Origin of the sequence: Nonomuraea sp. NPDC049649, assembly GCF_040675175.1 — a bacterium.
GTDB lineage: Bacteria > Actinomycetota > Actinomycetes > Streptosporangiales > Streptosporangiaceae > Nonomuraea.
This window is the reverse complement of record NZ_JBFAOH010000018.1, coordinates 55,345-109,178: the sequence shown is the minus strand read 5'-3', so window position 1 is coordinate 109,178 and position 53,834 is coordinate 55,345. Positions and strand designations below refer to the sequence as shown.

Genomic DNA, 53,834 nt, shown 5'->3' with positions numbered 1-53,834 from the left:
GGCGAACCGGTCGATCATGTCCGGCAGCGGCGCGTCGCTCAGCACGTCGGCGTAGTTGGCCAGGAACATCTCGTCGCCGCCGAGATGCTCGCGGACCCGCCGCAGCCGCTCCCCGATGGACGACTCGACGCCGGTGTGCACGAACGAGATCGTCCAGTCGGAGATGTCGTTGCCCAGCAGCTCGACCTGCCCGTTGCGGAGCACGAAGTCGTTGGACGCGGTCTCCTCGTAATGGAGGAAGAAGTCCTTGATCTGGTGCGCCCCGTAGCCGAGGCAGAGCACGAACTCCTTGTGCCCCCAGTGCGCGTAGTAGCGCATCACATGCCAGATCAGCGGTCTCGGGCCGACGAGCTGCATCGGCTTGGGCGCGTCCCCGGGAGCGCCGGTGCGCATCCGCGTGCCGTACCCGCCGCAGAAGAGGACGACCTTCACACGACCTCCAACTCGGGAATGGGGAAGACCAGCCGGCCACCCCAGTCATGGACATAGGAGAGCTGCCCGACCAGCTCGTCCCGCAGGTTCCACGGCAGGACGAGCACGTAGTCGGGCCGGTCGGCGGCGATCCGGCCGGGCTCGAAGACCGGGATGCGCGCGCCGGGGGTGAACTTGCCGTGCTTGTACGGGTTGCGGTCCACGGTGTAGGCGAGCAGGTCGGGCCGGACGCCGCAGTGGTTCAGCAGCGTGTTGCCCTTGCCGGGCGCCCCGTAGCCGACCACGGTCTTGCCCGCCTCGGCCGCGCCGACGAGGAACCCCAGCAGGTCGCGCCGGACCTTGGCGACCCGGGCCGCGAACCCGAGATAGCCCGACAGGTCGTGCAGCCCGGCGGCCTTCTCCAGGGCCAGCACGTCGCGCACCCGCTCCCCCGGCGTGCCGTCCGGCCGCGCCCACAGCCGGATCGAGCCGCCGTGGGTGGGCAGCAGCTCGACGTCCACCAGGGTCAGCCCGCCGCTCGCCAGCGCCCGCTGCGCGGAGGCGACCGTGTAGTACTGGAAGTGCTCGTGGTAGATCGTGTCGTACTGGTTGCGCTCGATCAGCGTCAGCAGGTGCTGCACCTCGATCGACACCCAGCCGTCGTCGGCGACCAGCGTGCGCAGCCCCTCGGTGAACCCGATCACGTCCGGGACGTGCGCGTACACGTTGTTCGCCACCACGTAGTCGGCCGGGCCGTGCTCCCGCACCAGCGTCCGGGCGGACTCCGGGGTGAGGAACGCGGTCACCGTGGGCACGCCCCGCCGCCGCGCCTCCGCGCCGACGTTCACCGACGGCTCCACGCCCAGGCACCGCACGCCCCGCTCGGCCACGTGCCGCAGCAGGTAGCCGTCGTTGCTGGCCACCTCCACCACGAACGAGTCCGGCCGCAGCGGCAGCCCGGCCACGAACGCGCGCGCGTGCTCCACCCAGGACGTCGAGTACGAGGAGAAGTAGGCGTAGTCGGTGAACGTCTCCTCGGGGGTGATCAGCGGCGGCAGCTGCGCCAGCCAGCACGCGGTGCAGACCCGCAGGTGCAGCGGGTAGGTGACCTCGGGCTCGTCGAGCTGCTCGGCGGTGAGAATCCGCTCGCACGGCGGGGTGGCCCCCAAGTCCAGCACCGAGGCCAGGCCGGCGGCGCCGCAGAGGCGGCAGGTCATCATGCCATCGCTCCCTTGTAGAACTCCTCGCACCGCCGGTACGACGGCAGCAGACCGGCGGACAGCGCCTCGGCCAGCGTGGGCGCGGCCGCGTCCTTCTCCGACAGCACCGGCTCCAGCCCGTCCGGCCAGGCGATGCCGAGCGCCGGGTCGAGCGGGTGCACGCCGTGCTCGCGGGCCGGGGCGTACGGGGTCGAGCACAGGTACATGACGGTGGCCCGGTCGGTGAGCGCGATGAACCCGTGCCCCAGCCCTTCGGCGACCAGCGTCGCGGTGCGTTCCTCGTCGTCGAGCAGGACCGTCTCCCACCGGCCGAACGTGGGCGAGCCCACCCGCAGGTCCACCACCACGTCCAGGACCGCGCCGGACACGCACATCACGTACTTCGCCTGCCCCGGCGGCACGTCGGCGAAGTGGATCCCGCGCAGCACGCCCCGCCCCGACACCGAGCAGTTGACCTGGGCGACGTCGAACCGGCGCGGCAGCCCGTCCGCCCGGAACGCCTCCAGGAACGCGCCCCGCCGGTCGCCGTGCACGACCGGGGTGTGCGTCCAGGCGCCGCCGATCCCGAGAGGTTTCACGACCCCGCCTTCCCGGCCGCCCGCCCGCTGGTGATCGCCCGCCCGTCCCCCAGGCCCGCCTTCGGGACGCCGCCCTTCGCCTGTCCGACCGGCAGGGCCTGCCCGTGCAGCACCGGCCAGGCGGCGTGCAGCGCGTCGCGCCAGGGCCGCAGCGGCTCGGTCCTCGTGCTGGCGAGCAGACTGTTGGCCGGGCGCCGGGCCGGGCGGGGGAAGCCCGCCGACGGCACCGGCCGCACCCGGTCCGGGTCCTCGCCCAGCAGCGCGAAGACCTCCCGGGCCAGCCCGTACCAGGTCGTCTCCCCGGAACTGGCCGCGTGGTAGACCCCCGGCGGCAGGTCCGACCGGGCCAGCCGGACCAGGTGGTCGGCCAGGTCCGCCGACCAGGTGGGCTGGCCGCGCTGGTCGTCCACGACCTCCACCTCGGGGCGGGTCGCCGCCAGCAGCGTCATGGTGCTGACGAAGTTCGGCCCGCCCGCCCCGTACAGCCAGGCCGTCCGGACCACGTACTGGCCCTGCTCCAGCGCCGCCCGCTCGCCCGCCAGCTTGGTCCGCCCGTACGCGTTGAGCGGGCGGGGTTCGGCGTCCTCCGGGTACGGGTCAGCAGAGGTGCCGTCGAAGACGTAGTCCGTCGACAGGTGCACCAGCCGGGCCCCGGACCGTTCACAGACCTCGGCCAGCGTCCGCACCGCCGTGCCGTTGATCTCCAGGGCCTCGGCCTCGCGGGTCTCCGCCAGGTCGACGGCCGTCCAGGCGGCGCAGTTGACCACCACCCGGGGCCGGTAGGCACGCACCAGGTCGCGGACCGCGCGGGCGTCCCGCAGGTCCAGTTCGTCGCGGCCGGGCGCGAGCACCGGCTCACCCGTGAGAGCGATCCGGTGCAGCAGGTCGGCGGCGAGCATGCCCCGGCCGCCGGTGATCAGCCATCTCATAACCCGGCCCACCAGTCGCGGTTCGCCGCGTACCAGCGGACGGTCTCCTTGAGCCCCTGCTCGAACGGGACGCGCGGCCGGTAGCCGAGCGCGCGCAGCTTCCCGTCGTCGAGCGAGTACCGCCGGTCGTGCCCCTTGCGGTCCTCGACGTACTCCACCATGTCCCACCCCTTGCCGCACGCCTCCAGCAGCAGGCCGGTCAGCTCCCTGTTCGTCAGCTCGGCGGTGCCCGCGATGTGGTAGACCTCGCCGGGCTCGCCCGCCTCGGCCACCAGGCGGATGCCCGCGCAGTGGTCCTCGACGTGGATCCAGTCGCGCACGTTCCCGCCGTCGCCGTAGAGGGGGACCTTCCGCCCGCGCAGCAGGTTCGTCACGAACAGCGGGATGATCTTCTCCGGGTACTGGCGCGGCCCGTAGTTGTTGCCGCAGCGGGTGATGGACACGTTCAGCCCGTAGGTGATCGCGTACGAGCGGGCGATCAGGTCGCCGCCCGCCTTCGACGCCGCGTACGGGGAACGCGGTCGCAGCGGCGCGTCCTCGGTCCACGACCCCTCGTCGATCGTCCCGTACACCTCGTCGGTGGAGACCTGCACCACCCGCGGCACCCCGGCGTCCAGGCAGGCGCGCAGCAGCGTCTCTGTGCCGAGCACGTTGGTGCGGACGAACTCGCCCGCCTCCGCGATGGACCGGTCGACGTGCGACTCGGCGGCGAAGTTGACCACCAGGTCGTGGCCGGGCACCACCTCGGCCAGCAGGTCCGCGTCGCAGACGTCGCCGTGCACGAACGTGTGCGCGACGCCCTCCAGGTTGGCGCGGTCGCCGGCGTAGGTGAGCTTGTCCAGCACCGTCACCTCGGCGCCGGAGAGCGAGCGGGCGAAGTGCGAGCCGATGAACCCGGCACCACCCGTGACCAGGACTTTCCTCATGGACAGATCTGTACCTTGCTGTGATCGCCGAGCACGAGCCGGTGTGCTCTGGGCGTGTCGGGAGCCCGGGTGACCTCGGCGTCGTGGCCGATGAGCGACTGCTCGATCCGGCCCACCCCGTCGATCGACGCCCGCGGCATCAGGATCGAGTACTCGACCTCGCTGCGCGTGACCGCGCAGCCCGCCCCGATCGAGGTGTACGGGCCGACGTACGAGTCGCGCACGACCGCGCCGGACCCGACGATCACGGGGCCGACCAGCCGCGAGCGCTCCACCACCGCGCCCGCCTCGACGCGCACCCGGCCGATCAGCTCGCTGGCGTCGACCCGCCCGAGGGTTTCGGGGTCGAGCGATTCCAGCACGAGCCGGTTCACCTCCAGCATGTCGGGGACGTTGCCGGTGTCCTTCCAGTAGCCGCTGATCACTGACGACTCGACCCGCAGGCCCTCTTCCAACAGCCACTGGATGGCGTCGGTGATCTCCAGCTCGCCGCGCCACGACGGCTTCAGCTCGGCCACGGCGGCGTGCACCGCCGGGCTGAACAGGTAGACGCCGACCAGCGCGAGGTCGCTCTTGGGCGAGGCCGGTTTCTCCTCCAGGCCGACGACCCGGCCGTCCGCGTCCAGCTCCGCCACCCCGAACTGCCGCGGGTCGGCGACCCGGGTGAGCATGATCTGCGCGGCCGGCCGGTCGCGGGTGAAGCGGTCCACCAGGCCGGTGATGCCGCCCACCACGAAGTTGTCGCCGAGGTACATGACGAAGTCGTCGTCGCCCAGGTAGTCGCGGGCGATCAGCACGCCGTGCGCCAGCCCGAGCGGCGCCTCCTGGCGCAGGTAGGTGACCTCCAGCCCGAAGGCCGAGCCGTCGCCGACGGCCGCCTCGATCTCCGCCCGGGTGTCGCCCACGACCAGGCCCACCTCGCGGATCCCGGCCTCGGCGATCGCCTCCAGGCCGTAGAAGAGCACCGGCTTGTTCGCGACCGGCACGAGCTGTTTGGCCGAGGTGTGGGTGATGGGCCGCAGCCGGGTGCCCGACCCTCCGGCGAGCACGAGTGCTTTCACCGTCAGTACGCCCCTTCTCCCCGCGCCACCACGGACCAGGTCTTCCAGAGGATCTGCAGGTCGAGGACGAGCGACCAGTTCTCCACGTACCGCAGGTCGAGCCGGACGGACTCCTCCCAGGTCAGGTCGGAGCGCCCGCTGACCTGCCAGAGCCCGGTCATGCCCGGTTTGACGACGAGGCGGCGGCGCACGTCGGCGCCGTACTGGGCGACCTCCTCGCGCAGCGGCGGGCGCGGGCCCACCAGCGACATCTCGCCGCGTACCACGTTGAGCAGCTGGGGCAGCTCGTCGAGCGAGTAGCGGCGCAGGAAGGCGCCGATCCCGGTGATCCTTGGATCGTTCCGCATCTTGAAGAGCACGCCGTCGAACTCGTTCGGCAGCCCCTCCTTGAGCCGCTCCGCGCCGTCGACCATGGTGCGGAACTTGACCAGCCGGAACTCCCTGCCGCCCCGCCCGACCCGGGTCTGGAGGAACAGCGCAGGGCCGGGGCTCGTCGCCCGGATCAGCGCCGCGATGACCAGCAGCGGCAGGGCCAGCAGCAGCAGCGCCGCCAGCGCGACCAGCCGGTCGAACACGCTCTTGACGAACTGCCTGGCCCCGTCGAACTCGGGATGCTCCACGTGCAGCAGCGGCATCCCGGCGACCGGACGGATGCTGATCCGCGGCCCGGCCACGTCCAGCAGCGCCGGCGCGACGAACAGGTCGGTGCGCGCCGTCTCCAGGCTCCACGCCAGCCTGCGCAGCGCCGTCCCGTCCAGTTCGGGGCAGGCGAGCACGGCGACCGCGTCCGCCCCGGTCCGCGCCACCACGTCCGCCACGTCGCCGAAGGTGCCGAGGATCGGGATCCCGTCCAGGTCGTCGTCCTGCCGCCCGGCGGGCAGGCAGGCGCCGACGATCCGCATCCCGTGGTACGGCTGACGGCGGAACTGCATCACCAGGTCGAGGATCGACTCCCGGTGGCCGACGGCGATGACCTGGCGCATGTACTCGCCCAGCGCTCTCCTGCGGTGCAGCCGTTTCCGCATCCGGTAGCGGAAGCCGAGCGTGGCGATCAGCGCCAGCGGCAGCATGGCCAGCACGAAGCTGCGCGCGATCGTGGTCTGGGTGGCGTAGGCGCCGATGGCGACGGCCGCCATCAGCCCGACCCCGCCGTTCAGCACCGCCTTGAACTCGTCGGTCCCCTCACCGTTCGCCCGCTGCCGGTAGGCGCCGCCGAGCGCGAGCGCGACCGGCCAGGCGAGGACCAGCCCGACGCCGAGCATGAACTCCTCGGCCGGGATGTAGATGCCGCTCAGCAGCCGGACGCCCAGCACGCACACACAAGCCAGCAGAACGCACGCCGTGTCCCCCGATAACAGCAGCCGTAAGTACGCGCGCGTCCAGATGCTCGACGCGTGGCGCGGTCCGGCGTCGAGGAGCACGTCGGCGGACTCCCCAGTCCCCACCCACATAGCACCACCCAGAGTCTCCGTGCCGTGTCATTGCAGACATTCCTTGACACCTTTCATGGGTCGGTGAATCCCCACGAATCATCAAGGGCGGCGGCCCCCACTAAAGACTAAGGATCAACCTAATGTTGGGGAATAATTGAGATATGTCCACAATCGGACGAAGATTGTTGATCGTCAGATCTTGACGGACCGATCCATAAGTGATCTCTTAAGGGCGTTGACCAGCGGCTTTACGGTCTTGTTTCCGCTCGATTATGGCGCGCCGGAATCGCTAGTCGTACTCCAGATCAGGCAGCGCGGTCGGCGGATCCGGACTCCGCCACACCACCGTTACCCCGGCCTGCCGCGCGTCACTCGCTATCGTCAACCGATCCACATCGAAATCGGGCAGATAACGTAAACGTGCCAGAAAAGTCGCATCCGTCGCCGAACGCGGCACCACGCAGCCTTCACCGTCGCGGTCGAGCAGAATGTAGAGGACGTCGGAATCCCCCTCGGTGACCACACGGACCTCGACCACGTCCTCCCACGCCAGAGCCTCGACGCTCCCGTCGGCATAGTGGCGGGCCACGCCCTCTTCGGTGACGTACACGTAGGAGTCCGGCATCGGATTGCCGTGCATGGCCGCGATTCTTGCGAGTTCGGGGGCACTCCCGCAAGGGTTCGCGCATACCGGCCCTCGACCTTACGCCCCCCAGGTATGGGAGAGATGCGCCGCGACGGCCGCCCGGGCCGCGTCGGGCGGCCCCGCCGCGATGGCGTCCAGCAGCTCACGGTGCTCGCGCACCAGCACGTCCCGGTCCTCGTAGACCCGGCGCAGCCGCACCAGCCCGAGCCGGGTCTCGGCCGCCAGCGCGCCGTAGAGCCGCACCAGCCGGGGGCTGCCCACCGCCTCGATCAGCGCCTCGTGCAGCGCCATGTGCTCGGCCACCGCCTCCGACCACGGCGCGCCGGCACCGAGCGCGCCCATCCGGCCGAGCGCCGCTTCCGCCTCCGGCACCCGCCGCCCGGCCAGCGCCCCCGCCATCAGGTCCTCCAGCGGGCGCCGGACGAACATCAGGTCGTCCAGATCCGCCGGCGTCACCTCCGGGACGTACGCGCTGCGGTTCCGCTCCCGCCGCAGCAGCCCCTCGTGGACGAGCTGCGCCAGCGCCTCCCGCACCGTCGGCCGCGCCACCCCGTAGGAGGCGGCGATCTCCTGCTCGGGCAGCGGCGTGCCGGGCTCGATCTCGCCGGACAGCACGCGGCTGCGGAGCGCGCCCGCGAGCGCGCCGACCGCCGAGACGGGTCTGATCGGGGTGGGCACGGGTGCGACTCTAACGCCCCGCCGGAGCCTCGGCGGCCTCCTGTACGAACGAGCGCCGCCTCTCCGGAAGGGCCACCACCACCAGGCTGATCGCCAGCAGGGCCAGCCCCGCCACCGAGACCGGGGCCAGCCGCTCACCCAGCACGACCAGGCCGAGCAGCGCCGCCACCGCCGGTTCGGCCAGCGCCAGCGTGGCGGCCGTGGCCACCGGCGTCGTCCGCAGCCCCCGCCCGTACAGGAAGTAGGAGAGCGCCGTCGTCCCCAGCCCCAGGTAGAGGGCGGCGAGCAGGCCGCGCGGCTCGCCGAGCCAGCCCACCCCCTGCCAGAGCAGAACCGGCAGCATGAGCACCGAGGCCCCGCCGAACAGCACCCCCATCACCGCGTCCGACTCCGCGCCCGCGTCGATCGCGCCCGCCGCGCTGACCGCGTAGAACGCGTAGAGCAGGCCGCCGAGCAGCGCCAGCAGCACCCCGGACACGACCTGGCCGCCCGCCTCGGCCCCGCCGCCCGCGATCAGCGCCACACAGCCCGCCACAGCCGCCGCCGTGGCCGCCGCCCACCGGGCGCTGGGCCGCCTACGGTGCAGCACCCAGGAGAGCAGCCCCGTGAAGACCGGCCCGCTCCCGATCGCCACCACCGTGCCGATCGCCACCCCGGTCCGTGCGACGGCCGCGAAGAAACAGAGCTGGTAAGCGGCCACAGCGACCGCCGCCAGCAACAGCCCCGGCCGGACCACCCGCCGCAGCCCGGACCGGGCGAACACGGCGAGCGCGGCCCCGCCGATCACCAGCCGCGCGGCGGCCAGGGCGACGGAGTCGGCGGAGACGAGCAGACCCGCCGTGCCCGCCGTCCCCCAGAGCACAGCGGCCGCGACGACCGAGAGTGGGCCGTTCCTCATGGCTTACATTGTCTGACAACTAGACAAGCTCGTCCAACAAGTTATCCAGCAGCCGCCCCGCCGACTGAGCCACCTCACCGGCGTACTCGTCGAGCACTTCCAGCCCCGCCTCAATCTCGGGCACATGCACGGCAGGCAGCCCGACCAGCGCCTCCCCCTCGACCTCGGCCCCGCCCTCAACCCGGAACCCGTCACCCGACGCCGCCACGAGGACAGCGAACGTCACCTCACGCCCGTCAGGCAGCACGAACACGGTGCCGAGACGCATCCCGGCAGGCGGCACCACATAAGAGAAAGGACGGCCGCGGACGAACGGGTGATGTAACTCGGACAGGATCCCCGCCACCCGGCCCAGGGCCGCCAGCAGAGCTGCCGCGGCCCGGCTCTCGCCGTCCACCCCAGCAGCGTAGATCACCCACCCCTCCACCGCCAACAGAGGGGCGGTCCCGTCCGAGTGAGGGGACAGCCGAAGAGCAGGCCGAACTCAACACCACCCACACCTTTGCGAGAACCCCCGCGCCCGGGGTGTGGCGTACGAGTGAGGGGCGGACCGAAACGCCCTAGCGTCCGGGTGAGGGGTGTTCAGAGGGGTGGGTCGCTGGCCAGCCGGGCGTGCCGTTCGACGTCGTACCGGACCCCGTCGTAGTGGAGCCTGCCGCGCTCGATCCCCTCCGGGAGGAAGCCCGCTTTGACGGCCACCCGGCACGATGCCGGGTTGTCGACCCGGTGGCCCAGCTCCAGCCGGTGGAGGCCGCGCTCACCGAACGCCCACCGGGCCAGCTCAGCGGTGGCCGCCGCCGCGACACCGCGCCCCCGCATCTCGGGGACGGTCCAGTAGGACACCCAGCCGGTGTCGTGGTCGTCGATCCGGGTGACCGCCACGTTGCCGACGACCCGCCCGCCGAGGGTGACGGCGAAGGCGTGACCGGCGCCCTCCCAGGAGGCGATCCACCCGACCGCGTCGCGGTGGGTGACGACCGGCCAGGGGCTCTGCCGCCTGAGGTCGGGCGCCTGGAAGGCCCGGAACACGACGGGCGCATCGTCCTCCCGCCATGCTCTAAGTCTGATCTGTCCCATTAACGCCTATTTTATGAGCGGCCTCGAACGCAGTGACGAGCTGCTTCGGCGCGGTCAGGCACCACGCCTCGGCCGTCAGCTCGAACAGCTCATCGTGGTCGATCTTGTCGAGATGAACCACCACCCACCCGAACCGCCCCGCGGTGAACTGCTCCTCGAACACCTCGGGCCGCTCGGCCACCAGCGCCTTCTGCTCCTCGATCGTCGCCTTCAGCCCGACGGTCTCGGTGTCCTCCCACAGGTAGCCGAAGCCCTTGCCGCGCACCTTCAGCCCGACCCACCCGGGCCCGTCGCTCGTGCGCGCCTCCGGCAAGGCCGCCACCAGCTTCAGGAACTCCTCGACGCTCACACCCATGCCGCCTTGTGTAGCAAACCCATACGACAGTTCCTGTCGAAAAGGGCCGCACCCGGTCGTCAGCAGGGCGATACAAGCCTTCACAGAAAGGACGGGACCGTGGAGTTCCTGCCCATCGAGGCGGCCGGCGACGCGGTGACGGGGGCGACGACCGGCGTCGAGGTCCGTACGGTCGCCACCCCTGTAGAGGTGTACGACCTCGTCACGGACGTCGCCAGGATCGGCGAATGGAGCCCCGAGTGCACCGCCGCCGCCTGGATGAACGCGTCCGGCCCCGCCGCCGGCGCCCGCTTCGAGGCCCGCAACCACTACCCCGACGGCCAGGTCAGCCGCGTCACCTGCGTGGTCACCCGGGCGGCCCGCCCGCACACGTTCGCCTGGGACGTCCTCGACGGGACCGGCCGCCCCGGCTCACGCTGGAGCTACGAGATCACCCGCGACGCCCGGAGCACCGTGGTCCGCCACCGCTTCACCCACGGCCCGGGCGGCACCGGCCTGCGCGACGCCGCGGAGCAGAACCCGGACGGCGGCCCCGGCGCCGTCACCATGACCGCCGTGGCCCGCTCCGCCGGCGCCCCGAGCGGGTCGGTCTACCACCGGTTCCCCGGCCGTCCCGCCCTCCTGGCGGCGCTCTGGCTGCGTACGGTCGACCGCTTCCAGCAGGGCTTCCTCGCCGCGCTCGACACCGACCCGCCCTCGCAGGCGGCCCCGGCCGCCGCCCGCCATGTGATCGAGTGGTCCCGCGCCCATCCGCAGGAGGCCCGCATCCTGCTGTACGGGCCGGCCGACTTCGACCACCCGAACTGGCCCGAGCAGGCCCGCACCCGGCTGGCCACCGCGAACGACCGGGTCGCCGCCGCCCTGCGCGCCCTGGCCGCCCGCCTGGGCAGGAGTTCCCCGCACGACCTGGAGCGTCTGACCTTGGCGGCCATCGACATCCCCTACGCAACGGTCCGCCGCCACCAGTCGGCCGGCATCCCGCTGCCCGCCTACGCCGAGGACCTGGTGACCAGCTGCGCCATCGCAGTGGCAGGCTGAAGATCTAGAGAGACGTCGCTATTTCACTCGGAAGCTCGTCTGCCTAGAGTGATCGGCATGACCGCCACCAAGTCAGGCCGCTGGCCGTTACCGGTGACCGCCGCGTACGCCGGCCTGACGCCCCAGGCGGCGACCGGGCTGATCGGGGTGTGCCTCTACGGGCTCAGCGCGGCGGTGACCGTGACGAGCCTGGCGATATGGGCCTACCTCGCCGTGCCGGCGGCGATCACGGGTCTGACCGTCTGGTTCATGGTGCGCTATACGCGGCGCGAGCGGTGGGTCCGGTGGGGTGCGGTGGCGCTCCAGGTGGCCGAGGCCGCGGTTCGCCTGGTGGTGTGGTCGATCGATCCGGGGTTCGACGGCGACTGGCGTCCGGCGCTGAGCCTGCTCGTTCCCGCAGCCATCGCGGGCCTGCTTCTCATGCCCGCCGCCGCGCGCTGGTTCGACCGATAAGTCGACATATAAGTTGACTCGTGGTGGGGTGAAGTGAAACGGGTGTTTTGCCTGTTGTTAGTGATACTCGTGGTGCTACGGTAAGCGCCTGTTCCCGTTCGCTCTCTGTCACGAAGCGGTAACAGCAAGCCTCTGCTGCGCGGGGAGCAGCAGCACCGACCCCCCGAGGACCGCGGATGTCAGCAGACGTACCTCTTCAGCCGCAGCGCCGGCTCGCCCCGCGAGAGCTCACGGTCATCACCTCGCTGAGCACCTTGCTCGTGGTCGCCTGCCTCTGGCTCTGGGCGGTGTTCGCCACCCCGCCCGGCGCCCGGGGGGTGATGGCGGTCACCGGCGGGCTCTGCGCGATCCTGCTGACCGCCGCCGCCGGCATGATCGCGCACCACGTCGCCACCGGCCGCCGCCTGCGCGAACAGGCCAGAGCCGCCGCCGCCCGGGTCGCCCGGCTGGAACGTGAGATCGCCCGGGTGGCCGAGGACACCCTGCCCGCCCTGGGCCGCCAGGTGCGCGGCGGCGGATCCATCACCGACGCGCTCGCCCGGGTGCCGCAGCCACCCGACGCGCCACTCCAGCAACTGCTCAAGGCGACCGCGTACGAACTCGACGGGCTCGAACGCGAGCGGGCCATAGCGCACGCGTCGCGCTCGGCCACCGAGTCCGAGATCGTCAAGCTCACCCGCGACACGCTGCCCGAGCTGATCAAGCAGATCCACGAGGAGCGCAAGCCCGCCGCCGAGGCGCTCGCCGAGGTGCGGCAGCCCGTCCACGCCCCGCTGCGCGACCTGCTCGCCGAGATGGCCTGTCAGCTCGCCGAGGGCGACCGCAGGGGCGCCGCGGTGATGGCCGCCTGCGCCGGCGCCGCCGCCCGGGTGCAGGCCCAGGCCACCAGCCTGCTCGCCCGGCTGCGCGACCTGGAGGAGGAGTACGGCGACCAGGAGGAGGTCTTCGCCGACCTGCTCGACCTGGACCACCGCGTCTCCCAGCTGGGCCGGCTGGCCGACAACATCGCCCTGCTCAGCGGCGGCCGCTCCGGCCGCAGGTGGACCCGGCCGATCGTGATGGAGAGCATCCTGCGCGGCGCGATGGGCCGCATCAGCGCCTACCAGCGCGTCCGCGTCCACTCCGCCAGTTCGGCGGCCGTCGTCGGTTACGCGGCCGAAGGCGTCATGCACGCCCTGGCCGAGCTGATGGACAACGCCGCCACCTTCTCCGCGCACGGCACGGAGGTGCACGTGTACGTGGACGAGGAGGACGCCGGCATGGTGGTCACGATTGAGGACAGCGGCCTGGGCATGCGGCCCCGCGAGCGCCAGCACGCAGCCAAGCTCGTCTCCGAGCCGCTCGACCTGCGCACCCTGTCGGGCACCCGGCTGGGCCTGGCCGTGGTCGGCCGCCTGGTCGACAAGTACGGGCTCACGGTCAGCTTCCGGCCGTCGGCCCGGGGCGGCACCGGGGTCGTGATGCTGATCCCGCGCGTGCTCATCACCCAGCCCAAGACCGAGCCCGAGCCTCAGAACGTCATCGAGCAGCAGCCCCGCGCCGCCCTGGTGGCCGCGACCGTACCCGCCCAGGCGGCACCCGGCTCCGGCGAGGAGCCGTCGGAGGAGTCGCTGCCCCGGCGGCGGCGCGGGCAGACGCTCGCCCAGGCAGCCAGGTCACGACCGGCGGCCGCGGTCAAGCCGCCGCGCGACGGGCGCGAGGCCGCGGCCAGGTTCGCGGCGTTCCGTCAGGCGAGCGGCCGCGGACGCGGCGCCGATCCGGCCCCCGGCGACTCCTAGAGCCCGGGGCTGTGACCACCGCACCCACTTGGATCTCAGATAGGAGGCAGGGGCCGCCCCCGGGCGGACGCCCCGCGTTTCGATGAGCACAATCGACGCATCGCGTTCCACGGATCGCACCATCGACGGGCTGCTGGAAGGCCTCAAGGACCGGACCCCCGGCGTCAGGCACGTCCTGGTGCTGACCAGGGACGGGCTCAAGATGAGCTACAGCAGCGGGCTCTCCAGGGACAAGGCCGACCAGCTCGCGGCCCTGGCCGCCGGGATCCAGAGCCTGTCGCTGAGCGCCTCCGCCGAGTTCGGCGACGCGCTGGGAGCCGGGCAGGCGATGATGGAGTTCGCCGGCGGCCTGCTGCTCATCGTGCCCGCGGGAGAGGGCGCCCACCTGGCGGTGGTCGCCGAGGAGGACGGCGAGGTCGGGCTGATCGCGCACAACATGAACGAGCTGGTCGAACAGATCGGCGTCTACCTCACCGCCGCGCCGAGATCGGCCGAGAGCGGACAGGCATGAGCCGACGCCCGATCGACCGGGAGAGCCCGGACCGCCTCTACACGGTCACCGGGGGCCGCACCCGCGCCGACGAGACCGTGTTCGACTCGGTCTCGCTCATCGTCAGCGAGTGCGACCCCGTCCCCGGCATGCAGTCGGAGCACGTGAAGATCCTTCAGATCGCGCGCCGCCCGACGGCCGTGGTGGAGATCTCCGCGGAGCTGCGGCTGCCGGTCAGCGTGGTGAAGATCCTGCTGCGCGACCTGCTCGACACGGGACGCATCACCGTACGCCACCCGACCGCGCTCGCCGACGCGGGCCAGCCCGCTCCCGAGATCCTGAGGCAGGTGCTCGTTGCGCTCAACAACCTCTGACACGGCCTCGCTGCCGCTCTCCACCGCGGACGCGATGAAGATCGTGATCGTGGGCGGGTTCGGCGTCGGCAAGACCACCATGGTCGGCGCGGTGAGCGAGATCCGCCCGCTGAGCACCGAGGAGGTGATGACCGAGGCGAGCGTGGGCATCGACGACCCGAGCCGGGTCCGCGACAAGACCACCACCACGGTGGCCTTCGACTTCGGGCGCATCACAGTCAGCGACAGCTCGGTGCTCTACCTGTTCGGGGCGCCCGGGCAGGAGCGGTTCTGGTTCGTCTGGGACCAGCTGTTCGCCGGGAGCCTGGGGGCGGTCGTGCTGGTCGACACCCGCCGCCTGGAGGACTCGTTCTACTCGATCGACCGGCTCGAACACCACAACATGCCGTTCGTCGTGGCGGTCAACCGCTTCTCGGAGGGCGGCCCGTCGCTGGACGCCGTGCGGACGGCGCTGGACCTGTCGCCCGGCATCCCGCTCGTCGACTGCGACGCGCGGGAGCGGCAGTCGTGCAAGCACGTGCTGATCACGCTCGTCGAGCATCTCACCCGTCTGTACGAGCGGACCCCCGTCTGAGAGGGCACACCGTGACCCATCCCGAGCACGCCGTCCGGCTCTACGAACCGGAGGCCCTGGACGACCCGGCCGCGTTCCTGGAGAAACTGCGCGGCGAGCACGGCCCGGTCGTGCCGGTGCTCCTCGACGGCGACCTGCCGGCCTGGATCGTCCTCGGCTACCGCGAGCTGCACTACGTGGCCAGCCAGCCGCGGCTGTTCGGCCGCGACCCCCGGCGCTGGAACCAGGCCGACCAGGTGCCGCCCGACTGGCCGGCCCGCCCCCACGTCACCTTCCTGCCGTCGGTGGTGTTCACCGAGGGCGAGGAGCGGTCGCGGCGCGCCGGGGCGATCGGCGACGCGCTGGACGAGGTCGACCGCGTCGAGCTGGCCCAGCTCTGCGAGAAGGTGGCCGACTCCGCCATCGACCTGTTCTCCGGCGGCGGCGAGGCCGACCTGATCTCCCAGTACGCCCAGCTGATGCCCTCCCAGGTCATCGCCCGGCTGTTCGGGCTGCCGGAGCCGGACGTCACGACCCTGCTCCACGCCATCTTCCGGGCCATGACCGACCCGCCGAACCGCGCCCAGGCGGAGCACGAGATCGCCGAGATGATGGGCGGCCTGGTCGCAGGCAAGCGCGCCCGCCCCGGCCGGGACCTCGCCTCCCACCTGGTGACCCACGACGCCCGGCTCGACGACCCGGAGGTCATCTACGACATGCTGTCGCTGCTGGTCGCCTCCCAGGACAACTGCGCGGGCTGGATCGGCAACACGCTGCGGCTGATGCTCATCGACGACCACTTCCAGATGGACCTGCAAGGCGGCCGGACCAGCGTCACCGAGGCGCTCAACCACGTGCTCTGGAAGGACCCGCCGACCCAGAACCTGCCGTCGCGCTTCGCCACCCAGGACTGCGAGCTGGGCGGCCACCGCATCAGGAAGGGCGACCTGATCATCATCAGCCTGATCGCCGCGAACGCCGACCCCCAGGTGCGGCAGGGCGTCTCCGTCGCCAACCGGGCCCACCTGGCCTTCGGGCACGGCGAGTACGGCTGCCCCTTCCCCGCCCCCGAACTCGCGGAGATCATCACCAAGACGGCCGTCGAAGTCCTCCTGGACCGGCTCCCCGACGTGCACCTGACCGTGCCGCCGGAGGAGCTGCGGTGGCGCCGCAACATCTGGAATCGCATGCTGGAGGCCCTCCCGGTGGCCTTCACCCCGGCAATGAGCAGGTGATCCCGCCGATGAAGCACTCCGACGCCTACCCCGAGCACGCCGGCGCCGTGCGCCTGTACGGGCCGGAGGCCGTCGAGGACCCGGCCGCGTTCTTCGAGGAGCTGCGGCGCAAGCACGGCCCGGTCGTGCCCGTGCTGCTCGACGCCGACCTGCCCGCCTGGCTCGTGCTCGGCTACCGCGAGCTGCACCACGTCACCGGCGAGGCCCGGCTGTTCGGCCGCGACCCCCGGCGCTGGAACCTGCTGGATTACATGCCGCCCGACTGGCCGTCGCTCCCGTACGTGCTCTACCAGCCGTCCCTGGTGTGCAGCGAGGGCGAGGAACGGTCACGGCGCGCCGGAGCCATCGGCGACGCGCTGGACGGGATCGACCGCATCGAGCTCACCCACCTCTGCGAGAAGATCGCCGACCGGACCGTGGACGCCTTCTGCGGCGACGGCGCGGCCGACCTGATCGCGCAGTACGCCCAGCGCATCCCCGGCGAGGTCGTCTCCCGCCAGTTCGGCCTGTCGGAGTCGGACGCCCCCGCCCTCATCACCGACATCCTCCTCATCATGGACGGCGGCGAGAAGGCCATCGCCGCCGAACGCCGCACCACCGAGGCGATGGTCCGGCTCGTCACCGGCAAACGCGCCCGCCCCGGCCACGACCTCACCTCCCGCCTGCTGGCCCACCCCGCCGCCTACACCGACGAGGACGCCATCCGGGACATGGTCTCCCTGGTGATCGCCGCCCACGGCAGCACCGCCAACTGGATCGGCAACACCCTCCGCCTGATGCTCGTCGACGACCACTTCCAGATGGACCTCCAAGGCGGCCGGAGCAGCGTCGGCGAAGCGCTCAACCACGTCCTCTGGAAGGACCCGCCCGTCCAGAGCGTCCCCACCCGCTTCGCCACCCAGGACAGCGAACTCGCCGGCCACCGCATCCACCGCGGCGACATGATCGTGCTCGGCTTCGCCGCCGCCAACGCCGACCCCCAGGTCCAGCAGGGCTACACCGCGGCCAACCGCGCCCACATGGCCTTCGGCCACGGCGAGTACGGCTGCCCGTTCCCCGCCCCCGAACTGGCCGAGGTCATCGCCAAAACCGCCGTCGAAGTCCTCCTTGACCGCCTCCCGGACGTCCACCTGGCGGTCCCCCCCGCCGACCTCCGCTGGCGCCGCACCCTCTGGATCCGCGCCCTGGAGTCCCTCCCGGTCGCCTTCACCCCGGTCACCCACCGCCGCTGAGAGCGACCCGTACAGAAAAGATCACGGCGGCCTACTCATCCGGCACCAGAGCGCCGCCCGCTGAGGATGTACGCGCTAGTCCCACCCGCCCAGCAGCCGCAAGCCAGGTCGGGGACGAGGTCTTCCGCTTCGTCCACGTCCTCGTACGTCAGATTTCGTGAGGTGCGTGCCGGAGGGAACCAGCCCGGCTTCATTCGGTTGAGAAGCCGGCGCGGGACCTCAGCCGGTGGAAGATCTCGCCGAGCTGAGTTACCTCGTCCGCGGTGAGCGCGTCGAAGACCAGCTTTCGTACGGTGCGGACATGACCGGGTGCGGCGCGTTCGATGGCCGCCTGCCCGGTTTCGGTGATGCGGACGTACGCGCCACGGCCGTCGTCGGGACACCCCCGTCGACACACCAGGTCCCGCTTCTCCATCCGCGCGACGTGGTGTGACACCCGGCTGCGTTCCCACTGCAAGGCCGCCGCCAGGTCGGACACCCGGATTCGCCCTTCGGGGGACTCGCTCAGTACGACGAGCACCTGGTAGTCGGGGTTGGACAGCCCGGCGTCGGCCTGCATCTCGCGGTTGAGCGTTGCCAGCAGTTCGGCGTTGAGCCACATCCACTGCCGCCACATGTGCTGCTCGTCATCGTTCAGCCACGGGATGTCGTTCGTCACAGCCATACGGGCAGTCTAGCAGGAATAGTTGACACATCACATAGGTGTCGTATCAAATAGGTGACGCGTCACCAATGTGGCGGCGCTTACCGATCTCAGGAGTACCTACGTGACAAGCACCGCAACGACGACCGCCCTGTCCGACCTGGCCGGCGACTACGTCCTCGACGTCGCCCACACCCGGATCGGCTTCGTCGCCCGGCACGCGCTGGTGACCAAGGTCCGCGGCCAGTTCAACGAGTTCGAGGGCGGCGTGAGCATCAACGCGGAGGACCACAGCAAGACCACCGCGTACGTCGCCATCGACGTCGCGAGCATCGACACCCGCAACGCGCAGCGCGACGAGCACCTGCGCAGCAGCGACTTCCTGGCGATGGACCGGTTCCCGCAGATCACCTTCGTCTCCACCGGAGTCCGCGTCACGAGCGAGCAGACGGTGGAACTGACCGGCGACCTCACCATCAGGGGCATCACCGACTCCATCACCGTGCCGTTCGAATTCCAGGGCGGGGTCCTCGATACGTTCGGCAACCACCGCATCGGCTTCGAAGGCTCTGCCGTCATCAACCGCAGGGACTACGGGATCACCTGGAACGGCCTCCTGGAGACCGGCGGCGCCCTGGTCAGCGACAAGATCGCGCTGGAGTTCGAGCTCGCCGCGATCAAGCCGGGACAGGTCGAGGGCTGAAATCGCCGTTCGGGCCTACGACATTCCTCATCTTTCGTCGGAGGAGGACGGAAATGACAGATTTATTCGAAGTTGGAATCATCACCTTCGGCGAGATCAGCCCCGATCTCACGACTGGCAAGGTGATGTCGCAACGCGACCGCATGGCCGAGATCGTGGAGCAGGCGGTCGTCGCCGACGAAGCCGGCCTGGATGTCTACGCTGTCGGTGAGCATCACCGATCCGACTTCGTCGCCTCGGCTCCGCCGGTCATCTTGGCCGCGGTGGCCGCCCGGACCAAACGCATCCGCCTGACCAGCGGGGTGACCGTGCTGGGCTCGGAAGACCCGGTCCGGGTCTTCCAGAACTTCGCGACGCTCGATCTGCTCTCCGACGGCCGGGCCGAGATCATCGCCGGCCGGGGTTCCTTCAGCGAGTCGTTCCCGTTGTTCGGCTACGACGTCGCCGACTACGCCGACCTCTACCGGGAGAAACTGAACGCCCTTCTCTCGATCCGCGACAGCAATCCCGGGGTTTGGGGTGGCGGGCCGCACACCCGTGACCTCACCGGGCTCGACATCGCTCCCCGGCCCGTCGGCGAGTTGCCGATCTGGATCGGCAGCGGAGGCACTCCCGCCTCCGCCACCCGTGCGGGCCTGATGGGCCTGCCCCTGGCGCTCGGCCTGCTGCTCGGGCCGGTCGGTCAGTTCGCCCACGGGGTGGCGAAGTACTACGAGGCGTTCGAGGCCGCCGGCCATCCGGTGGCGAACGCGCGGGTCGGCATCACCGCGCACGGCTATGTCGGCCCGACGAGCCAGGGGGCCCGCGACACGATGTATCCGTACTTCAAGGTGGGTATGCGCGAGAACAACCACCAGCGCGGAGCCGGGTTCGACCTGCCGCGGCGCGCTTTCGACGCGCAGGCGACGCCGGGCGGAGGACTGCTCGTGGGAAGCCCACAGGAAGTCATCGACAAATTGATGACCTACCACGAGCTCTACGGAACGACCCGAGCCCTCTTCCATCTCGGCTACGGGCACATGCCGCAGCGCGACCACCTTGCCGCCATCGAACTCCTCGGCACCGAGGTCGCGCCGGTGCTGCGGCGCGAACTGTCCCAGAGTGTCCGGAGGTCGGCATGAGCCGCGCCCTGAACGTCGTCGTCGTCAACGGCAGTCCGAACGAGCGATCCAAGACCATGGGTCTCGCCGGGCTCGTCACGTCCCGGCTCAGCGAGTACGTGCCGATCGAACTCCATCAGATCGACGTCTACCGGCTCGGGCGGAGCTTCACCGGAGCCACCGCGCGCGAGGACGTCTCGCCCGAGGTCGAACAGCAGATTCGGCTGGCCGAGGAAGCCGACCTGATCGTCGCGGCGACACCGGTGTTCCGCGCCTCGTACTCCGGAATGTTCAAGCACTTCTTCGACCTGGTCGAGCAGTACGCCCTCGCCAACAAACCCGTCATCCTGGTGGCCACCGGCGGAAGCGATCGGCACGCGCTCGTCATCGAGCACGCGCTCCGGCCGCTTTTCGGCTTCTTCCAGGCCGCGACCGCGCCGGTCGGCTTCTACGCCAACGCGGGCGACTTCGACGGCACCCTGGTCCTGAACGGCGAGGTGTACAGCCGCGTCGAAATGGGCCTGAACGACATCCTGCCGCAACTTAAGGCGCTGGCCGATCGCGAAGAAGTCGCCGGAGTCTGATCGCGGAGGCGGCTGTGTCCCCGCCGCACCCGGCGCATCAAATCCAGAAGGCCGGGGTTCCGCGCTGGATCCCCTCGGACTTCTCCCTCGCGATGGACCGGCTCGACTACGGCGACAACGAGGTCGTCGACCTGCGCAAAAAGGCCGGCGATCTCACCCGCGGCAGCACCGTGGCATCCACGCCGATCCTCATCGGCGCCTTCCTCGAGGTGCTGAACATGCCCTGGTACAAGTGGATCGACTGGGAGTCCGGCGTCTTCAGCTACTGGGGTGACGGCGATCAGCCCGTCGACTTCACCACCTACGGCGACACCGCCGAATGGACCGCCGAAGTAGCCCTCGACCCCTCGACCGCCGGACGCACCGTGCGGGTCGTCGGCGAGGTGCTGACGCTGAAGGAACTGCACCAGGCCATGGAGCGCGGCTCCGGGCGGCGGCTTGAGGCACGGTGCCTCGGCAGCACGGACGACCTCAGCGCCGAGATCGAACGCCTCAAGGCGGTGGCCACCGACCCGTTCGAGTACATCCTCCTGCAGTACACCCTGGCCATGGTCACCGGGAAGGGGAAGCTCGACCCGCTCGACAACCACCGCTACCCCGACGTCACGCCGACCAGCGCCGAACAGTTCTTCCGGCAGGCCACGAGCTGACACTCACCCGGGTGCACGGACGACCTGCGCGCGTGACTGTCGGTAGAGATCCAGGAGCCGGGGCGGTCCTTTCCGGACACGATCGCCCCGGCCTGGAACGTCCTCGACTACCGGCGGGCCTCCGCGGGCGTCGTGAGTTGCCGCGCGAAGATCGCCCCTGCTTCGCCGATCACTCCCGTTCCAGTGGCTGGTCCACCACGGCGAGAACTTCCGGAAGGACAGGTTCCTGGAGGGCGTGGACGGCGTCCGCCTGCCGTTCGGGCACGTCGTGGTGATGCTGGGCATGCTCAAACCCAGCGTCGACGGTGAACGCCTCGACATCTTTCACCCGCGAAATAGACACCGTCACCGACACTCCGGCGACCAGGGTGGTGCAGGACCTGCGCCTGACCAAGAACGCGGTCGGCCTCCTGCTGCTCACCCCGCATCAAGGGGGCTATGGGCGCGCGTCCAGTTGCTGGATCCACCGCCGTACGGCCGCGTCGACCTCCTCGCGAGCGTAGCCGCGCAGGACGATGTCGAACTGTGCCCCGTCGAGGTCGTCGCGGAGCTCCTTGATCGGCTCGTCCTCACCGGCGAGCGCCCGCTGGACCCGCTCGGCCAGCTGGTCGACCTGGTGGCGGTAGTAGCCGCGTAAGCGGACTGTGAAGTGCGTCACCACCCCATGATCGCAGATGGGCCCCCAACGTGGGGGTCCCGTACGTGGGGGTCCCGTACGTGAGGGTGCCCGTACGTGAGGGTGCTCTCGTACGATGAAGCACGTGATCGGCGTGGTCCGCTCCCTCTGGCATGAACCCCGTCCCCCGGATCCGCCGAGGCGGGTGTGGCGCGACTGGGCGCTCGTGGGGGTGCTGGTGCCGGTCGCGGTGCTCGAAGGGGTGCGGGGGGCGGATCTGCCGTCGGTGCTGCTCACTCTCGGGCTGATCCCCACGCTGCTGTGGCGGCGCACCCGGCCGCTGCTCATGCTCGTGATCGCGTTCGGCGCGACGTCCCTGGCGACGCGCTCTGAGCGGTCGGCTTGGATGAGCCGTATGGACCGCCAGCAGATCAGCCACCTCGCCCACCGCGACCACCCCATCGCCGCACCGGTCTCCGGCGCGCACGTGACCCGGCTGCTGCGCCGCGCCCGGCTGCCCGAGGGGGCTCGCATCCTCGACCTGGGCTGCGGCGAGGCGGCCTGGACCCTGCGCGCGCTGGCGCTCTACGAGGACGCGACCGCCGACGGCGTCGACATCTCCGCCGAGGCGCTCAGGGCGGCCGAGGAGCACGCCGACCGCCAGGGCCTCTGGGAACGCATCCGGCTGCACGAGAAACCGGCCGCCGACTTCCCGGTGGCGGAGACGTACGACCTGGTGCTCTGCGTCGGGGCGACGCACGCGTTCGGCGGGCTCCGGGCCACCGCCGAGCACGTCCGCCGCTACCTGAAGCCGAACGGGCTGGCGCTCATCGGCGAGGGGTTCTGGGAACGCGAGCCGACCCCGGACGCGCTCACCCGGCTCGGCGCCTCCCCGTCGGACTTCTTCGACCTGCCCGGCACCGTCGCCCTGGCTGAATCGTGCGGTTTCGACACCGTCTACGCCTACACCAGCGACCTGTCCGAATGGGATGACTACGAGTGGTCCTGGACGGGGACGCTGCTGCGCTGGGCCAACGAGCACCCCGGCCCGGACGCCGACACCGTCCGCGCGGCCGCCCGCGAGCACCGCGACATGTGGCTGCACGGCTACCGCGGCGTCCTGGGCTTCGTCACCCTCCTGCTCCAGCGTCAGGGCTCTTCTCAGTAGCGCTCCACGACCGGTACGCCTGCCTGTTCGAGGCGTGCCAGCCGCATGGCGGCGTCGACACACTTATCCGAGCAGCTTCAGGTGCGCGGAGAGCGCGCGGAGGAAGTCCGGCGCGTCGAAGATCTTCCCGGCGGAGGCGACGCCGGTGGTCGCGGTCCGGCCGGTCAGGACGCGCCGCACCGCCTCGACCACGAGCGGCGCGCTGACGGCGTAGATGTCCCGTCCGCTCGCCGCCGCCCGCCGTTCCTCGCCGCCGGATCGTACGACGACGTCCACGAGGAACGTCTGCCCGGACCCCGCGACCGGCGCCGGCGTGTCCGGCGCGGCCAGGTCTTGCGCCGCCTCGACCGTCATGTACGAGCGGACCTCCGGGATGGGCAGATGGCTGGGGATCGTGACGACGTCGGCCATCGTGAACTCGGCGATGACCTCCCGGGGACCCATCGGCTCGGGGAAGGGCCAGCGCAGGGTCGGCGGCTCGTCGTCGTGGTAGGCCAGCTCGCCCTTGGTGAAGCGGACCCGCCGGCCGTTCCGCCGCTCCCCCGAGACCTGACCTGCCATGCGGGTGCCGGGCGTGGGATGCCAACTACTCAGCCCGTAGGCGACGTGCGCCTCGTCGGCCGCCGTCCAGTCGCCCATAGCCGTGGTGGCCAGCAGGTCGGCCAGGCCGCCGAAGAACGCCATCGCCGGGACGACCGCGACCCCGGCCTCGCGCGCCCGGTCCGCGAAGCGCGCGAACGTGTCGGCGTTCGCCTCGATCTCGGCCGCCACGTCCACATACGGGATCCCGGCTCTCAGCGCCGCCTCGATCACCGGCCCCGCCGTCGTCGCGAACGGCCCGGCACAGTTGATCACCGCCGCCGCGCCGGCCATCGCCCGATCGAGCGCCCCCGGGTCGTCCACCGGCGCCGGGCGGACCTCCGTCCCCAGTGCCTTGAGCCTGCCCTCGTCCCGGCCCGACAGGATCGGGACGAAGCCCTGCCGCCGCAGCTCCGTCACCACGAACCGGCCGGTGTGCCCGTTCGCGCCGTACACCATCACAGTCTCTTCCACGGGGAACATGCTGGCGGCGGCGACTCCGCGGCACGAGTGTCGGAAAGGCCATCATGCGCGCAATTTCGGACAGCGCGCGGTCGGCTACTCTCACCCCATGCCCCCAGCCTCGATCCCGAGCCCATCCCAGGCGGTCTGGCATCTCGGGTTCATCCCGATCCGGGCCTACGCGCTCTGCTTCGTCGTCGCGATCCTCTTCGCCATCTGGCTCAGCGAGCGCCGCTGGCAGGCCCGCGGCGGCGAGAAAGGCACGATCGGCGACATCGCCGTCCCCGGCGTGCTCTTCGGCCTGGTCGGCGCGCGCGTCTACCACGTCATGACCGACTGGCAGACCTACTTCGGCCCGCGCGCGATCAAAGAGCCCTACCAGGCGCTGTTCATCTGGGAAGGCGGGCTCAGCATCTGGGGCGCGGTCGCCCTGGGCGGCGTCGGCGTCTGGTGGGCCTGCCGCCGCCGCGGCCTGTCGCTGAGCGCCGTCGCCGACACGGTCGCGCCCGGCCTCGCCTTCGGGCAGGCGATCGCGCGCTGGGGGAACTGGTTCAACCAGGAACTGTACGGCTCGCCCACCACGCTGCCGTGGGGCCTGGAGATCGACCCGGCACATGGCGGCGAGCCCGGCGTCCTCTACCACCCGACCTTTCTGTACGAGTCGCTGTGGACCACGGCGCTCGGCTTCGCCCTTCTCCTGGTGGGCCGGCGATCCGCTCTGGAGCACGGCCGCCTCTTCGCCCTCTATGTCGCGGGTTACACGCTCGGCCGCTTCTGGATCGAAGGACTGCGCATCGACCCGGTGGGCGGCGTGGACCACGCGGTGACCCTCCTGGGCCTGCGCATCAACCAGTGGACCTCGATCGTCCTCTTCCTCGGTGCCCTCGCTTATTTGTGGATGACTCGTACGAAGACCACCGAACCCTCCGCCGACCGAGCAAGCAGTCCGTCGTAAGTCGTCCACCCCGCGAACCAATCAGCGCACCTCAGCGTCCCACCTACCGCTCGTGTTCAAGCGGATCCGGAGAGGAAGCGTTGATGGCCAAGAACAAGGCGGCTGCTCGCGATCAGGCGAAGGGCTGCGGTTGCCTCGCAGCCGTCTTCCTCGTCCTGGTCAGCTGCGGCGCCCTCCTCTCCGGGAACGATCCAAAACCTCCCGCCGCCTCCCACCCGGCCCCCTCACTGACGCACACCCCTTCCTGGACTCCGGAGCCCGTGCAGGATCTCGACAAAGCCGGCGACGTCGTACCGAAGACCCGTAACCTCTACGCCGACGTGGGACGCAGCCCGAATACGCACAACCGCGACACCGCCGAGCAACGGACGCACAAGCGCAAGCCCACCCAGGAGCGCCGCCGTCCGAAGACACGCGACCGCGGCACCTCCCAGAAACGCCATCACCCGAAACCCACCCGCAAGCCCCGGCCAGAACCGGCCCCCCTCGCCCGCGCACACCCGGGCGGCTTCTGCGGGACACCCGGCGCGGTCGGCATCGCATCCAACGGCCGCACCTACACCTGCCTCGGCGGCCACTGGCGCCGCTGACCAGACGTGACTCATGCAGAGATGACCGGCGACCCACGTGGACTCCCAACGGAGACAAACGCGTACTATCGTGATTCCTATGGAAAACCGCCCCTCGCCAAGGGACTCCCAGCTGTCGCATCTGCGCGCCTCCGACAGCAACCGGGAACAGATCGCCGCCGTGCTCGGTGAAGCGATGAGCACCGGCCAGCTGAGCCACGAGGAGTACTCCGAACGCCTCGACAAGCTCTACCAGGCCAAGACCGTGGGAGAACTCCAGCTCCTCACCCACGACCTCCAGGTCGACCAGCGCCCGGCGGCGGCCAACCTGATCACGCCGGCCACGAGCTCCGAGCCGGACAACGTCATCGCCGTCTTCGGCGGCACCGAGCGCAAGGGCCGCTGGCGCGTGCGGCGCCTGACCAGGGCGTTCGCCATGTTCGGCGGCATGCGCTTCGACCTGAGCGACGCCGAGTTCGAGGCGAAGGAGGTCGAGATCAAGGTCACCGCCATCTTCGGCGGGGCCGAGATCGTCGTCCCGGAGGGGATGGAGGTGCGGAGCAAGGGCGTCGGCATCTTCGGCGGCTTCGACGTCCACGGCAGCGCGAACCCCGACCCCTCGGCGCCGGTACTCGTGGTGAAGGGCCTCGCCCTGTTCGGCGGGGTGAGCGGCAAGCCTCGCCGCTGACCTATTCGAAGGAGTGGAGCGCCAAGCTCTACTCCTCGATGAGGATGCCCAGCGCGCCGGCCAGCGCGAACCCCAGTCCCTGCACGTTCCGGCTGCTGACGATCGCGCCCCTGAGACTGGCGACACCACCGATCCCCAGCAGCACGCAGTCGGAGAAGTACGCGCCGTCCAGTTGCGCCTGGGGCAGGCCACACCGGTGCCGCCGATGCCGCAACAAGGTACTGCTGGTGGTAGCGCTTCACTTCGCGCTACAGAACCAGCCTGGGAGGACTTCAGCCGGCTCGAAGAGCAGCGACCGCTTCGACGAGGCCCGCCGCCTCCAAAGCGTCGAGCACGTCATCAACGGTCTCCGGCGGCTGGTCCGCGAGTCCGCGATCTGCTGCACACAAGCCCAAACGACCCTTCCGTCCAGGTCGATTTGGTCCAGCACGAAGTCGTCGGGCGACTTCACCTCGATATCCCATGGAGCTAAGTAGTCAGCAGGGAAGTCCTTGAGATTCGATGTAACGATCACCCCCGCGCCCACCTTGATCGCCGCAGCCAGCACATGCCGATCATCGGCGTCGGGAAGCTTCAACCCTTCGATCAGTGGCTCGTACCCCTCGACGAGGCAGTCTCGGACAGCGGAGTTCATCAGGCAGCGGAGCCTGCCGAGCTTCTCCGCAGGAATGTCGGGCCGGTTGGCGGCAAGGTTGCGCTGCATCTCGTCAAGGATTCTGTTGGTCCACCTGGCTTGCACGCGTCCCGTCATGGCGAGGCGAATGAGCAGGTCACGCACCGTGTTGCCGTACAGCACGTTCGCGTCGTAGACCACGACGAATGTCATGGCTCAGATGCCCAGCTCTTGCCCCAGCGCGGCGAGTTCGTCGGCCGCGGTCCGGCGCTTGGCGTCGTCGCGACGCTTGTACTCCTGAAGATCCTCGTACCTGATTCGGCGGTGCTTGCCAATCAACCGGAAGGGGATTTCTCCCGCCTCCAGAAGTTTGATCACGTACGGGCGTGAGACGTTCAGCATGTCCGCCGCTTGCTGTGTCGTCAGCTCAGCATGTGACGGAATCACCGTGACTCCGCGCCCTTCGGCTGCTTGGGCGAGGATGAAGGCGAGCAGACTCACGGCTTCGCGAGGCAGGATCAACGGATCCTCACTACCGTGTTCTCCGGCGACCCGGACGGTCGGCTGCTCGGGATACCGCATGAGGTAATCCTTGATCCGGCGTACCGCGCGACCGGCTACCTGGGCGTCGATGCTCCCCGGCTGAACTCGCTTGGCCTGCACGTCATTCATGACGTCACCCCCTCTTCGCAGTATCCGCAACAGGCGAAATAAACGCAAGCAAAATCGCTAGCGGCTTACGGCGCACACGGCCGTCAACAGGACCATGGGCGTGCTGCTGCCCTAAGGCCCTGATGGGCGAAGAAGGCGTGGATCTCCGCAAGGCCGTCACAGACAGGGGCTGCCGACCGGGCGAAGACACCCGGTCGCTCGTTCAAGCGCGCCAGGAGGACACGCCTTGGGTCAGCATGCCGTGCCCTTTGGCGCGCTCTGGGTCTTAATCGACACCGCCAGACCAGGCGATCAGGGGGCCCCCGCAGGTTTACGCCTCGCCGGAGGTCAGGCCCACCGGGCAGGCCACGCCAGTACCGCCGATGCCGCAATACCCATCAGGCACCTTGAAAAGGTACTGCTGGTGATATTCCTCAGCGAAGTAGAACGGCTTGGCCTCCGCCAGCTCCGTCGTGATAGCCCCGTACCCCGCCTCAGCGAGCACCTTCTCGTACGCGTCCCGTGACGCCTCCGCCGCCGCCCGCTGCTCCGGCGTGTGGTAGTAGATCGCCGAGCGGTACTGGGTGCCGACGTCGTTGCCCTGGCGCATGCCCTGGGTGGGGTCGTGGGCCTCCCAGAAGACCTTGAGTAGCTGCTCGTACGAGATGTCGGCCGGGTTGTAGACGACCCGGACGACCTCGGTGTGGCCGGTGCGGCCGGAGCAGACCTCTTCGTAGGTGGGGTTGGGCGTGTAGCCGCCCTGGTAGCCGGCGGCGGTGCTGTAGACGCCGGGGGTCTGCCAGAACTTGCGCTCGGCGCCCCAGAAGCAGCCGAGCCCGAAGTCGGCGATCTCGTAGCCGTCGGGGTAGGGCGGGGCGAGGGGGGCGTCGAGGACCGCGTGGCGGGCCGGGACGGGCATCGGGTCGGGGCGGCCCGGCAGGGCCTCCTCGGGTGTGACCATGGTCGTCTTGGTTCCGAACAGCCAGCCCATCTGGAGCACCTCCACAGTCCACTGTACAGCCGCGTCAACGGTTAACCATCTCTACATATTTCCGATTAGGACTGAGCATTTGTGCTCAAAGGTGCTGATGCCGGAGGATGGGGTTCATGCCTGAACTACGGCGCGGTGTGGTCTACGGCGTGGCCGCGTACGCCATGTGGGGCCTGTTCCCCCTCTACTGGCCGCTCCTCAAGCCCTCCGGGGCCGTCGAGATCCTGGCCCACCGGATGGTGTGGTCCCTGCTCACCGTCGTCGCGGTGCTCGCCCTGAGACGGCACTGGTCGTGGGTGCGGGAGCTGGCCGGTCAGCCGCGCAAGCTCGCCCTGCTGACCCTGGCCGCCGTGGTCATCACGGCCAACTGGGGGACCTACATCTACGCGGTGAACACCGGTCACGTGGTGGAGGCCGCGCTCGGGTACTTCATCAACCCGCTGGTGAGCGTCGTGTTCGGGGTGCTGCTGCTCCGGGAGCGGCTGCGGCCGCTGCAGTGGACGGCGGTGGGCTTCGGCACGCTGGCCGTGATCGTGCTGACCGCCGACTACGGCCGGCCGCCGTATCTGGCGCTGGTGCTCGCCGTCTCGTTCGGTCTGTACGGTCTGATCAAGAAGCAGGCGAACGTGGGAGCGGCCGAGAGTCTGACGGTGGAGACGCTGGTGCTGCTGCTGCCCGCGCTCGCGTACGTCGGGTTCCTGGAGGCCGGAGGGCAGGGGACGTTCGGTCACCTGGGCGGCTGGCATGTGGCGCTGATGGTCGGCGCCGGCGTGATCACGGCGGTGCCGCTGCTGTTCTTCACCGCCTCCGCGATCCGGGTGCCGCTGAGCACGATCGGGGTGCTGCAGTACATCGCGCCGGTGCTGCAGTTCCTGTGCGGGGTGCTGATCGTGAAGGAGACGATGCCGCCGAGCCGGTGGCTGGGGTTCGGCATCGTCTGGCTGGCGCTGGTCGTCTTCACGTACGACAGCCTGCGGGCGGCGCGGGCCGCCCGCGTCAGCCGATCAGCCAGACCGCTCGACCACGTAGTCACATAGCGTCAAAAACGCGGCCCTGGCCGGGATGTCGGGGAGGCCGGAGATGTCGGCCCGGGCCCGGTCGACCCAGGCGTCCAGGTCGCCTCTGGCCCGTTCCATCGCGGGGTGGGCCCGCAGCAGCGTCAGCGCCTCGTCGAGGTTCTCCTCCGCCACCGGCCCGGCGAGCAGCTTCCCGAGCCGGGACGCCGGGTCGTCGGCCAGCACGTAGAGCACCGGCAGGGTCTTGACGCCCTCGCGCAGGTCGGTGCCGGGCGTCTTGCCCGACTGCCGGGCCGAGGAGGCGACGTCCAGCAGGTCGTCGCCGAGCTGCCAGGCCACGCCGATGGCCTCGCAGGCGCGGCTGAGCCGCTCCTCGACGTCGGCGGGCGCGCCCGACAGCAGCGCGCCGAACCGCCCGGCCGCCGCGATCAGCGAGCCGGTCTTGTCGGCGAGCACGTTGAGGTAGTGGGCGATCGGGTCGTCGCCGGCGCGCGGCCCGATCGTCTCGCGGATCTGCCCCTGCACCAGGCGGGAGAACGTCTGGGCCTGGATCCTGATCAGCTCGGGCCCGAGGTCGGCGAGCAGGTCGGAGGCCTGGGCGAACAGGTAGTCGCCGGTCAGGATCGCCACGGTGTTGTCCCACCGGGCGTTGGCCGACGGCGAGCCGCGGCGTACCCGCGCCTCGTCCATGACGTCGTCGTGGTAGAGCGAGCCGAGGTGAGTCAGCTCGATGACCACGGCGCCGGGCACCACACCCGGCGCCGACGGGTCACCGAACTGCGCCGCCAGCAGCACCATCAGGGTGCGGAAGCGCTTGCCACCGGCCTCGATGAGGTGCTTGGACGCCTCCGTGACGAAGGCGTCCTCGCTCTCCACCGACGAGCGCAGCAGCTTCTCGACCGCGGCCAGACCGTTGGCCACATCCTGCGCCAGCCGCTCGTCTTCGATAGGAAGGTCAACAACGGGAGGCGCGGACATATGGTTTTCCCCTATCTAACGAAAAGGCTGGAAGCAGCCGTGTCGGCGAGCTGGAGTACGGGTTCCGGGAACACCCCGACCCCTACCGTAACCAGCAGCGAGAGCGCGATGACGGTCACGGTGCCGGTGCTCGGCACCGCGATCGCCGGGCCGTCGGCCGCCGGCTCGCTGAAGAACATCAGCACGATCACGCGGACGTAGAAGAACGCCGCGATGGCCGAGGCGATGACACCCAGCACGACCAGCCCGGTCATCCAGGCGCCCAGCGGGTCGCCCGCCTCCTGGCCGCTTCCGATGGCCGCCGTGAACAGCGCGTACTTGCCGAAGAAGCCGCTGGTGAGCGGGATCCCGGCGAAGGCCAGCAGGAAGAAGGCGAAGATCCCGGACAGGACCGGCGCCCGCTTGCCCAGGCCCGCCCAGCGCGAGAGGTGGTTGGCCTCGCCGCCCGGGTCGCGCACCAGCGTCACGATGGCGAAGGCACCGACGGTCGCGATGCCGTACACCAGCAGGTAGAACAGGATCGCCTGCAGCGACACGGCGTTGCCCTCGGCGGTGCCGTACGTCGCCATCACACCCACCAGCAGGAAGCCGGCGTGCGCGATGGACGAGTAGGCCAGCATCCGCTTGATGTCGGTCTGCGTGATGGCGATCACGGCGCCGACCAGCATCGTCAGCGCGGCGACGGCCCACAGCACCGGACGCCAGTTCCAGTCGAGGTTGCCCAGGCCGACCCAGAACACCCGCAGCAGCGCGCCCACGGCCGCCACCATCGTGCCGGAGGCCATGAGGGCGGTGATCGGCGTCGGCGCGCCCTGGTAGACGTCCGGCTTCCAGGCCTGGAACGGCGCCGCACCGATCTTGAAGAGCAGGCCCACGCCGAGCAGCGCGAACCCGAGCAGCAGCAGCGGGTCGAGCAGCGCGCCGCGCGCCAGCGCCTGGTTGATCCCGGCGAACTTCACCGTGCCGGAGTAGCCGTAGAGCATAGCGGTGCCGTACAGGAAGAACGCCGAGGAGAACGCGCCCAGCAGGAAGTACTTCATCGACGCCTCCTGCGACAGCAGGCGGCGCCGGCGGGCCAGGCCGCACAGCAGGTAGAGCGGCAGCGACATGACTTCCAGGGCGACGAACATCGTCAGCAGGTCGTTCGCGGCGGGGAACAGCAGCATGCCGCCCACCGCGAACAGCGCCAGCGGGTAGACCTCGGTGTGCTCGTGGCCGGCCCGCTCGGCCCCTTCCTCGTCGGGGCTGCCGGGTACGGAGGCCGCCGAGGAGACGAAGTGGCCCTCGTCGTTGATCAGCAGCACGCAGACCGCGGCCAGGACGAGGATGACGCCCCAGATGAACAGGGTGGGCCCGTCGATCGCGAGCGCGCCCATGGCGACCGGCGCGTTCGGCACGTCGCCACGCACGACCTGCACGATGACCAGCGCGAAGGCGCCGATCAGCGAGAGCAGGGTGAGCGGCACCTGGAACGACCGGCGCAGGTAGCGAGGCGCGAACGCCTCCACGGCGACGCCGATGATCGCCGCGCCGAAGACCAGCAGCATCGGCGCGAGCGTGCCGAACTCGATCGTCGGGAATGGGATGGTCGGGTTCACTGCCCGGCTCCCTTCTCAGCGACGCCCGGGTTTTCAACCTGGACGTTGACCAGAGTGGCGGATACGGCCGGGTTGATCACGTCAAGCAGCGGCTTGGGGAAGAACCCGAAGCCGATGACGAGTGCGATGAGCGGAGCCAGGACCCACACCTCGCGGGCGTTCAGGTCCTTGAACGCCTTGACCGGCTCGGCGGTCGGGCCGTTCAGCACCCGCTGCACCATCCACAGGATGTAGACGGCGGCCAGGATGACGGCCACCGCGGAGAAGATCGCCGCCACGGTGAGCGCCCCGGAGCCGAACGCCTGGCTGGAGTAGGTGCCGATCATCACCATGAACTCGCTGACGAACGACGACAGCCCCGGCAGGGAGAGCCCGGACAGTCCGGCGATCAGGAAGAAGCCGGCCAGAACGGGCGCGACCTTCTGGACGCCGCCGTAGTCGGCGATGTGCGGCGAGCCCCGCCGGGCGATGAGGAACCCGGCCGCCAGGAACAGCGCGCCGGTGGCGAAGCCGTGGTTGACCATGTACAGCGCCGCCCCGGCCTGGGCGACCTGGGACATGGCGAACACTCCCATGACGATGAAGCCGAAGTGGGAGATCGACGTGTAGGCGATGAGCCGCTTCATGTCGGTCTGCCCGATGGCCACGATCGCGCCGTAGATGATGCTGATGACCGACAGCACGATGATCGGCGTGGTGAACGCCTTGGAGGCGTCCGGGAACAGCTCCAGGCAGAAGCGGAGCATGCCGAACGTGCCCACCTTGTCGAGCACGCCGACCAGCAGCACCGCGGCCCCGGCGGGCGCCTGGGCGGCCGCGTCGGGCAGCCAGGTGTGCACCGGCCAGAGCGGCGCCTTGATGGCGAAGGCGATGAAGAACCCGGCGAACAGCCACTTCTGCGTGGCCGGGTCCTGGATCGCCCCGACGAGCTCGGGGAACATGAACGTCCCCTTGTCGGCGACCACGTACATGCCGATGACGGCCACCAGCATGAGCAGCCCGCCGAACAGCGAGTACAGCAGGAACTTGACCGCCGCGTAGGACCGCTGGGCGCCGCCATAAGACCCGATCATGAAGTACATCGGGATCAGCATGGCTTCGAAGAAGACGTAGAACAGGAAGACGTCGGTCGCCGCGAAGACGCCGATCATCATCGTCTCGAGCACGAGCAGCAGCGAGAAGTACGTCTTCACCGAGCGCTTCGGCGCGACCACGGTGCCGTCGGCGGCCTTGACCCCGTCGGCGTCGTGCCAGGAGGCCAGCACCACGATCGGCACCAGCACCGCCGAGAGCGCGATCAGCACCAGCGCGATGCCGTCGACGCCCACGCCGAAGTTGACCCCGAAGCTTGGGATCCAGGAGTACGTGGCCTCGAACTTGAAGCGGTCACCGGCGGCGTTCGGGAACTGGAACGCCATCACCAGCGTGAGGACCATCACCACCAGCGAGACCAGCAGGGTGACCTGCTTGGCCAGGGTGGTGCTGCCCTTCGGGAGCAGTGCCACCACGATGGCGCCCAGCACGGGCACCACCATGAGTGTCGGGAGCCAGAGTGACGACATCAGATGTTCCCTACGAGGAGCAGGGCGCCGGTCAGGACCGCGGCACCGAACAGGATGGACAGCGCGTAGGTTCTGGCGAAGCCCGTCTGGAGCCTGCGCAGGCGCCCCGAGCTGCCGCCGATTCCCGCGGCCAGCCCGTTGACCACACCGTCGATGCCGCGGTTGTCGAAGAACACCGCGAGGCGGGTCAGCCACTGGCCGGGACGCATGATGAGCGACTCGTTGATCGCGTCGCCGTACAGGTCACGCCGGGCGAACGTGGTGAGGAACGAGCCGCGCGGCTGCACGGCGGGCACCTCGGAGCGTCCGTACTTGTACCAGGCGTAGGCCGCGCCGACCGCGACGAGCGCGAGCGTGGCGATGCCGGTCGTGCTCGTGAAGTGGAACTCGGGCCGGACGGCGGGCGCGCCCACGGCGGGGGCCAGCCAGTCCATGAGCCGGTTGCTCAGGATCAGGTAGCCGCCGAGGAAGACCGAGCCGATCGACAGCACGATCAGCGGGACCGTCATGACGGACGGCGACTCGTGCGGGTGGGCGTTCTTCTCCCAGCGCTTCTCGCCGAAGAAGGTCATGAAGACCATCCGCGACATGTAGAAGCCGGTGATGCCCGCGCCGAGCACGGCCAGCCAGCCGAGGACCGGCTGGGCCTGCACCGCGGTCTCGATGATGCCTTCCTTGGTGAAGTAGCCGGAAAGCAGCGGGAACCCGATGATCGCCAGGTAGCCGATGAAGAACGTGGCGAAGGTGACCGGCATGTACTTGCGGAGCCCGCCGTACTTGCGCATGTCGACCTCGTCGTTCATGCCGTGCATGACCGAGCCGGCGCCGAGGAACAGGTTGGCCTTGAAGAAGCCGTGCGTGATCAGGTGGCCGATGGCGAAGGCGTAGCCGACCGGGCCGAGACCCGCGCCCAGCATCATGTAGCCGATCTGCGACATCGTGGAGCCGGCGAGGCCCTTCTTGATGTCGTCCTTGGCACATCCGATGATCGCACCGGCGAGCAGCGTGGCCGCACCGACGATGGCGACGGCGAGCGCCGCGCCCGACCCCTGCGGGAAGAAGAACGCGCCCGAGCGGACCACCAGGTAGACGCCGGCGGTGACCATCGTCGCCGCGTGGATCAGGGCCGAGACCGGGGTCGGGCCCTCCATCGCGTCGAGGAGCCAGGACTGCAGCGGCAGCTGCGCCGACTTGCCGCAGGCGGCGAGCAGCAGAAGCAGCCCGATGGCCAGCGTGGTCGGGTTCTCCTCCGTGACCGGCGTCAGCCCGCCGAAGGCGAGCGTGCCGAACGTGGTCCAGATCATGAACATGGCGACCAGCAGGCCGAAGTCACCGACCCGGTTCACCACGAACGCCTTCTTGGCCGCGACCGCCGCCGACGGCTTGAACTGCCAGAAGCCGATCAGCAGGTACGAGGCGAGTCCGACGCCCTCCCAGCCGATGAACAGCCCCACATAGTTGTCGGCCAGCACCAGCAGGAGCATGGCCGACACGAACAGGTTCAGGTAGGCGAAGAACCTGCGCCGGTCGGGATCGTTCTGCATGTAGCCGATCGAGTAGATGTGGATCAGCGATCCGACACCGGTGATCAGCAGTGCGAAGGCGATCGACAGGGGGTCGATGAGCAGCCCCATGTCGACCATTCCCGGGATGAACTCCCACAGGTGCACCGCCTGGCGGCGCTGCCCCTCCGGAAGCCCGAGCAGCTCGACGAACGCCAGCACCGCCACGACGAACGAGGCGAGGGACATGGCCACGCCCAGCAGATGGCCCCACCGGTCCGTGCGGCGGCCGAGCACCAGCAGGATGGTCGCCCCCAGCAGCGGGATGGCGATCATCAGCCAGGACAGGCCGATCACTCCACCGGCGGTGTGCTGGATGATCTCAACAGGATCCACCAGTCACCTCTTAGTACTTCAGCAGGTTGGCGTCGTCGACGGACGCGGACCTGCGGGTTCGGAAGATCGTCACGATGATGGCCAGGCCGACGACGACCTCGGCCGCGGCCACCACCATCACGAAGAACGCGATGATCTGGCCTTCCAGGTTGCCGACCTGCCTGGCGAAGGTGACGAACGCGAGGTTGCAGGCGTTGAGCATGAGCTCGACGCACATGAACACCACGATCGCGTTCCGCCGGGTCAGCACGCCGACGGCCCCGATCGAGAACAGCAGCCCCGACAGGATGAGGTAATGCGTGGTCACTCGGACTCCTCCTCAGCCCGTTGCCGGATGGCCTCGGCGAACTTCGGGTCCTTCGGCAGCCGGTCCTGCTCGACGTCGTAGCGGGCGATGTACGGGTTGACCGACTCCTCGGAGACCGACCCGTCGGGCAGCAGCGCCGGCATGTCGACCGCGTTGTTCCGGGCGTACGTGCCAGGACCAGGAAGCGGCGTGGGCCGGTCGCCGAGGAACCGGGCCCGGGACAGGTCCTTCTGCGTGGCCTTCTTGGCCACCCGCTCGCGGTGCGTCAGCACCATCGCGGCGAGCGCGGCGGTGATGAGCAGCGCCGCGGTGATCTCGAAGGCGAACACGTACTCGCTGAAGAGCAGCAGCGCGATGGACCGGATGTAGCCGGCCTGCCCGGTGGCGGCGGCGAGGCCGGCCTCCGGGGCGAAGACCGCGCTGCCGATGGCCAGCACGATCAGCCCGGCGAAGCCGAGCCCGGCGACGGCCGCCCAGAACCGCTGCCCGCGCAGTGTCTCGACCAGCGAGTCGGAGCTGTCGACTCCCACCAGCATGAGCACGAACAGGAAGAGCATCATGACGGCGCCGGTGTAGACGATGATCTGCACCGCGGCCAGGAACGGCGCTTCCTGCACCGCGTACAGGACCGCCAGGCAGAGCATCACCAGGCCGAGCATCAGCGCCGAGTAGACGGCCTTCCTGTTGAAGACCATGCCGAGAGCCGCGCCGACCGACACGACGGCGAGCACCCAGAACGTGATGGTCTCACCCATTGGACCGCCCCAGCCGGTAGTAGTCCTCTTCGGTCTCGCCCAGACGCATCGGGTGCGGCGGCTCCTCCATGCCCGGCGTGAGCGGGGCGAGGAGCATCTCCTTGGTGTAGATCAGCGCCTCACGGCTGCTGTCGGCGAGCTCGTACTCGTTCGTCATCGTGAGCGCCCGGGTCGGGCACGCCTCGATGCAGAGCCCGCAGAGGATGCACCGCAGATAGTTGATCTGGTACGTGCGCCCGTAGCGCTCGCCCGGGGAGTAGCGCTCCTCCTCGGTGTTGTCCGCGCCTTCGACGTAGATGGCGTCGGCCGGACACGCCCAGGCGCAGAGCTCGCACCCCACGCACTTCTCCAGGCCGTCGGGCCAGCGGTTGAGCTGGTGGCGGCCGTGGAAGCGGGGAGCCGTCGGCTTCTTCTCCTCCGGGTAGTTGGTCGTGACGGGCTTTTTGAACATGTGGTGGAAGACGACCCCGAAGCCCTTGACGGGGTTCAGCCAATCAGTTAGTCCCACTGGGAATCTCCTTGTGCTGCGCCCCGTGGTAGTGCGGCAGGTCGAGCGGCGGCACCGGGAAGCCACCCGCCGTGGGCTCGTCGGACAGCTCCTCGAACTCGGCGTCCACCTCGGCCTGCCTGGCCTCCTTGCGCCGCTGGTTGACGGTGTCGAACCGCATCCAGATGGCCAGCGCGCCGATGATGACGATCGCGCCTAGCCCGGCGGAGACGTACAGGTTGCCGTCGAAGGTGCCGTTGTTCACGAAGATGAAGTTGCGCACGGCGGCGACGAGCAGGATCCACGCCAGGTTGACCGGGATCAGCACCTTCCACCCCAGCGCCATCAGCTGGTCGTAGCGGACGCGAGGCAGCGCGGCCCGCACCCACACGATGAAGCTGAACACCAGGATGAACTTGATGAGGAACCAGAGCACCGGCAGCCAGCCCGCGTTGGCGCCCTCCCACATCGAGATCGGGAACGGCGCCCGCCACCCGCCGAGGAACAGCGTGACGGCGATACCGGAGGCGGTGAAGGTGTGGACGTACTCGCCCATCATGATCAGCGCGAACTTCAGCGAGGAGGAGTACTCCGTCTGGAAGCCGCCGACCAGCTCGCCTTCACTCTCGGGCAGGTCGAACGGGATCCGGGCCGCCTCGCCGAACATGGTGACCACGTAGACCAGGAACGACGGGATGAGCAGCACGGCGTACCAGGTCTGCTCCTGCGCCGCGACGATCTCCGAGGTGGACAGCGTCCCGGCGAACAGGAAGATGGCCACGAACGACAGGCCCATCGCGATCTCGTACGAGACCACCTGGGCCGCCGAGCGCAGACCGCCGAGCAGCGAGTACGGCGAGCGCGAGGACCAGCCGGCGAGCACCACGCCGTAGACCGACACGGCGCTCATGGCGAGCACGAACAGCACCGCCACCGGCAGGTCCAGCAGCTGCAGCGGCGTCTCCACGCCGAACAGGTTGACCATCGGCCCGAACGGCACCACGGAGAAGGCCAGGAAGGCCGGCACCACCATGATGATCGGGGCCAGCAGGTAGAGGACCCGGTCGACGGTGTTCGGCGTCAGGTCCTCCTTCAGCCCCATCTTCAGGCCGTCGGCGACGGACTGCAGGAGTCCGAACTTGCCCGCCCGGTTCGGGCCGTAGCGGTGCTGCATCCTGGAGATCAGCTTCCGCTCGTACCAGACGCCGAGCAGGATGCCCACCATGATGAAGGCGAAGAGCATCACGGCCTTGATGATGGTGATCCAGAGCGGGTCCTTGCCGAAGTCGGCGAGGGTCGGATCGGCCGCGAGAACGTGGGTCATGAGGCGCTCCCGATCGTGACGATGTCGCCGGCCACCGCGCCCAGGTCGCGGGTGACCGAGCAGCCGCCCGAGTTCGACGGCACCCAGACCACGCGGTCCGGCAGGTCGGCGATGCGGACGGGCAGCGTGACGGCGTTGGGCCCGGGCCCGCCGACGACGAGCTTGTCACCGTCGGCGACGCCGATCTCCGCCGCCGTGCCCGCCGAGACCAGGGCCTCGGCCGGGCGGGCGGTGCCCGCGAGGTACGGCTCGCCGTCCTGGAGGCGGCCCTCGTCGAGCAGCAGGTGCCAGGTTGCCAGCAGGGCCTGGCCCGCGGCGGGCTCGGGCCGGGCGCGGGCGGCGACGGCCGGGGCGGCGACGCGGGTGCCGCGCCAGGCGCCGATGGCCGACAGCTCGCGGCGCGCGGCGGCGACGTCGGGCAGCCCCAGGTGGACGTCCATCCGGTCGGCCAGGTTGCCGATGACGGCCAGGTCGCTCTGCAGGCCGGGCACCTTGAACGGCGCCTCGAACGAGCGGCCCCTGCCCTCCCAGTTGACGAACGTGCCGCCCTTCTCCTGGACGGTGGCGACGGGCAGCACCACGTCGGCCCGGTCGGTGACCGCGCTGGCGCGGGTCTCCAGGCTGACGATGAACGGCATCCGCTCCAGCGCCTCCAGCGCCCCCGCCGGGTCGGGCAGGTCGTACGGGTCGACCCCGGCCACGACCAGGGCGTCGAGCTCGCCTTCACGGGCGGCGGCGAGGATGCCGGCGGTGTCGAGGCCGGGCTCGGCGGGCAGCGAGGCGACGCCCCACGCCCGGGCGACCTCGGCCCTGGCCTCCGCGTCGTCGACCGGGCGGCCGATCGGCAGCAGGTTGGGCAGCGCGCCCGCCTCGACGGCGCCGCGCTCACCGGCCCGGCGCGGGATCCAGGCGACCCTGGCCCCGGAGCCGGCCAGCCGCACCAGCGCGGAGAGCGCGCCGGGGGCGGTGGCCAGCCGCTCGCCGGCCAGCACGATCGTGCCCTCGGCGAGCGTGCCGGCCAGCTCGGCCAGCGCCTCGGCCTCGCCGCCGGGGGCGGTGCGGATGAGCGTGCCGCCCATCTTGACCAGGCCCGGCGAGGCGAACGGGGCGATCGAGGTGACCTTGAGCCCGCGCTTGCGCCACGCCTTGCGCAGGCGCAGGAAGACGATCGGCGACTCCTCCTCCGGCTCGAACCCGGCGAGCAGCACCGCGGGCGCGCTCTCCAGGTCGTCGTAGGAGATCTCGATACCGGTGCCGGCGACCGCGTGCGCGAGGAAGCGGGCCTCCTCGGCGGAGTGCGGCCGGGCACGGAAGTCGATGTCGTTGCTGCCGAGCGCGATGCGGGCGAACTTGGCGTAGGCGTAGGCGTCCTCGACCGTGAGCCGGCCGCCGACCAGCACGCCCGCCTTGCCGCGGGCGGCCGACAGCCCCTCAGCCGCCACGCTCAGCGCCTCCGGCCACGAGGTGGGCACGAGCTTGCCCTCCTCGTCGCGGACCAGCGGCGACTTGAGCCGGTCGGGCTGGGTGGCGTAGGTGAACGCCCAGCGGCCCTTGTCGCAGTTCCACTCCTCGTTGACCTGCGGGTCGTTGCCCGCCAGGCGGCGGGTGACCCTGCCGCGCCGGTGGTCGGTGCGCTGGGCGCAGCCGGAGGCGCAGTGCTCGCACGCGCTCGGCGTGGAGACCAGGTCGAACGGGCGGGCCCGGAACCGGTAGGCGGCGCCGGTCAGCGCGCCCACCGGGCAGATCTGCACCGTGTTGCCGGAGAAGTAGGACTGGAACGGCTCGCCGTCGGCGACGCCGACCTGCTCCTTGGCGCCCCGCTCGAAGAAGTCGATGAACGGGTCGCCGGCGATCTGGTCGGAGAAGCGGATACAGCGCGCGCACTGGATGCAGCGCTCGCGGTCGAGCAGCACCTGGGTCGACAGCGGCAGCGGCTTGGCGAAGGTCCGCTTCTTCTCCTGGAAGCGGGACTCGCCCTGGCCGTTGGACATGGCCTGGTTCTGCAGCGGGCACTCGCCGCCCTTGTCGCACGTCGGGCAGTCGAGCGGGTGGTTGATGAGCAGGAACTCCATCGCCCCGCGCTGCGCCTTCTCGGCGACCGCCGAGGTGAGCTGGGTCTGCACGACCATGCCCTCGGCGACCTCGATCGCGCAGGACGGCTGCGGCTTGGGGAAGCCGCGGCCGTTGCCCGCGTCGGGGATGTCGACCAGGCACTGGCGGCAGTTGGCCGCCGGGTCGAGCAGCGGGTGGTCGCAGAACCGGGGAATCTGGATGCCCAGCAGCTCGGCCGCCCGGATGATCAGGGTGCCCTTGGGCACGCTGATCTGGAACCCGTCGATCGTGCAGGTCACCAGCTTGGTCTCTACATCGGTCGTGGTCACCGGTCACCCCACACAGTGGACTTCTTCGGGTCGAACGGGCAGCCGCCGACCTCGAAGTGCTTGAGGTACTCCTCGCGGAAGTACTTCACAGACGAGTGGATCGGGCTGGTGGCGCCGTCGCCGAGCGCGCAGAACGAGCGGCCGAGGATGTTGTCGGCGATGTCGGTGATGGTGGCCAGGTCCTCCTCGGTGCCCTGGCCCGCCTCCAGTCGCTTGAGCACCTGCTTGAGCCAGTAGGTGCCCTCGCGGCACGGCGTGCACTTGCCGCAGGACTCGTGCGCGTAGAACTCCGTCCAGCGCAGCACGGTGCGGACCACGCAGGTGGTCTCGTCGAAGATCATCAGTGCGCGGGTGCCGAGCATGGAGCCCTTCGCGCCGACGGCCTCGAAGTCCAGCGGGACGTCGAGGTGCTCGTCGGTGAAGATCGGCGTGGACGAGCCGCCGGGGGTCCAGAACTTGACCTGGTGTCCCTTCCGGACGCCGCCCGCCATGTCGATCAGCTCGCGCAGCGTGATCCCGAGCGGCGCCTCGTACTGGCCGGGCCGGGTGACGTGGCCGCTCAGCGAGAAGATGCCGAAGCCCTTGGACTTCTCGGTGCCCATCGAGGCGAACCAGTCGGGGCCGTTGGCGATGATGCTGGGCACGCTCGCCACGGACTCGACGTTGTTCACCACGGTGGGCGAGGCGTACAGGCCCGCGATCGCCGGGAACGGCGGCTTGAGCCGCGGCTGGCCGCGGTAGCCCTCCAGCGAGTCGAGCAGCGCGGTCTCCTCGCCGCAGATGTACGCGCCGGCCCCGCTGTGGACGACCAGCTCCAGGTTGTAGCCGGTGCCGAAGATGTCGGTGCCGAGGTAGCCCTTCTCGTACGCCTCGCGCACGGCGGCGTGCAGCCGCCGGATCACGTGCAGCACCTCGCCCCGCACGTAGATGAAGGCGTGGTTGGCCCGGATCGCGTACGAGGCGATGATGACGCCCTCGACCAGCGCGTGCGGGTTGGCCATCATGAGCGGGATGTCCTTGCAGGTGCCCGGCTCCGACTCGTCGGCGTTGACAACCAAATAATGTGGCTTGGTAGTGCCGTCTTTTTCTGGGCCCTGCGGGATGAACCCCCACTTCATGCCGGTGGGGAAGCCCGCGCCGCCGCGGCCGCGCAGGCCGGAGTCCTTGACGGCCTGGATGACCGCGTCGGGGTCCATGCCCAGCGCCTTCTTGGCCGCCTCGTACGGGCCGTAGCCTTCGATCGTGAAGGAGTCGGGCCTGTCCCAGCTCGCGGTCAGGACCGGAGTAAGAGTCGTCATGCCTCTGGGGCCTTCCATCCGTTGGCCTTGGCGACCTTGAGCCCTTCGAGCGAGGGTCCGCCCGCCGAGGGGCCTTCGCCCGCCTGGTCGTCGGGCAGCCCGGCCAGGATGCGCGAGGCCTCCTTGAACGTGCACAGCCGCTTCGGGCCGCGGGTCGGGCGCACGTCCTTGCCGTCGCGCAGGTCGTCGACGAGCTGCTTGGCCGAGTCGGGCGTCTGGTTGTCGAAGAACTCCCAGTTGACCATCATGACCGGCGCGAAGTCGCAGGCCGCGTTGCACTCCAGGCGCTCAAGCGAGACCTTACCGTCCGGGCTGGTCTCGTCGTGGCCGAGCCCGGTGTGCTCCGACAGCTCCTCCCAGATCTGGTCGCCGCCCATGACGGCGCAGAGCGCGTTGATGCAGACGCCGACGTGGTACTCGCCGGCCGGCTTGCGCTTGTACATCGTGTAGAAGGTCGACACGCCGACGACCTCGGCCTTGCTGATGCCGAGGATCTCCGCGCAGAACTCGTGGCCGTCGTCGGAGACGTAGCCGTCCTCCGACTGGACGAGGTGGAGCAGCGGCAGCAGGGCCGAGCGCGGCTTCGGGTAGCGGCCGATGATCTCCTTGGCGTCCTTCTCCAGACGCTCCCGGACTTCCGGTGCGTAGCTCACCGGTCCACACCTCCCATGACGGGGTCGATTGATGCCACCGCGGCGATCACGTCGGCGACCTGCCCGCCCTCCGTCATGGCGGGCATGGCCTGAAGGTTGTTGAAGGACGGCTCGCGGAAGTGGACGCGGTACGGGCGAGTGCCGCCGTCGCTGACGACGACCGCGCCGAGCTCGCCCTTGGGCGACTCGATCGGCACGTACGCCTGCCCGGCCGGCACCCGGAAGCCCTCGGTCACCAGCTTGAAGTGGTGAATCAGGGCCTCCATCGAGGTGCCCATGATGTGGGCGATGTGGTCGGGCGAGTTGCCGAGCCCGTCGGGGCCGAGCGCGAGCTGCGCGGGCCAGCCGATCTTCTTGTCCTCGATCATCACCGGCTCGCCCTTGAGCGGACCGGCGATGCGGTCCAGGGCCTGCTCGATGATCTTGAGGGACTCCTCCATCTCCTGCATGCGGACGAGGTAGCGCGAGTAGACGTCGCAGCCCTTCTGGGTGGCGACGTCGAACTCGTAGGTCTCGTAGCCGCAGTAGGGCTGCGACTTGCGCAGGTCCCACGGCAGGCCCGCGGCCCGCAGGATCGGCCCGGTGACGCCGAGCGCCATACAGCCGGTCAGGTCGAGGTAGGCCACGTCCTGCGTGCGGCGCAGGTAGACCGGGTTCTCGTCGAGGAGCTTGCGGATGTCCTTGATCCGCTTGGGCATCTCCTTGAGGAACTCGCCGACCTTGTCGACCGCGCCCGCGGGCAGGTCGACGCTGACACCGCCGGGCCGCACGTACGCGTGGTTCATGCGCAGGCCCGTGATGTACTCGAACAGGTCCATGATCATTTCGCGATCACGGTAGCCGAACAGGAACGGCGTGGTGGCGCCCAGCTCCATGCCGAACGTGCCCATCGCGACCAGGTGCGAGGAGATCCGGTTGAGCTCCATCATCATCACCCGGATCGCCTGGGCGCGCTCGGGGATCCGGTCCTCGATGCCGAGCAGCCGCTCGACGCTCAGGCAGTACGCCGTCTCGTTGAAGATCGGCGACAGGTAGTCCATGCGAGTGACGAACGTGGTCCCCTGGGTCCACGTGCGGTACTCCATGTTCTTCTCGATGCCGGTGTGGAGGTAGCCGATGACGCTGCGCGCCTCGGTGACCGTCTCGCCGTCGAGAGTGAGGACCAGCCGGAGCACACCGTGGGTCGACGGGTGCTGGGGCCCCATGTTGACCACCAGGCGCTCTTCCTGGGAGTCGCGGACGCCGGTGACGACGTCGTCCCAGTCGCCCCCGTTGACTGAGTAGACCTTGCCTTCGGTCGCCTCGTCGTAGGCGGTGCTCATGAGTATGACCTCCTGTGATCCGGCGAGGGGATCGTGGCGCCGCGGTACTCGACCGGGATGCCGCCCAGCGGGTAGTCCTTGCGCTGGGGGTGGCCGTCCCAGTCGTCGGGCATCATGATCCGGGTCAGCGCGGGGTGGCCGTCGTAGACGATCCCGAAGAAGTCGTACGCCTCGCGCTCGTGCCAGTCGTGCGTCGGGTAGACGCCGACGGTCGACGGGATGTGCGGGTCGGCGTCGGGGCAGCTCGTCTCGACGCGGACGCGGCGGTTGTGGGTGAGCGAGCACAGGTGGATGAGCGAGTGGAGCTCCTCCCCCTCCAGGTCCGGGTAGTGCACGCCGGTGACGCCGAGCGACAGCTCGAAGCGGAGCGCCGGGTCGTCGCGGAGCTTCTGGCAGACCTCGACCAGCCGCTCCCGCTTGACGTGCAGGGTCAGCTCGCCCCGGTCGACGACGACGCGCTCGATGGCGTCGTCCATGTCGAGGGCGTCCACGATCTCGTCGAAGTAGCCCCCGTACGGGCGCGGCGTGGACAGCCGCGGCGGGCGGCGGACGACGAGCCCGCCGAAGCCGGAGGTGTCGCCGGTGTCGTGGGTGCCGAACATGCCGCGCCGGACGACGGGCGCGTCCAGCGGCTGCGGCGCCTGTGCCTCGGGCACCTGCGCGTCGGGAACCTCGGGGAGGTTGTCGGGCGAGGTCACTTGGCCGCCCCCTGGTCGATCAGCGGCAGCGTACGGAGCGCCCGCAGTTCGAGCTCCTCGATCTGCTTGGCGCGGTGCGCGCCGAACTTCATGTTCTGGATCTTGTCGTGCAGCTTGACGATCGCGTCGATGAGCATCTCCGGCCGCGGCGGGCAGCCGGGCAGGTAGATGTCGACGGGCACGATGTGGTCGACGCCCTGGACGATCGCGTAGTTGTTGAACATGCCGCCGCTGGAGGCGCACACGCCCATCGCGATGACCCACTTGGGCTCGGCCATCTGGTCGTAGATCTGCCGGAGCACCGGCGCCATCTTCTGCGACACCCGGCCCGCGACGATCATCAGGTCGGCCTGGCGGGGAGACGCCGAAGCGCGCTCCATGCCGAAGCGCGCCAGGTCGTAGTGGGAGGCCCCGGTGGCCATCAGCTCGATGGCGCAGCAGGCGAGACCGAACGTGGCCGGCCACACCGAGTTCTTGCGAGCCCAGCCGGCGGCCTGTTCGACCGTGCTGAGGATGAACCCGCTGGGGAGTTTCTCTTCGAGTCCCATGTCAGTCCCACTCCAGACCCTTGCGGCGCCATACGTACGCGTAGGCGACCAGGACGGTGACGATGAACAGCAGCATCTCCACGAGCGCGAACACACCCAGGCCGGAGACGATCACCTGCCCGGCGTCGTTGGTGAGCGGCGCGAACGAGACCGCCCACGGGTAGAGGAAAATGATCTCGATGTCGAAGACGATGAAGAGCATCGCCGTGACCATGTATTTCAGCGGGAACCGTCCGCCACCGACTGGCTGGGGCGTCGGCTCGATACCGCATTCGTACGCGTCGAGCTTGGCGCGGTTCCAGCGCTTGGGTCCGGTGAAGGGAGCGATGGCGACCGAGAAGATCGCGAAGCCCCCCGCGAGAACGGCGAGCACCAGGATGGGCACGTAAAGGTCCATCGCTACGCCTCCTCTTGCGCCGCCACGCGCACGCGCGCGCGGCTAGATCTACGTGTTTGCCGGGTGAGTGTGGGATTCATGCTCGTGGCGCGACCTTCGAGAGTGCGTTGATGATCTTGTCTGACGCATCGCCTCGCCGGTCGGTGAGATTACCAAGGAGTTTGAGCGCGAAGCGCATCAGTCTGGGGTGGGGAAGCCCGTGCCGGGTGCCGAAGCTCATCACGCCGGGCTTCCCGATCGCCTGGACGAACCATCTGCCCAGGGTGAAGTAGCCGCCGTAGGCGTCCTTCAGGCGGCGCGGGTAGTCGCGCAGCAGCCGTTCGCGCTGCGCGGGGGTGGTGCGGGGGGCCAGCGCCTTGGCGATCACCTCGGCGGCGATCTCGCCGCTCTCCATCGCGTAGGCGATGCCCTCGCCGTTGAACGGGTTGACCGAGCCGCCGGAGTCGCCGACCAGGACGAGGCCGCGGGTGTAGTGGGGCTGGCGGTTGAAGGCCATCGGGAGAGCGGCGCCGCGGATCGGGGCCCGCATGTTCTCCTCGGTGAAGCCCCACTCGGCGGGCATGGACCGGCACCACCGCCGGAGCAGGTCGCGGTAGTCGATGTTGCCGAAGTGGGAGCTGGTGTTGAGCAGGCCGAGCCCGACGTTGGCGGTGCCGTCGCCGACGCCGAACACCCAGCCGTAGCCGGGCAGCAGCGTCTCCTGGTCCCAGAGCTCCAGCCAGGTCTCCAGGTAGTCGTCGTCGTGGCGGGGGCTCTCGAAGTAGGTGCGCACCGCCACGCCCATCGGGCGGTCCTCGCGCTTGTGGAGCCCCATGCCGAGGGCCAGGCGGGTGCTGTTGCCGTCGGCGGCCACCACCAGGCGGGCGCGGTAGGTCGCGCCGTCCTTGGTGGTCACGCCGGAGATGTGGCCGCTGCGGTCGTCGAGCACCGGGCCGGTGACGGTGACGCCCTGCGTCAGGCGCGCGCCGGCCGCGACCGCGTGGTCGGCGATGATCTGGTCGAAGTCCTTGCGGGTGCGGACGAGGCCGAAGTCGGGGAAGCGCTCCAGCTTCGGCCAGTCGAGCTCGAACCGCAGGCCGCCGCCCACCACGCGCAGGCCCCTGTTCCTGACCCAGCCGGGGCCGTCGATGTCGACGCCCATGTCGATCAGCTGCTTGACGGCGCGCGGGGTCAGGCCGTCGCCGCAGACCTTCTCCCGGGGGAAGCGGGTCTTCTCCAGCACCAGCACGTCGAGGCCGGCCCGCGCGAGGTGGAAAGCGGTCGCGGAACCGGCGGGACCTGCGCCGACGACGATGACGTCGGCGTCAGCCCTGGGGGCTGCGTGCACGGTCACGGGCCTGGTCCTGTTCCTACAAACGGGATGGTCTCGAGGTGGGTATTTGTGAACCCCTTCACAAACTTTCCGGCCCGTCAGTCTAACCCTTTTCCAGGACAAAGTGGCAGCCGGGGTGCCGTCATGACCTAGTAGATCATGCCCGTGGTCGATCTTTCGAGACGGGAGGCTTGAATCCCCGATGTACGGCCACGATGCCGCAGGTCAGGTTGCGCCAGGCGACGCGTTCCCAGCCGGCATCCTGAATCGTACGCGCCAGCGTCCGCTGGTCGGGCCAGTCCCTGATCGACTCCGCCAGGTATTCGTAGGAGTCGTCGTTGGAGCCGAAGACGCGGGCCACCTTCGGCAGCAGCCGCATCAGGTACTCACGGTAGACCAGATCGAAGCCCGGCAGCGTGACGTGGGAGAACTCCATCACCACCAGCCGCCCGCCCGGCTTGGTCACCCGGAGCATCTCGCGCAGCGCCTGGCCGGTGTCGTGCACGTTGCGCAGCGCGACCGAGATCGTCACCGCGTCGAAGGAGTCGTCGGCGAACGGCAGCCGCGTCGCGTCTCCCGCGACGAACGGGATCCCGTGGCCGGTCAGCGCGTTGCCGCCGCGACGGCGTACGCCCACCTGGAGCATGCCGAGCGAGAAGTCGGAGGCGATCGCGCGCGCCCCCAGCCCGGTGAAGGACTCGGTGGACATGCCGGTGCCGGCGCCGAGGTCGAGCACGACCTCGCCGGGGCCGGCGTCGACGGCGCGCGCGACGGCCTTGCGCCACAACCTGACCTGCCCGAGGGAGATCACGTCATTGACCAGGTCGTAGCGCCGGGCGGTGCGGTCGAACATCGCCGCGACCTCGTCCGGTCTCTTGTCAAGCTGAGCGCGCGTCATGAGGCCAAGCCTATGGCCAACCCGACAATTTACGGAAAGTAGCCACGCAATTACGCAGCGTCTGCTAAACATTGTCGAATGTTTGCCCGAGTCGCCCTGGCGGCGATCACAGCAGCGGCCCCGACCACGCATCCCGTCGTGGTCTCGGCCGATCCTGTCGACAACACCCCTCATGTCCTCGACGGCATCGTCAACGCCATCACGGTGGTCGGCGACACCGTCGTCGTCGGCGGCTCCTTCAGCGAGGTCGCCGACTCGCGGAGAAAGGTGCGATACGACCGGGAGAACCTGTTCGCCTACAACATCAAGACCGGCCGGGTGCTGACCGGCTTCGCGCCCGACGTGGGCGGCACCGTCCACAGCCTGGCCGCCGGCCCCCGCGGCACGGTCTACGCCGGCGGCGACTTCTCCGTCGTCAGCGGCACGCCGGTGCGCGCCCTGGCCCGGCTCGACCTGGCCACCGGCCGGCCGGTCGAGTCCTTCAAGCCCCGCGTGTCGGGCGGCGCGGTCAGCACGCTGGCCCGGCGCGGCTCCCACCTCTACGTGGGCGGCGACTTCACCCGCCCGCGCACCGCCCTGGCCCGGCTCGACGCCACCACCGGCGCGGCCGACGCGAACTTCGCCGTCACCCCCGGCGACTCGCTCACCCGGAAGGTCCGGGTGCACGCGCTGGCCCTGACCAAGGACCGGCTCGTGGTCGACGGCAGCTTCACCACCCTCGACGGCCACTCCCGCCCGCAACTCGGCGTGGTGGACGTGAGCCGCCCCGCCGCCAAGGTCGCGTCGTGGCGCACCAACGCCTACGCGGCCAAGTGCATGCCCGAATTCCCCTGGTACGTGCGCGGTCTCGACATCTCTCCGGACGGCCGCTACTTCGTGGTGGTGACCACGGGCGGGCCGCGCCGCGGCATGTGCGACACCGCGGCGCGTTTCGAGATGTACGCGCGAGGCCGGGACGTCAAACCCACCTGGGTCAACGCCACCGGCGGCGACTCGCTCTACTCGGTCTCGGTGACCGGGGCGGCGGTGTACGTAGGCGGTCACCTCCGGTGGCTGAACAATCCGAAGGGCCGTGATTCCGCAGGTCCAGGGGCGGTCAAGCGGGAAGGCATCGGAGCCATTCATCCGCGCACCGGAAAGGCCCTCAGATGGAATCCGGGTCGCGAGCGGGGGATCGGGGTGAAGGCGTTTTACGCACACCCCGCGGGACTACTTGTCGGTAGCGACACAACGAGACTCGGCCGGGAGTACCATGCCCGGATTGGTATGTTCCCCCTGCCCTAGTCGTCCTGCGGCTTGGGGTGGTTCATCTTGCTGCTCAGGCGGGCGCTCACCGCGTCACGCTGATTGGACAGCAGGACGAGGCTGGCGATTCCGCTGAGGAGGAACGCACCCCCAATCAGGAACAGGGGGTGTTGCAGCCCGACCAGCCACAAGACCAGCAAGGCAATGAGGAACAGACCGATCCGTGACAGTGTGTAAACGAGAACAGGACGCACAGGTTCGAGATTACTCGGCCCCTCGCTCCGTTCGCTCTTCGCATCGGACGCGAGCGCTGCTACTGTTCCCAGTTAGGGTGTTTCGTAAAGAAACACCCACGAGAGCCCCAAAGAGGCTCTATCATATAACAATCGGGCAGTCAGCTGATAACAACCCGTGATCTTTGTAGAAAACCACGGATAAATCAGGCTTCGCTCGACACACTAGTTACCTGTCCGCCCGCTGGCAGGAAGCGGGATGCGAGGGGGAGAGATTGGTGGAGAGTAGCAGCGAGCGTCTGCTGACCCCGGGAGAGGTTGCCGCCCTCTTCCGGGTAGACCCAAAGACGGTTACACGCTGGGCTGCGGCAGGCCGCATCAGCAGTATCCGCACCCCCGGAGGGCACCGGCGCTTCCGTGAATCGGAAGTGCACGCCCTCCTCCGAGGCGAGGACGTTCTCACGGCCGACCGGCCGACAGGTGAGTCCCCGCGGGTCTGAGTACCGTCATGGTCGGTGATCCTGGCAGCAGGATCACCGAGACGGGACCTCGGTCCGCGTGCTCACTGGGTCCGAACCGCGGCGAGCACGGTGGAAGGCGCCAACCGCCGAACGTGGCTGGCGCCTGCCAGGCCACCACGTCTCCCCCGCCACCGGCGAGATCTCCTGCACCTCGCCGACGCCGCTCCGCCCGCTCAGACCTCGTCCTGGTCCGCCTTGTACGCCAGGAACTCCCGCTCCAGCGCGTCGTTCTCCTCCACCCAGCGGCTGCGGCGCTCGGCCGCCTCCTCCTCCGTCACCGACTCGCGCAGCCACCGGCCGTAGTCGGGGTCGTCCGGCCCGACCTCCACGTAGCCGTTGCCGATCAGGCGCCCGTCCTCGCTGGCCAGGCTCCGCGGCACCCGCAGGGTCCCGTCAGCGAGCCGGATGACGTACATGGCCTATCACCTAGATTCCATAGCGCCTGTTGAAGAACAGCATGACGTCGAGCGCCATCCTCGTGTGGCCGCCGAGCATGTCCACCAGGGCCGGACGCTGGCGCGCGGCGATCGCGGCGAAGGCGTCGGCGAAGAACTCCTTGCGGCCCAGCCCGCCGCCCTGCCGGTGGAACGACGAGACCAGCAGCGGCTCCACCCGCTCGTACAGTGCCACGAACTCCGGCGAGTCCGAGACCCATTCGCCGAAAGCCGAGTCGATGTCGTCGATGGCGTGGCCCACCTCGTGCATCATCACGTCCGGCGTCGGGGAGGGCCGGTCCCCCACCACGATCTTGCGCTCGCCGTACGCGCCGGCGCAGATGTCCCAGGAGGCGCGGCCGGACGGCAGCGGCGCGCCGCGCAGATAACCCATGTCGTCCAGATCGGGGACGCCGCCGGGGCCGACGTAGATGCCCTCCAGGCCGTCGGCGAGCTTCTCCTTGAGCCGGTCGGGCAGCCGGGCCAGGCTCTCGACCGCGCGCACCACCTCGGGGGGCGGCGGGCCCTTCCTGGCGTCCCACTGGCGGTGCAGAATCCGTTCCAGCTTGCCGCAGTGGCGCAGCCCGTCGCCCATCGGCGGTGCGTCGGGGCGGTTGGGCTGCGCCCGGGGTAAGGCGTCCGGGAGCTCGAAGTCCTGCCAGGTGTAGCGGGGCTCCTCGACGACCGCGGCGGACAGCCGCTCGCGGCCGTTCCACAGGCGCGGCCGGTCGCTCTCGGGAGTCTTCTCCGGGCGGCGCGGGCGCTCGTGACGCCGGTCCTTCCCCGCGCGGCGGGACCGTTCCGGGTCGGGGGGATCGCCCACGCCGGGCGATCCGGCGCCCCGGACCGGAGCGTCGGCCTGCCTGCCGCGGCGGCGGGCGGACCAGAACGACCGTTCCGCCTCGGGCGGCGCCTCGGCCCGCCGGGAGAAGAGGTAGGAACCGCGCCGCCACCATCGGCCCCGCCGATGGCGTCCCTTGTCACTGGAAATGGCCATCGCACCTCTCGCCGGCCGCTGAGAACCGGGTTCCACGGTACGACGCCGATGTCCCACTAGTCATCAGCAATCGGACATCAGGTGGCACGATCGGTCTGGAGATGGCTTACAGTTCGGGCATGGCAGGTGTTCTAATCGGCCTGGCTCTTCTGGCCTTCTGGCTGTTCTCGCTGTTCGATGTCATCACGACCCCCGACGAAGAGGTCCAGCAGTCCCCCAAAGCCGTCTGGTTGATCATCGTGGCCGCGGTCCCCATCGTGGGCGGCGTCTTCTGGATGATGCGTGGCCGGCCCAGGGCGACCGTCGCCGCGGGACCGGTAGCCGGCAACGCCGGAGCCGCCCCCAAGGGCCCCGACGACGACCCCGACTTCCTGAAGGAACTCGACCGCCGCCTGCGCGGTGAGCCGGAGAACTGAGCTTCCCCCGGCTCCCCCGCCCTACCCCCCTCCGACCAGTATTTGCCGAAGTTTTACGGCCAGGGCCGCACAGTGCCGTGCGACCCGGTCAGGCGTAGCTGTGCAGCCCTGAGATGAAGATGTTCACGCCGAACAGGTTGAACAGCAGGCACGCCAGGGCGATGAGCTGCACGATCGTCGCCTTGTGCCCGCGCCAGCCCGCGGTGACCCGCGCGTGGAGGTAGGCCGCGTAGCCGATCCAGGTGATGAAGGACCAGACCTCCTTCGGGTCCCAGCCCCAGTAGCGGCCCCACGCCTTGTCCGCCCAGAGCGCGCCCGCGATCACCGCGAACGTCCACACCGGGAAGGCCAGCACGATGGCCCGGTGCGCCACCCTCTCCAGGTCGGCCCGGGCCGGCAGCCTCGACAGCCCGTCGCCGCGGATCAGGTAGAGGATGCCCGACGCCCCTGCCAGGAAGAACAGGCCGCTGGCCACGATCGCGGCCGTCACGTGGATGGCGATCCAGTACGAGTTGAGCGCCGGCACCACCGGGCCCGCCGCCGTGTAGAACTGCAGCACGGCCAGCCCGAGCCCGAGCGCCCCCGCGAGCATGACGAAGGCCCCGAGGTAGCGGATGTTCTGCCGGAGCTGGGCCACCAGGAACGTGGTCACGACGGCCAGGCAGATGGCCACCACGAACTCGTACAGGTTGCCCCACGGCCAGCGCTCGACGGCGAGGCCGCGCGTGACGAGGGCGGCCAGGTTGGCGGCCCAGCCGATCCAGGCGATGACCAGCCCGGCGAGGCCCGCCTTGGGCGCCCAGGACGGCGGTTCGATCCCCTCGGCCGGCTCCGTGTCGCTCTCGGCCGTCTCCGGCCCGGCCGCTCCGACGGCCGCCGGGACCCGGGCGCCGCGCCGTACCTGAGAGGCGTCGCGGCGCGCCCGCCCGAAGGCGAGCTCCACCGCGAAACCGATCATTGCGGCCAGGTAGAGCAGGACGGCGGCGACCACCAACAGGTCGCTCAGCTCTGCCAGTGTCTCAGCGGACATCCTTGTCTCCTGCTAGTTCCTTGACGATGTCGTCGAACTCCTCGGCGAACCCGGCCGCGGAGCCTTCGGTGCGGGTGAGCCCGCCCACGTCCACCGTGCCGTCCTTGACCCGCACCCACACCCGCCTGCGGCGGATCATGAGCGAGAGCGCGATGGCGACGGTCGCGACGGCCGCCGACAGCAGGGCCGGGAGCCGGCCGGGGTCGTGGGCGATCTGGAGCGTGATCCACTCCTTGACGCCGGTGAACTCCAGCTTGCCCGCCCCGCCGGGCAGCTCCAGGGACTTGCCCACGGCCAGCGGGTCGCCCGCGGACTCACCCATCACCAGCGGGTCGAGCTTCTGCATGATCTCCGGCGGCGCGAGCTCGTACACCGACTGCGGCCGGCCCGAGTCCAGCCCCAGATCGCCGCTGAACGCGCCGAGGACCTGCACCTCGGGGTTGACGGCGGCGGGGAAGGACGAGGCGTGGCCGCCGTCCGTGAGCGGCGTGCTGGTCGGCAGGAAGCGGAGCAGGAACCCGAGCTGCGACGGCCGGGCGTCGGGCACCTTCACCACGCAGCCGGAGGTGAGCGTGGCCTTGTCCTCGATGAGGCACGGCACCGCCCCCTCGAAGGCGACCTGCCCCTCGCCGTCGGTCACCCGGAGGACGGGGGCGTAGCCGTGGCCGATGAGGTAGGTCAGGGTGCCGTTGACGTCGAGCGGCTCGTTGACCTTCAGCTCGTAGTCGCGCTCGGGCGCGCCCGGCGCGTCGCTGACCTTGAGATGGGCGGAGAAGTCGAGCTCCTGGCCCGCCTTGTCGCCGCCGAACTGGTAGCTGGCCTCGAAGTCGCTCAGCTCGAACGCGAACGGCTCCAGCGACTCGGCGCTCACCCGCGCCCCGGGCATGTAGCGGTCGTAGGCGGCGACGGTGTTGGCGAACCCGTCGCCCTCGACCACGAGCACGTTGCCCCGGTAGCCGTAGACCGAGCCGATGCCGACGGCGAGCAGCAGGCCGACCAGCGCGATGTGGAAGAGCAGGTTGCCGGTCTCGCGCAGGTAGCCCTTCTCGGCGGCCACCCAGCCGTCTCCGGTGACCACCCGGAAGCGGAGCCGGCGCAGGCGCTTGGCGGCCTCCTCGGCGGTCAGGTCGCTCGTGAAGGCGGCGTGGTGCGGCAGCCGCGACAGGTTGCGCGGCGCCGCGGGCGGCTT

At 69.9% G+C, this 53,834-nt stretch carries 63 protein-coding genes (2 of these 63 only partly in view); 20 read left to right on the top strand and 43 right to left on the bottom strand.

Annotated features, from left to right (window positions below; genetic code table 11):
• The 13 genes from AB0J42_RS22815 to AB0J42_RS22755 form a co-directional block, all read right to left on the bottom strand.
• On the bottom strand, positions 1 to 432 hold the 5' portion of the coding sequence (locus tag AB0J42_RS22815) for a glucose-1-phosphate cytidylyltransferase (RefSeq protein WP_364297489.1). 348 nt of this gene lie to the left of the window's left edge; 432 of the gene's 780 nt are visible here — the first part of the coding sequence; its start codon is at positions 430 to 432; its stop codon lies off the left edge, out of view.
• Complete coding sequence (locus tag AB0J42_RS22810; RefSeq protein WP_364297487.1) at positions 429 to 1,631, bottom strand: class I SAM-dependent methyltransferase; 1,203 nt, start codon at positions 1,629 to 1,631, stop codon at positions 429 to 431. The genes AB0J42_RS22815 and AB0J42_RS22810 overlap by 4 nt, the downstream gene beginning before the upstream one ends.
• Entirely contained in the window at positions 1,628 to 2,209 is a 582-nt protein-coding gene (gene rfbC / locus AB0J42_RS22805) for a dTDP-4-dehydrorhamnose 3,5-epimerase (protein ID WP_364297485.1), read from the bottom strand. The genes AB0J42_RS22810 and rfbC overlap by 4 nt, the downstream gene beginning before the upstream one ends.
• Positions 2,206 to 3,138 (bottom strand): dTDP-4-dehydrorhamnose reductase, encoded by a 933-nt coding sequence (gene rfbD, locus AB0J42_RS22800; RefSeq protein WP_364297483.1) that lies wholly within the window; start codon positions 3,136 to 3,138, stop codon positions 2,206 to 2,208. Before rfbD ends, rfbC begins: the two co-directional genes overlap by 4 nt.
• Positions 3,135 to 4,064 (bottom strand): dTDP-glucose 4,6-dehydratase, encoded by a 930-nt coding sequence (gene rfbB, locus AB0J42_RS22795; protein ID WP_364297481.1) that lies wholly within the window; start codon positions 4,062 to 4,064, stop codon positions 3,135 to 3,137. The genes rfbD and rfbB overlap by 4 nt, the downstream gene beginning before the upstream one ends.
• On the bottom strand, positions 4,061 to 5,125 hold the full coding sequence (locus AB0J42_RS22790) for a glucose-1-phosphate thymidylyltransferase (RefSeq protein WP_364297479.1): 1,065 nt from the start codon (positions 5,123 to 5,125) through the stop codon (positions 4,061 to 4,063). Before AB0J42_RS22790 ends, rfbB begins: the two co-directional genes overlap by 4 nt.
• A 2-nt stretch (positions 5,126 to 5,127) precedes the next feature.
• Positions 5,128 to 6,576 (bottom strand): sugar transferase, encoded by a 1,449-nt coding sequence (locus AB0J42_RS22785; protein ID WP_364297477.1) that lies wholly within the window; start codon positions 6,574 to 6,576, stop codon positions 5,128 to 5,130.
• 271 nt (positions 6,577 to 6,847) lie between these two features.
• On the bottom strand, positions 6,848 to 7,198 hold the full coding sequence (locus AB0J42_RS22780; protein ID WP_364297475.1) for a hypothetical protein: 351 nt from the start codon (positions 7,196 to 7,198) through the stop codon (positions 6,848 to 6,850).
• A gap of 63 nt (positions 7,199 to 7,261) precedes the next feature.
• Positions 7,262 to 7,882: a GntR family transcriptional regulator gene (locus AB0J42_RS22775; RefSeq protein WP_364297473.1), complete on the bottom strand. Its 621-nt coding sequence runs from the start codon at positions 7,880 to 7,882 to the stop codon at positions 7,262 to 7,264.
• 10 nt (positions 7,883 to 7,892) lie between these two features.
• Positions 7,893 to 8,780, bottom strand: a complete 888-nt coding sequence (locus AB0J42_RS22770) for an EamA family transporter (protein WP_364297471.1) — start codon at positions 8,778 to 8,780, stop codon at positions 7,893 to 7,895.
• Positions 8,781 to 8,799: 19 nt separating this feature from the next.
• Positions 8,800 to 9,195, bottom strand: coding sequence for a hypothetical protein (locus AB0J42_RS22765; RefSeq protein WP_364297469.1), 396 nt, complete (start codon positions 9,193 to 9,195; stop codon positions 8,800 to 8,802).
• A gap of 167 nt (positions 9,196 to 9,362) precedes the next feature.
• Positions 9,363 to 9,857 (bottom strand): GNAT family protein, encoded by a 495-nt coding sequence (locus AB0J42_RS22760; RefSeq protein ID WP_364297467.1) that lies wholly within the window; start codon positions 9,855 to 9,857, stop codon positions 9,363 to 9,365.
• Entirely contained in the window at positions 9,838 to 10,212 is a 375-nt protein-coding gene (locus AB0J42_RS22755) for an MmcQ/YjbR family DNA-binding protein (RefSeq protein WP_364297465.1), read from the bottom strand. The genes AB0J42_RS22760 and AB0J42_RS22755 overlap by 20 nt, the downstream gene beginning before the upstream one ends.
• Positions 10,213 to 10,311: 99 nt before the next feature.
• Between AB0J42_RS22755 and AB0J42_RS22750 the strand changes: the two genes are divergently transcribed.
• The 8 genes from AB0J42_RS22750 (at position 10,312) to AB0J42_RS22715 (ending at position 17,365) form a co-directional block, all read left to right on the top strand.
• The gene (locus tag AB0J42_RS22750; RefSeq protein ID WP_364297463.1) at positions 10,312 to 11,250 is read left to right on the top strand and encodes a TetR family transcriptional regulator; all 939 of its coding nucleotides are present in this window, start codon (positions 10,312 to 10,314) and stop codon (positions 11,248 to 11,250) included.
• A 57-nt stretch (positions 11,251 to 11,307) separates the two neighbouring features.
• Entirely contained in the window at positions 11,308 to 11,703 is a 396-nt protein-coding gene (locus AB0J42_RS22745; protein WP_364297461.1) for a hypothetical protein, read from the top strand.
• A gap of 176 nt (positions 11,704 to 11,879) precedes the next feature.
• A complete protein-coding gene (locus AB0J42_RS22740; protein ID WP_364297459.1) occupies positions 11,880 to 13,481 on the top strand; it encodes an ATP-binding protein in 1,602 nt (533 codons plus the stop codon).
• An 82-nt stretch (positions 13,482 to 13,563) separates the two neighbouring features.
• Positions 13,564 to 13,992, top strand: a complete 429-nt coding sequence (locus tag AB0J42_RS22735; protein WP_364297457.1) for a roadblock/LC7 domain-containing protein — start codon at positions 13,564 to 13,566, stop codon at positions 13,990 to 13,992.
• Positions 13,989 to 14,345: a DUF742 domain-containing protein gene (locus tag AB0J42_RS22730; protein ID WP_364297455.1), complete on the top strand. Its 357-nt coding sequence runs from the start codon at positions 13,989 to 13,991 to the stop codon at positions 14,343 to 14,345. The genes AB0J42_RS22735 and AB0J42_RS22730 overlap by 4 nt, the downstream gene beginning before the upstream one ends.
• A gap of 34 nt (positions 14,346 to 14,379) precedes the next feature.
• On the top strand, positions 14,380 to 14,919 hold the full coding sequence (locus AB0J42_RS22725) for an ATP/GTP-binding protein (RefSeq protein WP_364297453.1): 540 nt from the start codon (positions 14,380 to 14,382) through the stop codon (positions 14,917 to 14,919).
• A gap of 11 nt (positions 14,920 to 14,930) precedes the next feature.
• On the top strand, positions 14,931 to 16,133 hold the full coding sequence (locus AB0J42_RS22720; protein WP_364297451.1) for a cytochrome P450: 1,203 nt from the start codon (positions 14,931 to 14,933) through the stop codon (positions 16,131 to 16,133).
• An 8-nt stretch (positions 16,134 to 16,141) separates the two neighbouring features.
• Entirely contained in the window at positions 16,142 to 17,365 is a 1,224-nt protein-coding gene (locus tag AB0J42_RS22715; RefSeq protein ID WP_364297449.1) for a cytochrome P450, read from the top strand.
• A 190-nt stretch (positions 17,366 to 17,555) separates the two neighbouring features.
• On the opposite strand, the gene AB0J42_RS22710 is transcribed toward AB0J42_RS22715, so the two are convergent.
• Positions 17,556 to 18,029, bottom strand: a complete 474-nt coding sequence (locus AB0J42_RS22710) for a MarR family transcriptional regulator (protein ID WP_364297447.1) — start codon at positions 18,027 to 18,029, stop codon at positions 17,556 to 17,558.
• Between the two features lie 103 nt (positions 18,030 to 18,132).
• On the opposite strand from AB0J42_RS22710, the gene AB0J42_RS22705 reads away from it, so the two are divergent.
• From AB0J42_RS22705 to AB0J42_RS22690, 4 genes are read left to right on the top strand one after another with little or no spacing between them, the layout of a single operon-like run.
• Positions 18,133 to 18,711 carry a YceI family protein gene (locus AB0J42_RS22705; RefSeq protein ID WP_364297445.1) on the top strand — a complete coding sequence of 193 codons (579 nt, stop codon included), beginning with the start codon at positions 18,133 to 18,135 and terminating at the stop codon, positions 18,709 to 18,711.
• A gap of 53 nt (positions 18,712 to 18,764) precedes the next feature.
• On the top strand, positions 18,765 to 19,832 hold the full coding sequence (locus tag AB0J42_RS22700; protein WP_364297443.1) for an LLM class flavin-dependent oxidoreductase: 1,068 nt from the start codon (positions 18,765 to 18,767) through the stop codon (positions 19,830 to 19,832).
• Positions 19,829 to 20,395 (top strand): NAD(P)H-dependent oxidoreductase, encoded by a 567-nt coding sequence (locus tag AB0J42_RS22695; protein ID WP_364297441.1) that lies wholly within the window; start codon positions 19,829 to 19,831, stop codon positions 20,393 to 20,395. The genes AB0J42_RS22700 and AB0J42_RS22695 overlap by 4 nt, the downstream gene beginning before the upstream one ends.
• 14 nt (positions 20,396 to 20,409) lie before the next feature.
• Positions 20,410 to 21,045, top strand: coding sequence for an NmrA family NAD(P)-binding protein (locus AB0J42_RS22690; protein WP_364297439.1), 636 nt, complete (start codon positions 20,410 to 20,412; stop codon positions 21,043 to 21,045).
• Between the two features lie 169 nt (positions 21,046 to 21,214).
• Here the strand turns inward: AB0J42_RS22690 and AB0J42_RS22685 are convergent, their stop codons facing one another.
• Together AB0J42_RS22685 and AB0J42_RS22680 are read right to left on the bottom strand one after the other, a co-directional pair.
• The gene (locus tag AB0J42_RS22685; RefSeq protein WP_364297437.1) at positions 21,215 to 21,373 is read right to left on the bottom strand and encodes a hypothetical protein; all 159 of its coding nucleotides are present in this window, start codon (positions 21,371 to 21,373) and stop codon (positions 21,215 to 21,217) included.
• A 108-nt stretch (positions 21,374 to 21,481) separates the two neighbouring features.
• A complete protein-coding gene (locus tag AB0J42_RS22680; protein ID WP_364297435.1) occupies positions 21,482 to 21,703 on the bottom strand; it encodes a hypothetical protein in 222 nt (73 codons plus the stop codon).
• A gap of 94 nt (positions 21,704 to 21,797) precedes the next feature.
• On the opposite strand from AB0J42_RS22680, the gene AB0J42_RS22675 reads away from it, so the two are divergent.
• Positions 21,798 to 22,829: a class I SAM-dependent methyltransferase gene (locus AB0J42_RS22675; RefSeq protein ID WP_364297433.1), complete on the top strand. Its 1,032-nt coding sequence runs from the start codon at positions 21,798 to 21,800 to the stop codon at positions 22,827 to 22,829.
• Between the two features lie 63 nt (positions 22,830 to 22,892).
• Here AB0J42_RS22675 and AB0J42_RS22670 read toward each other — a convergent pair whose 3' ends face one another.
• On the bottom strand, positions 22,893 to 23,882 hold the full coding sequence (locus AB0J42_RS22670; protein WP_364297431.1) for a saccharopine dehydrogenase NADP-binding domain-containing protein: 990 nt from the start codon (positions 23,880 to 23,882) through the stop codon (positions 22,893 to 22,895).
• Positions 23,883 to 23,979: 97 nt separating this feature from the next.
• On the opposite strand from AB0J42_RS22670, the gene lgt reads away from it, so the two are divergent.
• From lgt to AB0J42_RS22655, 3 genes are all read left to right on the top strand, one after another.
• Positions 23,980 to 24,825, top strand: a complete 846-nt coding sequence (gene lgt, locus AB0J42_RS22665) for a prolipoprotein diacylglyceryl transferase (RefSeq protein ID WP_364297429.1) — start codon at positions 23,980 to 23,982, stop codon at positions 24,823 to 24,825.
• 83 nt (positions 24,826 to 24,908) lie between these two features.
• Positions 24,909 to 25,415: a hypothetical protein gene (locus tag AB0J42_RS22660; protein WP_364297427.1), complete on the top strand. Its 507-nt coding sequence runs from the start codon at positions 24,909 to 24,911 to the stop codon at positions 25,413 to 25,415.
• A gap of 79 nt (positions 25,416 to 25,494) precedes the next feature.
• The gene (locus AB0J42_RS22655; protein ID WP_364297425.1) at positions 25,495 to 26,082 is read left to right on the top strand and encodes a DUF1707 domain-containing protein; all 588 of its coding nucleotides are present in this window, start codon (positions 25,495 to 25,497) and stop codon (positions 26,080 to 26,082) included.
• 28 nt (positions 26,083 to 26,110) lie between these two features.
• Here AB0J42_RS22655 and AB0J42_RS22650 read toward each other — a convergent pair whose 3' ends face one another.
• From AB0J42_RS22650 to msrA, 4 genes are all read right to left on the bottom strand, one after another.
• On the bottom strand, positions 26,111 to 26,299 hold the full coding sequence (locus AB0J42_RS22650) for a hypothetical protein (RefSeq protein ID WP_364297423.1): 189 nt from the start codon (positions 26,297 to 26,299) through the stop codon (positions 26,111 to 26,113).
• Positions 26,300 to 26,320: 21 nt separating this feature from the next.
• Positions 26,321 to 26,908 (bottom strand): PIN domain-containing protein, encoded by a 588-nt coding sequence (locus AB0J42_RS22645; protein ID WP_364297421.1) that lies wholly within the window; start codon positions 26,906 to 26,908, stop codon positions 26,321 to 26,323.
• Between the two features lie 3 nt (positions 26,909 to 26,911).
• On the bottom strand, positions 26,912 to 27,367 hold the full coding sequence (locus AB0J42_RS22640) for a helix-turn-helix domain-containing protein (protein WP_364297419.1): 456 nt from the start codon (positions 27,365 to 27,367) through the stop codon (positions 26,912 to 26,914).
• A 310-nt stretch (positions 27,368 to 27,677) separates the two neighbouring features.
• Positions 27,678 to 28,337 (bottom strand): peptide-methionine (S)-S-oxide reductase MsrA, encoded by a 660-nt coding sequence (msrA, locus tag AB0J42_RS22635; protein ID WP_364297417.1) that lies wholly within the window; start codon positions 28,335 to 28,337, stop codon positions 27,678 to 27,680.
• A gap of 116 nt (positions 28,338 to 28,453) precedes the next feature.
• Here msrA and rarD point away from each other — a divergent pair, with 116 nt between their 5' ends.
• The gene (gene rarD, locus AB0J42_RS22630; protein WP_364297415.1) at positions 28,454 to 29,374 is read left to right on the top strand and encodes an EamA family transporter RarD; all 921 of its coding nucleotides are present in this window, start codon (positions 28,454 to 28,456) and stop codon (positions 29,372 to 29,374) included.
• On the opposite strand, the gene AB0J42_RS22625 is transcribed toward rarD, so the two are convergent.
• The 17 genes from AB0J42_RS22625 to AB0J42_RS22545 all read right to left on the bottom strand — a co-directional run bounded on the left by AB0J42_RS22625 (position 29,342) and on the right by AB0J42_RS22545 (position 47,769).
• The gene (locus AB0J42_RS22625; protein WP_364297413.1) at positions 29,342 to 30,331 is read right to left on the bottom strand and encodes a polyprenyl synthetase family protein; all 990 of its coding nucleotides are present in this window, start codon (positions 30,329 to 30,331) and stop codon (positions 29,342 to 29,344) included. The two genes, rarD and AB0J42_RS22625, sit on opposite strands and share 33 nt — an antisense overlap.
• A gap of 11 nt (positions 30,332 to 30,342) precedes the next feature.
• The gene (gene nuoN / locus AB0J42_RS22620) at positions 30,343 to 31,929 is read right to left on the bottom strand and encodes an NADH-quinone oxidoreductase subunit NuoN (RefSeq protein WP_364297411.1); all 1,587 of its coding nucleotides are present in this window, start codon (positions 31,927 to 31,929) and stop codon (positions 30,343 to 30,345) included.
• A complete protein-coding gene (locus AB0J42_RS22615; protein ID WP_364297409.1) occupies positions 31,926 to 33,491 on the bottom strand; it encodes an NADH-quinone oxidoreductase subunit M in 1,566 nt (521 codons plus the stop codon). Before AB0J42_RS22615 ends, nuoN begins: the two co-directional genes overlap by 4 nt.
• The gene (nuoL, locus tag AB0J42_RS22610) at positions 33,491 to 35,329 is read right to left on the bottom strand and encodes an NADH-quinone oxidoreductase subunit L (RefSeq protein WP_364297545.1); all 1,839 of its coding nucleotides are present in this window, start codon (positions 35,327 to 35,329) and stop codon (positions 33,491 to 33,493) included. Before nuoL ends, AB0J42_RS22615 begins: the two co-directional genes overlap by 1 nt.
• Positions 35,330 to 35,399: 70 nt before the next feature.
• Positions 35,400 to 35,696 carry an NADH-quinone oxidoreductase subunit NuoK gene (nuoK, locus tag AB0J42_RS22605; RefSeq protein WP_364297407.1) on the bottom strand — a complete coding sequence of 99 codons (297 nt, stop codon included), beginning with the start codon at positions 35,694 to 35,696 and terminating at the stop codon, positions 35,400 to 35,402.
• Positions 35,693 to 36,451 (bottom strand): NADH-quinone oxidoreductase subunit J, encoded by a 759-nt coding sequence (locus tag AB0J42_RS22600; protein WP_364297405.1) that lies wholly within the window; start codon positions 36,449 to 36,451, stop codon positions 35,693 to 35,695. The genes nuoK and AB0J42_RS22600 overlap by 4 nt, the downstream gene beginning before the upstream one ends.
• A complete protein-coding gene (gene nuoI, locus AB0J42_RS22595) occupies positions 36,444 to 36,959 on the bottom strand; it encodes an NADH-quinone oxidoreductase subunit NuoI (RefSeq protein ID WP_364297403.1) in 516 nt (171 codons plus the stop codon). The genes AB0J42_RS22600 and nuoI overlap by 8 nt, the downstream gene beginning before the upstream one ends.
• Positions 36,946 to 38,262, bottom strand: coding sequence for an NADH-quinone oxidoreductase subunit NuoH (nuoH, locus tag AB0J42_RS22590; protein WP_364297401.1), 1,317 nt, complete (start codon positions 38,260 to 38,262; stop codon positions 36,946 to 36,948). The genes nuoI and nuoH overlap by 14 nt, the downstream gene beginning before the upstream one ends.
• A complete protein-coding gene (locus AB0J42_RS22585; protein WP_364297399.1) occupies positions 38,259 to 40,643 on the bottom strand; it encodes an NADH-quinone oxidoreductase subunit G in 2,385 nt (794 codons plus the stop codon). Before AB0J42_RS22585 ends, nuoH begins: the two co-directional genes overlap by 4 nt.
• A complete protein-coding gene (gene nuoF / locus AB0J42_RS22580) occupies positions 40,640 to 41,941 on the bottom strand; it encodes an NADH-quinone oxidoreductase subunit NuoF (RefSeq protein WP_364297397.1) in 1,302 nt (433 codons plus the stop codon). Before nuoF ends, AB0J42_RS22585 begins: the two co-directional genes overlap by 4 nt.
• Entirely contained in the window at positions 41,938 to 42,594 is a 657-nt protein-coding gene (gene nuoE / locus AB0J42_RS22575) for an NADH-quinone oxidoreductase subunit NuoE (protein WP_364297395.1), read from the bottom strand. The genes nuoF and nuoE overlap by 4 nt, the downstream gene beginning before the upstream one ends.
• Positions 42,591 to 43,916: an NADH-quinone oxidoreductase subunit D gene (locus AB0J42_RS22570; RefSeq protein ID WP_364297393.1), complete on the bottom strand. Its 1,326-nt coding sequence runs from the start codon at positions 43,914 to 43,916 to the stop codon at positions 42,591 to 42,593. The genes nuoE and AB0J42_RS22570 overlap by 4 nt, the downstream gene beginning before the upstream one ends.
• On the bottom strand, positions 43,913 to 44,518 hold the full coding sequence (locus tag AB0J42_RS22565; RefSeq protein ID WP_364297543.1) for an NADH-quinone oxidoreductase subunit C: 606 nt from the start codon (positions 44,516 to 44,518) through the stop codon (positions 43,913 to 43,915). The genes AB0J42_RS22570 and AB0J42_RS22565 overlap by 4 nt, the downstream gene beginning before the upstream one ends.
• 92 nt (positions 44,519 to 44,610) lie before the next feature.
• The gene (locus tag AB0J42_RS22560) at positions 44,611 to 45,162 is read right to left on the bottom strand and encodes an NADH-quinone oxidoreductase subunit B family protein (protein ID WP_364297391.1); all 552 of its coding nucleotides are present in this window, start codon (positions 45,160 to 45,162) and stop codon (positions 44,611 to 44,613) included.
• 1 nt (position 45,163) lies between these two features.
• Complete coding sequence (locus AB0J42_RS22555) at positions 45,164 to 45,559, bottom strand: NADH-quinone oxidoreductase subunit A (RefSeq protein ID WP_364297389.1); 396 nt, start codon at positions 45,557 to 45,559, stop codon at positions 45,164 to 45,166.
• A gap of 76 nt (positions 45,560 to 45,635) precedes the next feature.
• Positions 45,636 to 46,892 (bottom strand): geranylgeranyl reductase family protein, encoded by a 1,257-nt coding sequence (locus AB0J42_RS22550; protein WP_364297387.1) that lies wholly within the window; start codon positions 46,890 to 46,892, stop codon positions 45,636 to 45,638.
• Positions 46,893 to 47,028: 136 nt separating this feature from the next.
• The gene (locus AB0J42_RS22545) at positions 47,029 to 47,769 is read right to left on the bottom strand and encodes a demethylmenaquinone methyltransferase (protein WP_364297385.1); all 741 of its coding nucleotides are present in this window, start codon (positions 47,767 to 47,769) and stop codon (positions 47,029 to 47,031) included.
• Between the two features lie 78 nt (positions 47,770 to 47,847).
• On the opposite strand from AB0J42_RS22545, the gene AB0J42_RS22540 reads away from it, so the two are divergent.
• Positions 47,848 to 49,053, top strand: a complete 1,206-nt coding sequence (locus AB0J42_RS22540) for a hypothetical protein (protein ID WP_364297383.1) — start codon at positions 47,848 to 47,850, stop codon at positions 49,051 to 49,053.
• On the opposite strand, the gene AB0J42_RS22535 is transcribed toward AB0J42_RS22540, so the two are convergent.
• Positions 49,050 to 49,268 carry a DUF4229 domain-containing protein gene (locus tag AB0J42_RS22535; RefSeq protein ID WP_364297381.1) on the bottom strand — a complete coding sequence of 73 codons (219 nt, stop codon included), beginning with the start codon at positions 49,266 to 49,268 and terminating at the stop codon, positions 49,050 to 49,052. The genes AB0J42_RS22540 and AB0J42_RS22535 overlap by 4 nt on opposite strands.
• Positions 49,269 to 49,525: 257 nt before the next feature.
• Here AB0J42_RS22535 and AB0J42_RS22530 point away from each other — a divergent pair, with 257 nt between their 5' ends.
• Entirely contained in the window at positions 49,526 to 49,747 is a 222-nt protein-coding gene (locus AB0J42_RS22530; protein ID WP_181616591.1) for a BldC family transcriptional regulator, read from the top strand.
• 194 nt (positions 49,748 to 49,941) lie between these two features.
• Here AB0J42_RS22530 and AB0J42_RS22525 read toward each other — a convergent pair whose 3' ends face one another.
• Both AB0J42_RS22525 and AB0J42_RS22520 read right to left on the bottom strand, forming a co-directional pair.
• The gene (locus tag AB0J42_RS22525; protein ID WP_364297379.1) at positions 49,942 to 50,184 is read right to left on the bottom strand and encodes a hypothetical protein; all 243 of its coding nucleotides are present in this window, start codon (positions 50,182 to 50,184) and stop codon (positions 49,942 to 49,944) included.
• A 10-nt stretch (positions 50,185 to 50,194) separates the two neighbouring features.
• On the bottom strand, positions 50,195 to 51,199 hold the full coding sequence (locus AB0J42_RS22520; protein ID WP_364297377.1) for a hypothetical protein: 1,005 nt from the start codon (positions 51,197 to 51,199) through the stop codon (positions 50,195 to 50,197).
• A 119-nt stretch (positions 51,200 to 51,318) separates the two neighbouring features.
• Here AB0J42_RS22520 and AB0J42_RS22515 point away from each other — a divergent pair, with 119 nt between their 5' ends.
• Entirely contained in the window at positions 51,319 to 51,615 is a 297-nt protein-coding gene (locus AB0J42_RS22515; RefSeq protein ID WP_364297375.1) for a PLD nuclease N-terminal domain-containing protein, read from the top strand.
• Positions 51,616 to 51,703: 88 nt separating this feature from the next.
• Here the strand turns inward: AB0J42_RS22515 and ccsB are convergent, their stop codons facing one another.
• Positions 51,704 to 52,645, bottom strand: coding sequence for a c-type cytochrome biogenesis protein CcsB (gene ccsB / locus AB0J42_RS22510; protein ID WP_364297373.1), 942 nt, complete (start codon positions 52,643 to 52,645; stop codon positions 51,704 to 51,706).
• Positions 52,635 to 53,834: the 3' portion of a cytochrome c biogenesis protein ResB gene (locus AB0J42_RS22505; RefSeq protein WP_364297371.1), read on the bottom strand. It continues 357 nt past the right edge of the window; 1,200 of the gene's 1,557 nt are visible here — the last part of the coding sequence; its start codon lies beyond the right edge, outside the window; the stop codon is at positions 52,635 to 52,637. Before AB0J42_RS22505 ends, ccsB begins: the two co-directional genes overlap by 11 nt.

What these genes read in the sequence shown, in the direction of transcription:
- AB0J42_RS22810 (WP_364297487.1), bottom strand. Translation starts at nt 1,631, where the DNA reads ATGATGACCTGCCGCCTCTGCGGCGCCGCCGGCCTGGCCTCGGTGCTG.
- rfbD (WP_364297483.1), bottom strand. Translation starts at nt 3,138, where the DNA reads ATGAGATGGCTGATCACCGGCGGCCGGGGCATGCTCGCCGCCGACCTG.
- rfbB (WP_364297481.1), bottom strand. Translation starts at nt 4,064, where the DNA reads ATGAGGAAAGTCCTGGTCACGGGTGGTGCCGGGTTCATCGGCTCGCAC.
- AB0J42_RS22785 (WP_364297477.1), bottom strand. Translation starts at nt 6,576, where the DNA reads ATGTGGGTGGGGACTGGGGAGTCCGCCGACGTGCTCCTCGACGCCGGA.
- AB0J42_RS22780 (WP_364297475.1), bottom strand. Translation starts at nt 7,198, where the DNA reads ATGCACGGCAATCCGATGCCGGACTCCTACGTGTACGTCACCGAAGAG.
- AB0J42_RS22770 (WP_364297471.1), bottom strand. Translation starts at nt 8,780, where the DNA reads ATGAGGAACGGCCCACTCTCGGTCGTCGCGGCCGCTGTGCTCTGGGGG.
- AB0J42_RS22760 (WP_364297467.1), bottom strand. Translation starts at nt 9,857, where the DNA reads ATGGGACAGATCAGACTTAGAGCATGGCGGGAGGACGATGCGCCCGTC.
- AB0J42_RS22755 (WP_364297465.1), bottom strand. Translation starts at nt 10,212, where the DNA reads ATGGGTGTGAGCGTCGAGGAGTTCCTGAAGCTGGTGGCGGCCTTGCCG.
- AB0J42_RS22745 (WP_364297461.1), top strand. Translation starts at nt 11,308, where the DNA reads ATGACCGCCACCAAGTCAGGCCGCTGGCCGTTACCGGTGACCGCCGCG.
- AB0J42_RS22740 (WP_364297459.1), top strand. Translation starts at nt 11,880, where the DNA reads ATGTCAGCAGACGTACCTCTTCAGCCGCAGCGCCGGCTCGCCCCGCGA.
- AB0J42_RS22735 (WP_364297457.1), top strand. Translation starts at nt 13,564, where the DNA reads ATGAGCACAATCGACGCATCGCGTTCCACGGATCGCACCATCGACGGG.
- AB0J42_RS22730 (WP_364297455.1), top strand. Translation starts at nt 13,989, where the DNA reads ATGAGCCGACGCCCGATCGACCGGGAGAGCCCGGACCGCCTCTACACG.
- AB0J42_RS22725 (WP_364297453.1), top strand. Translation starts at nt 14,380, where the DNA reads ATGAAGATCGTGATCGTGGGCGGGTTCGGCGTCGGCAAGACCACCATG.
- AB0J42_RS22715 (WP_364297449.1), top strand. Translation starts at nt 16,142, where the DNA reads ATGAAGCACTCCGACGCCTACCCCGAGCACGCCGGCGCCGTGCGCCTG.
- AB0J42_RS22710 (WP_364297447.1), bottom strand. Translation starts at nt 18,029, where the DNA reads ATGGCTGTGACGAACGACATCCCGTGGCTGAACGATGACGAGCAGCAC.
- AB0J42_RS22700 (WP_364297443.1), top strand. Translation starts at nt 18,765, where the DNA reads ATGACAGATTTATTCGAAGTTGGAATCATCACCTTCGGCGAGATCAGC.
- AB0J42_RS22695 (WP_364297441.1), top strand. Translation starts at nt 19,829, where the DNA reads ATGAGCCGCGCCCTGAACGTCGTCGTCGTCAACGGCAGTCCGAACGAG.
- AB0J42_RS22675 (WP_364297433.1), top strand. Translation starts at nt 21,798, where the DNA reads ATGAAGCACGTGATCGGCGTGGTCCGCTCCCTCTGGCATGAACCCCGT.
- lgt (WP_364297429.1), top strand. Translation starts at nt 23,980, where the DNA reads ATGCCCCCAGCCTCGATCCCGAGCCCATCCCAGGCGGTCTGGCATCTC.
- AB0J42_RS22660 (WP_364297427.1), top strand. Translation starts at nt 24,909, where the DNA reads ATGGCCAAGAACAAGGCGGCTGCTCGCGATCAGGCGAAGGGCTGCGGT.
- AB0J42_RS22655 (WP_364297425.1), top strand. Translation starts at nt 25,495, where the DNA reads ATGGAAAACCGCCCCTCGCCAAGGGACTCCCAGCTGTCGCATCTGCGC.
- AB0J42_RS22645 (WP_364297421.1), bottom strand. Translation starts at nt 26,908, where the DNA reads ATGACATTCGTCGTGGTCTACGACGCGAACGTGCTGTACGGCAACACG.
- AB0J42_RS22640 (WP_364297419.1), bottom strand. Translation starts at nt 27,367, where the DNA reads ATGAATGACGTGCAGGCCAAGCGAGTTCAGCCGGGGAGCATCGACGCC.
- msrA (WP_364297417.1), bottom strand. Translation starts at nt 28,337, where the DNA reads ATGGGCTGGCTGTTCGGAACCAAGACGACCATGGTCACACCCGAGGAG.
- rarD (WP_364297415.1), top strand. Translation starts at nt 28,454, where the DNA reads ATGCCTGAACTACGGCGCGGTGTGGTCTACGGCGTGGCCGCGTACGCC.
- AB0J42_RS22625 (WP_364297413.1), bottom strand. Translation starts at nt 30,331, where the DNA reads ATGTCCGCGCCTCCCGTTGTTGACCTTCCTATCGAAGACGAGCGGCTG.
- AB0J42_RS22615 (WP_364297409.1), bottom strand. Translation starts at nt 33,491, where the DNA reads ATGTCGTCACTCTGGCTCCCGACACTCATGGTGGTGCCCGTGCTGGGC.
- nuoL (WP_364297545.1), bottom strand. Translation starts at nt 35,329, where the DNA reads ATGATCGCCATCCCGCTGCTGGGGGCGACCATCCTGCTGGTGCTCGGC.
- AB0J42_RS22600 (WP_364297405.1), bottom strand. Translation starts at nt 36,451, where the DNA reads ATGGGTGAGACCATCACGTTCTGGGTGCTCGCCGTCGTGTCGGTCGGC.
- nuoH (WP_364297401.1), bottom strand. Translation starts at nt 38,262, where the DNA reads ATGACCCACGTTCTCGCGGCCGATCCGACCCTCGCCGACTTCGGCAAG.
- nuoF (WP_364297397.1), bottom strand. Translation starts at nt 41,941, where the DNA reads ATGACGACTCTTACTCCGGTCCTGACCGCGAGCTGGGACAGGCCCGAC.
- AB0J42_RS22570 (WP_364297393.1), bottom strand. Translation starts at nt 43,916, where the DNA reads ATGAGCACCGCCTACGACGAGGCGACCGAAGGCAAGGTCTACTCAGTC.
- AB0J42_RS22565 (WP_364297543.1), bottom strand. Translation starts at nt 44,518, where the DNA reads ATGTTCGGCACCCACGACACCGGCGACACCTCCGGCTTCGGCGGGCTC.
- AB0J42_RS22560 (WP_364297391.1), bottom strand. Translation starts at nt 45,162, where the DNA reads ATGGGACTCGAAGAGAAACTCCCCAGCGGGTTCATCCTCAGCACGGTC.
- AB0J42_RS22555 (WP_364297389.1), bottom strand. Translation starts at nt 45,559, where the DNA reads ATGGACCTTTACGTGCCCATCCTGGTGCTCGCCGTTCTCGCGGGGGGC.
- AB0J42_RS22545 (WP_364297385.1), bottom strand. Translation starts at nt 47,769, where the DNA reads ATGACGCGCGCTCAGCTTGACAAGAGACCGGACGAGGTCGCGGCGATG.
- AB0J42_RS22540 (WP_364297383.1), top strand. Translation starts at nt 47,848, where the DNA reads ATGTTTGCCCGAGTCGCCCTGGCGGCGATCACAGCAGCGGCCCCGACC.
- AB0J42_RS22525 (WP_364297379.1), bottom strand. Translation starts at nt 50,184, where the DNA reads ATGTACGTCATCCGGCTCGCTGACGGGACCCTGCGGGTGCCGCGGAGC.
- AB0J42_RS22520 (WP_364297377.1), bottom strand. Translation starts at nt 51,199, where the DNA reads ATGGCCATTTCCAGTGACAAGGGACGCCATCGGCGGGGCCGATGGTGG.
- AB0J42_RS22515 (WP_364297375.1), top strand. Translation starts at nt 51,319, where the DNA reads ATGGCAGGTGTTCTAATCGGCCTGGCTCTTCTGGCCTTCTGGCTGTTC.
- ccsB (WP_364297373.1), bottom strand. Translation starts at nt 52,645, where the DNA reads ATGTCCGCTGAGACACTGGCAGAGCTGAGCGACCTGTTGGTGGTCGCC.